The sequence below is a fragment of the Nocardia alni genome, from assembly GCF_019038435.1.
Classification (GTDB): Bacteria; Actinomycetota; Actinomycetes; order Mycobacteriales; family Mycobacteriaceae; genus Nocardia; species Nocardia alni.
In genome coordinates this window covers 57,329-105,028 of sequence record NZ_JAGPOX010000010.1, presented here as the reverse complement: position 1 = coordinate 105,028, position 47,700 = coordinate 57,329, and the positions used below count along the sequence as shown (strand labels likewise).

The following is a 47,700-nucleotide window of genomic DNA, read 5'->3' as shown; positions in this document are numbered from 1 at the left end:
CGGTTCTCTCCTACCGACCCGGCACCGCGCCCGCGAGCCGCTATCAGCGCACGATCACTACCGAGCCGCGCTCTGCGAGCCGACTCCACACCACCACGCGAACGAAACCCCGGCCTATCGCTGCATTCTCCGGCTCCAAAACTCTGGTTCCCGGCGATTACCCCCGGAAAATGCAGCCGGAGGCCGGTTCTCCCGGACCGACCCGACATCTCACCCGTGACCCGCCAGGCGCTGGTGCACGGCCACGGCCACGACCACATCGAACTCTGCGAGCCGCCTGCACACCAGCACGCGAAGGGCAGCCCGGCATATCACTAGCTCCTGTATGACCTGGGTGGGCCGTGTCATCGCCGTAAGTCGCCGACCTCGCTTACACAGCGCTTGGTTGCCTCGTCGGTCGATGTCTCGAAGGCTGTCGTGTCGCTTCGCGCGGCGGCACCGGCGGGATCGAACCGGTCTATCGCTGCACTGTTCGGGGCTGATCGTCCGGTGTCCGACCGGTGGCGGTCGACGCAACCGGTCGCTGGTGACGTGGACGATCGTCTCAGCTGTTGTCTCGACGTTCCTGGCGGTCGTGTACGACGGTCGGGTTGGGCAGACGGTGGTTGATCGGGATCGTGAGGCGTTGGGTTCGGGAACTGGGGATTTCTTTGGCGGGGAACCATTTCTACGATGTGGCTGTAGCGGGTCGGGGACGGCCGGGCTCGCCGGAGTGGGAAGGTGTTCGAGAATGGTGCGTCGGTTGGTGGATATTTCGGTGCCGTTGCAGGCGGGGATCGCCTCGGATCCGCCGGGGCTGCTGCCGGAGATCGACTACTTCTCGCATGCCGACACCGCCGAGCAGGTGCTGGCGTTCTTTCCCGGGGCCACGGTGGACGATCTGCCGGACCGGGAGGGGTGGGCGGTCGAGAGTGTGCGGATCAGTACGCACAACGGGACGCATTTGGATGCGCCGTATCATTATTCGGCGACCATGGACGGTGGGGCGCGGGCCATCACGATCGACGAGGTGCCCCTGGACTGGTGCCTGCAACCGGCGGTGAAGCTGGACTTCCGGCATTTCCAGGACGGGTACGTGGTCACCGCCGCGGACGTGGCCGCCGAACTCGACCGGATCGGGCACGAACTGCGGCCGCTGGAGATCGTCGTGGTCAACACCGCGGCCGGCGCCCGGTATGGCCAGGACGATTACGTGTCCACTGGATGCGGTATGGGCCGCGAGGCCACCCTCTATCTGCTCGAGCGGGGCGTGCGCCTGACCGGAACCGACGCCTGGAGCTGGGATCCGCCGTTCTCCTACACCGCCGCCCGCTACGCCCGTGAGCACGACGCATCGATCATCTGGGAGGGACACCGGGCCGGACGCACCATCGGCTACTGCCACATCGAGAAACTGCACAACCTGGAGTCGTTGCCCGCCAGTGGATTTCAGATCTCCTGCTTTCCGGTGAAGGTGCACGCCGCGTCGGCGGGCTGGACACGGGCGGTCGCCATCTTCGACGAATAGGCCGGGATCGCCGAGCGCCGCCCTCAGAGCTTCACCCCGTCGACGGCCAGACGGATCAGCCGACGCGCGGTATCCGGGTCTCCTTCACTGACCAGCGAGACGGCGTTGGTGATCGTGAGCAGATCCATGGCTGCGACATCGGGACGCACCGCACCGGCGGCGCATGCCCGCCGCACGAGTTCTTGCGCCGCTTCCAGTAACTGGCCGTGACAGCCCTGGGCCTCGGCCAGGTCGGGACGTTCGGCGATGAGTGAGGCTGCCAGGCCGCGGGTTTCGGCGGAGTAGACCGCGAGTTCCTCGAGCCACGCGGTCAGACCGGAGGCGGGCTCGGCGGCCAGATCATGTGCGCGACGGCACAATCGGTCGACGCCGTCCTGGAAGATTTCCTCCAGCAACGCATGTCGTGACGGGAAATGCCGGTGCAGGGTGGCCGATCCGATTCCCGCCCGCCGCGCGATCTCCTCGAGCGATGCCTCGAATCCGTCCCTGGCCACGACCTGCGCCGCGACGGCCAGCAGCCGCTCGTGATTGCGCTGCCAATCCGAACGCTGCGACCGAGGCTGCACTCTCGAATTCTCCATTGCTGCAAGCCCTTCCGGTGCTCGAGTGCCCTTCCCTTCCGCCACGCTGTCACGTTCGCCCGCCACGCCCGGCTCCCCCGAAACCGCGCACGACTCCTGCGGCGCCCGCCCGGCCGAGGGACGCGCACCGGAGGGCCGACCGGCTCGTGCGGGCATCCGGCGCCTTCCTGGTCGACAAAACGGGGTGGTTCCCCATATCCTAGCGAACATGAAACGGGGTACCTCCCCATTTCACCGGAAGGAGTCGACAATGTCCGACAAGGATGCGTTCGTGCTGGTCACAGGCGCGACAGGAAAGCAGGGCGGCGCCGTGGCCCGCGCGTTGCTCGCCGTCGGGGTGCCCGTGCACGCGCTGGTGCGCGATCCGGACTCCGAGCGCGCGAGGGCCGTGGGCGAGCTCGGCGCGACACTGGTCCGCGGCGATCTGGACGACCCGGCCACGCTCACGGCCGCGTTGACCGGAGCGCGTGCGGCGTTCTCGATTCAGATGCCCGACCTGACGAACCTGCTCGGCGATTCCGAGGTCCGCCAGGGCCGCGCCCTGGTCGCCGCGGCCCGCGAGGCCGGAGTGGAGCAGTTCGTGCATACGTCCGTATCCGGTACGGGCGCAACCGATCCGGCGAAACTCGACGAACAGCGCTGGGGCGCGCACATGCCCCACTATTGGCGCAGCAAGGCGGCGGTCGAGGATGCGGTGCGCGAGGCGGGATTCGGGTCCTGGACGATTCTGCGCCCGGCGACCTTCATGGAGAATTTCCTGCGACCGTCGTTCTACTTCGCCGAGCAGACCTCGGACCGCCTGCTGGTCGCGGTCGACCTCGACGTCCCGCTGCCGTTCATCGCGATCGACGATATCGGCACGGCGGCCGCCGCGGCCTTCGCCGATCCGCGGCGCTTCGCGGGCGTCGTGCTGGAACTGGCCGGTGATCGGCTCAGCTTCCGTACGGCCGCCGCGACGCTGTCCGAGGCATGGGGCGCGCCCATCGAAGTACCGGACAGCCCGGAAGCCGCTGTCGCACAGGGACTCCCGGACCACCTCGCCCTGTCCCAGCGCTATATGACGACCTATCCCTCGCCGGCCGATCCCGAGGCGGCCCGGGCCTTGGGGCTTCCCGTGCGGACATTCGCGCGGTGGGCTCGGGCGACCGTCGTCGCATAAGGGTTCGCCCCAGGACTGCGGCGGTTCACATCAATCCGGCCCGGCATGCCCCGAGTCACCTACTTGGACCACGGTTTCTTCCAGCGGCTCAGGCAGCGAGACTAACCCTGCGGCGTGTACCCGAACGGCAACATCACACTCTTGGACTGGCAGTACGCCTCGATGCCCTCGGGTCCGTTCTCCCGCCCGATGCCGGAGTTCTTGTACCCGCCGAACGGCGAGCCCGGATCGAACGCGTACATGTTGACCGCGTAGGTGCCGGTGCGGATCTGTGCGGCGATGCGCAGCGCGCGCTCGTTGTCGGTGGTCCAGACGCTGCCTGCCAGGCCGTAGTCCGAGTCGTTGGCGATGCGGATCGCGTCCTGCTCGTCCTCGTACGGGATCACCACGAGCACCGGGCCGAAGATCTCCTCGCGCGCGATCCGCATCTCGTTGGTCACATCGGCGAAAACCGTTGGCTGCACGAACCATCCGCCGTCCAGGCCCTCGGGGCGCGCCCCGCCGGTGACCAGCCGCGCGCCCTCCTCGACGCCCGTGCGGATGTAGCCCTCGACGCGTTCGCGCTGGCGCTCGGAGATCAGCGGGCCGATGGTGGCCGACGCATTGTCGGGGCGGCCGACCGGGCTCGCCGCCGCGGCCGCGGCCACCTTCTCCACCACTTCGGCGTAGCGCGAGCGCGGGGCCAGGATGCGGGTCTGGCCGACACACGCCTGACCGGAGTTCATCAGGCCGGAGAACAGCAGCATCGGCACGCTCGCGTCCAGGTCGGCGTCCTCGAGGATGATCGCGGCAGATTTCCCGCCCAGCTCGAGCGTGCACGGCTTGAGCCGCTCGGCGGCGATCTTGCCGACCTCCCGGCCCACCGCGGAGCTGCCGGTGAAGGTGAACTTGTCGATCTCCGGGTTGGCGGTCAGCGCGCGGCCGGCGTCCGCGCCGCCGGGCAGCACCGACAGCACTCCCTCGGGCAGGCCGGCCTCTGCGAACACTTCCGCGAGCGCGTTGGTCGTCAGCGGTGTCTCCGCGGCGGGTTTCAACACGATCGTGCACCCGGCCAGCAGCGCGGGCCCGAGTTTATTGGCCGCCAGGAACAACGGCACGTTCCAGGCCGTGATCGCGGCGACCACGCCGACCGGTTCGCGGGTCACCAGGACCTGCCCGTAGACACCGTCGCGGATCTCGCGCCAGGCGAATTTGTCCGCGGCGCCGGCGAAGTACGCCAGGCTGGTCAGTGCCGCGCCGTACTGCATCATGTCCACGATGCTCGCGGGCTGACCGGTCTCCAGGGTCAGCAGGTGCTTGAAGCGGTCCGCGCGCTCGGTGAGCAAGCCGGTGGCCTTGCCCAGGATCGCGGCGCGTTCGGCAGGGGTCATGCGCGGCCACGGGCCCTCGTCGAAGGCCTTACGCGCGGCGGCGCAGGCCGCATCGACGTCCGCGGCCACGGCCAGCGGCACGCGGCCCACCGGTTCACCCGTCGCCGGGGAACGGACCTCGATCACCTGTGCCGAGGCCGGTTCCACCCATCTGCCCCCGATGAACAGCCGGTCGTACTCGGTCCGGTCCCCGGTTGCGCTCTGCGTCACGGCGCCACCCTTTCCACGTCGTTGCGAGCGGATGTCGTTCGACCGAGCCCACGACTGTGTCACAGGTCACGGCCGACTCCGCCGGGCTCCAACCTACCGACCGGCCCGGGCAGCCGTATAGACATCTGTCCCACATATCGGCACTGGACATTCCGATAAACCAACCAGTACTCTTTCGGCAAACAGACTCTTTCAAAGCAACTACCTGTTGGCGAGTGAACCTCAGTAAGTCACTATCAAACGCGGTCGGGAGCGTTTGTCCACTGATAAGAGAGGCCCCCGTGAAAAAGAGTTTCGCGAAATTTGCCATCATCGCCGCGGCCGGTGCTGCAATGGTCGTCCCCGCCGTGGGCATCGCGTCGGCGCAGCCCAGCGACTGGGGCGGGTTCAACAACCCGGGCTACCACAACCAGCACGGTGACGACTGGCACTGTGACCGCCACGGCTTGTGGCACAACGACCAGCACGATTCCCGCGGTCACCGCGACAACCGCTGCCACATCTGGTAATACCCGAATACGACGAACACCCCGGCGCTATCATCGCCGGGGTGTTCGGCTGTCCAGGCGTGAGTCCGCCGCGATCAGCGACCGAACGAACCCGTCCAGACGGTGTTCGCCAGGCCGTGGAAGGCGTGTCCGCCGGTGCCGAGCAGCCCGTGGAACGCGGTGAAGCCGGTGTGGAACAGGTCCGGGATCATGGTGGAGCCTTTCTTCGTGGGACTTTCTACTTCACCTAGCATCGAAGAGTTTGCTAGGCAATAGCTATGTATTTCCTGTGTCCATTCTGTGTGTTACGCGACATGCGTTCGACGCATTCCCTACGGCACTGACCAACACGCCGGAAATACGACGTTTGGATTCGATCGAAGCCGTCGGATATAGTAGCGTGCTCATTTCTAGGTGGACGCGATCATTTGGTCCAGCGATCATGTAGTAGCTCGCGGTCATTCACCTGTTCGTCGGCCTCCCGCACTAGGACATCCCGGTCTCGTAGCGGCCTTCGGCCACCCGCGACCGGGCCGCGCTTCAGCCCGGTTCGTGAACTCGCGGTCCCATTCCTGCCGTTCCACTGCCACAAGTCAGAGGCCGACGGGCCGTCCGCTGACCCGGCACACCGGTTCGGTCGGGACGCCGGGCGGACGCCGGGCGGTTCCGTCGTCCTCGCCCCGATCGGTTTCCCCGGCGCCCCGGCCGGTCAGCGGGCTCATCAGTCCGATCCGCCCGCCCTCGCCGAACAGCCGAACACGCAGGCCGCGAGCGTGCCGGCAACCATGACACCCCGCCCGATCGCCGCCACTGCCCCGAAAAGGTATTGACAATCATTGTCATTTAGTGACAATTAGCTCCAGTTCAGCGATCTGGAGACAACGAATGACAAAACTTGACATGGCCATGCGGGCCGCGGCCGCCCTCGCCATCGTGGGCCTCGCCGCCGGCGCCCTCGCGGCGTGTTCCTCGAACGGCACGTCGGGCGGCTCCTCCGGGGGCAAGATCGTCGCGGTGGGTGCGGAGAACGAGTACGCCGACGTGATTTCCCAGATCGGGGGGCAGTACGTCACGGTGAGCGCCATCATGAGCGACCCGAACACCGATCCCCACACCTTCGAGTCCTCAGCGAGCGTGTCCAAGCAGGTACAGGCCGCGTCCCTGGTCGTACAGAACGGGTTGGGCTACGACGACTTCATGAGCACGATCCTCGAGGCCGCGCCGAACGCGAGCCGCAAGGTCGTCAACGTACAGAAGCTGCGCAGCCTCCCGGACGACACGCCCAACCCGCACCTGTGGTACGACCCGGCGACCATGCCCGTCGTGGCCAACGCCCTGGCCGACGACCTGTCGGCGTTGCAACCGGATCACGCGTCGTACTTCCGGAAGAACGAGCAGACCTTCCTGGACGCACTGAAGCCGTGGACCGACGCGCTGGCCTCGTTCAAGCGGCAGTACCCGAACGTCCCGGTCGCGGTCACCGAGCCCGTGGCCGACTACCTGCTCGACGCCGCCGGCACGCAGGACAAGACGCCGATGAGCATGCAGACCGCGGTCATGAACGGCACCGACCCCACCCCGCAGGACATCGCCACCCAGACCAGCCTGTTCACCGGCAAGCAGGTCAAGGTGTTCCTGTACAACCAGCAGGTGACCGACGAGCTGACCACCAAGTTCCTGGCCGCCGCCCACGCCGCGAACATCCCCGTGATCGGGGTGTACGAGACCATGCCGACCGACGGCTACAACTACCAGAAGTGGATGTCGGCCGAGGTTCAGGCACTGCAGAAGGCCGTCGCGGACGGCACCTCCACCCAGAAACTGTAGGCAGTTGGCATCCCACACCGAAACACCCCCCGACGGCGAGCCCGTGCTCGCCGTCGAAGGCGTCTCCATTCAGCTCGGCGGACGCACGATCCTGCGGGACGTCGGCTTCCGCGTCCAACCCGGCGAATTCACCGGCCTGATCGGCCCGAACGGCTCCGGCAAGACAACCCTGCTGCGCATCCTGCTCGGACTGACCCGACCCGACTCCGGGACGGTCACCGTCGCGGGCCAGGGCCGGTCCGCGCGGGGCAGACGCGTGGGGTACGTGCCGCAGAAGGTGCTGCTGGACCCCGACATCCCGCTACGCGCCCGCGACGTGGTCGAACTTGGCCTCGGCGGCCGCCGATTCGGCATCGGACTGCCCTCGGCGAGCCGCCGGAAACTGGTCGACGAGATGCTCGAGGCCGTCGATGCCACCCGCTTCGCCGACCACCGCATCGGACTGCTGTCCGGCGGCGAACAGCAGCGGGTGCTGATCGCCCACGCGCTGATCAGCCGCCCGAACCTCCTGCTCCTCGACGAGCCCCTGGCCAACCTGGACCTCGCGTCGGCCAACGAGATCGTGCGCCTGCTCTCCCGCATCGCCCGCGAACAACGGGTCGCGGTACTCCTGTCCGCGCACGAGATGAACCCGCTACTGCCGGTCACCGACCGGATCGTGTACATCGCACACGGCCGCGCCGCCAGCGGCAGCGTCGACGAGGTCATCACCACCGACGTACTCAGCCACCTGTACGGACACCCCGTGGACGTGGTGAAGGTACGCGGCCGGGTACTCGTCGTCGCCGACACCGACCCCACCACAACCGATTTCCCCGGATCCGACCCAGCCGAAGCCCAACCGGCCGAACCCGGATCGGATGCGGCCTGCTCGACCGACGATCACCTCGGTGAAACTCGATCCAGCGACACGGAGTCCATCGGACTCGCCTCCGCCGCAACCTGTTTCACAGTGACGCAGTCCGCTGAACCCGCCCCGGACGCAACCGAACTCGTACACGCGGACCCAGCCGGAGCCCATGCGGCCGAAGTCGAGCCGGATACGGCCGATTCAACCAACGGCGACCTTGGCGGAACCCGATCCGACGCTGGCGGGTCGGGTTCCGCAACCGATCCGGTGGACGTGGACCTCGGCGACACCGAATCGGGCACACCCGCCCCGCTGAGTACGAGCAACGGCGCGGACCGGACCGGGGGCAGAGTTTCCTCTGTCACCATCGGTCCTGGTGACGCGAATCCCGGTGAAACGGGGTCGGGCACGCCCGCGGCGACGGGCCCCGGCCACGACGCGGCCGAGATCGAAGAATCCTCGGCAAACGGCTCTGTCGAGGGCGTGGCGAGTTCGAGGGGCGTGTGATGGGGCCCTCGATGCACGCGATCATTCAGCCGGGATTCTTCGCCAGTCCCGAGGTGCGTACCGCGCTGATCGTCGGGGCAGTGGTTGCCGTGGTGTCGGGGGTGGTGGGTGTGTTCACCGTGCTCCGTGGCCAGTCGTTCGCCGGGCACTCGCTCGCCGATGTCGGCACCGCGGGGGGATCGGCCGCGTATCTCGTTGCGGCGCCGGCACTGTGGGGGTTTCTGATCTTCAGCCTCGGGGGTGCGGCGGTCATGGAGCTGATCGGCATCCAGCGTGCTCGCGGCCGTGACCTGGCGACCGGCATCGTACTGGGTGGAGCGTTGGGGCTGACCTCGCTGTTCCTGTACTGGGACAGCACAGCCAGCAGCACTACCGGGGCGGCGATGACGATCCTGTTCGGGTCCATCTTCGCCATCGACTCGGGGACCATCCCCCTGGTCGTCGTGCTCAGTGTCGTCAGCCTGGGCGCGATGGTGCTGCTCTACCGCCCACTGCTGATCTGCGCGATCCATCCCGATATCGCCGCCGCCCGGGGTATTCCGGTGCGCTTGGTCGGGGTGGGCTATCTGGCCGTCACGGCGATCACGGTCGCGTTGACCTCGATCACCGTCGGGGCGATCCTGTCCACCGCGTTGCTGATCGGCCCGGCCGCCGCAGCGGTCAAGCTCACCCGGCGACCGGGCACGGCGATGATCATCTCCTGCGTGCTCGGCGTCGGCGCGGCCTGGCTGGGCGTGCTGCTGGCGTACGACAGCAACACCTGGCCACCCCGGCATCACGGATGGCCGGTCAGCTTCTTCATCGTCGCGCTGATCTTCGCCGCCTATCTGATCGCCGACCTGGCCACCGGGGCGCGCCGCACGATGCGACATCGGCGCCGCAGGCGGCTGCACGATCGGACTCCCACGCCCGCAACGCAATTCCAGGAGGCGCGCTGATGTTCACCGGCTTCATGGCCGACACCTGGATCGCGGCCAGCATCGTCGCGGTCGTCGCGGGGCTGGTCGGCTATTTCGTCGTGATGCGCGGGTCGGCGTTCTTCGCGCACGCCGTCCCGCAGGGCGCCTTCGCGGGCGCCGCGGCGGCCAGCCTGCTGGGCATCAATGTGCTGCTGGGGCTCGGTGTGGTCGCGGTACTCGCGGCCCTGGGCATCTCCTGGCTCGGGCGGCGCGGCCGGCACGACGCCGTCGTCGCCCTCATGCTGACCCTGCTGCTGGCCACCGGCGCGCTGCTGCTGAGCTGGAACACCGAATACGAACCCGAGATCTTCTCCCTGCTGTTCGGTGAGGTGCTCGGGGTCAACTCCACCCAGATCGCACCCACCGCAGTCCTGGCCCTGATCTGCTGCGCCGCGATCGTCGTGCTGTTCCGCCCGCTGCTGCTGACCTCGGTACTACCGGAGATGGCCGAGGCCGCCGGAATTCGCACCCGCCGACTCGAATTGGTATTCCTGCTGATCGTAGCGCTGGCCACCAGCATGACCCTGCCCGTGGTCGGCGCGCTGCTGATCTTCAGCCTGATGATCGGCCCACCGGCGGCCGCACGGTCGCTCACCGCGCGGCCACTGGCCGCACTGGGGTTGTCGATCGCGATCGCACTGGTCATCGTCTGGGCATCCATCGCGGCGGCCTACCAGTGGAGCTGGCCCGTCGGGTTCTACGTCGGGGTGCTGTCGGCGGCCTGCTACGCCCTAGGGCGACTGTGGGGCCGGTTGTGGCCCAAACACGATGCACACGATGCATTCCCGCACGGAGCGCCGATCCTGGATTCGACGGCGCGTCAGCTGCCCGGCTAGTACTCCCCCTCGGTCTTGGGTTGCCACTCCACGGCCCACGCGTCGAGCTGGGCGAGGCGTTCCAGGAGGCTCCCACCCTGTTTGGTGAGCCTGTAACCCTCGCCGGTGTGCTCGACGAGGTCGGCCTGACCCAGCTCGCGAAGCCTGTCAGTCAGGACGCTCGAGGAGACGCCGTCGCAGCGCTGCTGGAGCTGACGGAAGGTCGGGGCCGCATCCTCGCGATCCGCGCGCAGCTCCCACAGCACTCGCAGCGCCCAGCGCCGGCCCAGCAGATCCAGTAGCGCCATGATCGGGCGCCCCGTCTGCGAGCCACGGACCCGGCGGCCCGGGAGGGGGGTCGGTCGTGTCATCTGCTTCCCTTTCCGAAGCGCCAATGCTAGCGTATGACACGTGCCTCTAAAACCGAAGCAGCCGCGCATCGAGCCGCTCTCACCGCCATTCAGCCAGGACGCCAGAACGGCTCTCGAGCTTCTCGGACATTCACCCATCCAGCTGTTCCGCATGTGGGCACGCCGCCCGGAACTCGCCCACTCGATCGCGGGCTGGGGTCGGTACTACTTCTCCCGACGTTGCGCGCTCACACTTCGTCAGCGCGAGCTGATCATCGATCGGACGACCGCGCTGTGCGGCGCGGGCTACGAGTGGGCCGTACATGTCGCCACCTTCGCCGAGAAGGCCGAACTCGACGCCACGCAGCTCAACTCCCTCGCCACCGGAGACCCCACACAGGACTGCTGGGACACCGCCGACCGTGCCGTACTTCGAGCAGTCGACGAACTCCATGCGACGTCCGATCTCTCCGACGAGACCTGGGCCGGGCTGACTGCCGTCCTCGACGAGGATGCCGCGCTCGAACTGATCCTGATCTGCGGCTGGTATCACGCCATCTCGTTCACCGTCCGTGCGCTGCGGCTGCCTCCCGAGCCCGGCACCGAGTCGATGGCCGCACTGGTGGAAATGGATTAGTCACACGCTCGGCCGAAGCTGGCGAGTGCGGTGCCGGACGTCGGGAGGGGACGACACCGCACTCACAGTGGCTCTACCCGGCTTGCCGATCGCCAAACGGGGGGCGACTCACGACCCATGTTGTCGTTTCGGGCGGTAGTGCGAGCATCCGCACCGAACCGCAGAGCCCTACTCACATCTGTGCTTTTTTGTTTTTGGTTGTTTTGGTGAGTCGACTCGTCAACGCATTCATGTTTAGATGCGCATAGTTCCATTTCGGTATCTTCCAAACTGAGACTCTCGCTTACGGCCAGGCTCTGTCATCTGAACCATTCGGCCACGAACTCCGTTGTCTACCAACGAGTTACACGAGCCCTATCAGCTCCCCTGCCAGCCTTGCGTTCGCACCCGAGCCACCACCCCTCCCCCACGCTCCAGACGGAGCAGGTCGGGAAATACCGGAACGCACCCGGCACCGAGCCTGGAGGCGCCGCGCGGCGGCGGTGAAGCCCTCCGACGGAGCCGATGGTCCCCCGGCTAGCGCAGGGCGGCAATGCCCGCCAGGAAGATGTCGACGCCGGCGAGGAACTGCTCACGGTCATCGTGTTCGCGCATCTGCCTCGCCCGCGCGTGCACGAACGGGTACCGCACGGCGGGGGTGACCCTGCTCGGCGACGCCGCACACCTGACGGCCCCCAACGGCGAAGGCGCCAACCTGGCCCTGTATGACGGCGCCGAACTGGGCAAGGCCATCGCCGCACACCCGGGCGACATCGAGACCGCGCTCACCGATTACGAACAGGCCATGTTCACCCGCAGCGCCGCGGCCGACGCTCAGGCCCTCGATCTGTACGAGATGCTCGGCGAGGGCACACCGCACATCCTGATCAACGCCGTCAGCTGATTACCGGTCGCAGGCAACGACATTCGTGCGCTGATCCGGCACTACGACCGAACGCCGGCGCCCTTCGCGTTCGTACCCGATTTCTTTCGACCGTCCGCCCCGCTCGTCGGCACGCCGTACCGAACCAGCGGCACGATGGTCCCGGCGACGAATGCGCGCACCCGCTCCTCATCCCGGAAATCGAGCCCGCCCGCGGGGGTGAGCAGTACCGAATGTGCCAGGCGGGCAAGTAGTTCCGCGACCGGCAGCGGGTCGTAGCGGTCGATCTTGCCGATCTGCTGGGTGTGCTCGAGGATATCCCCGATGTAGCCGACCCCCAAGGCGACCGCCTGCTCACCGCGCACGGTGTAGAAGTCCAGGATCTCTTCCGGCGCGACATCCAGCAGGCGTGTCACCAGCGGGTGCGTCTGCGTCTGGCGCAGCACATGGAACACCGTCGCCTCGATCTGCGCGTCGATTCCCTCTGTCGCCGTGGCGATTGCGGTGACCTCTGCCAGCACCCGCCTGATCTCGCGGCCCAGGACCGCGTCGATCAGGTTCTCCTTGGTGGTGAATCGGCGGTAGATCGTCACCCGGTTGACACCGGCCCGGCGCGCGATATCGTCCAGACTGGCGCGCCGCACGCCCACCTGTAACACCCGGTTCAGGGCCGCGTCGAGAATACGCTCCTGCGTCTCGTCTGATTCTGCCGCCATGCATCAAACCTACATAATCGGTTTCTTCGTGGCATGGATTGCGAACCGGTGATCACGACCGAGCGTCAATCGCGGACGCTACCGACAGTGCGACGTCGCGATGGGCATCGTGTTCGGTGAGACGGGCGACGAGGCGGGCGCGGACGTCATCGTAGGTGTCCGGGCCGAGCGGTAGGCGCAGCGGGGTCTCGTCGTTGTCGACCAGGTCGATCATGGCATCGGCGATCTTCTCCGGATCGTTGGGCAGTGGGAATCGACCGTCCAGCAACGCCCTGCGGACCTCGCCCGCCGGACCCGCCTGGTATTCGGGCATCGCCGGGGCGATGGGCAGGGCGGAGCCGAAACCCGTTGGCGTGGCGCCCGGTTCGACGATGGTCAGGGTGATTCCGAACGGCTCGACCTCCTGCGCCACGGTTTCACAGAATCCCTCGATACCCCACTTGGACGCGTGGTAGAAGCCGAAGTTCGGGTAGGTCGCCTGACCTCCTGCCGAGGACACCTGCAGGATCCGGCCGTGCTCCTGCGCCCGCAGGTGCGGCAGGGCGGCACGGATCACGTGTATCGAGCCGAGCAGGTTCGTCTCGATCACCTCCCGGATCTGCTCGTCGGTGGCCTCCTCGCCCGCGGCGAACAGTCCGTGGCCTGCGTTGTTGACGATAACGTCGATGCTGGCCAACGCCGCGAACGCCTCGTTCACAACGTGCCGGACCCGTTCGCCGTCGGTGACGTCCAGGCGCGCGATCCAGAGGCGATCCCCGTATTCGGCCCGCAGATCGTCCAACGCTTCGGGACGGCGCAGCGTCGCCGCGACCCGATCGCCGCGGGCGAGCAGCCGCTCGGTGAGCAGCCGCCCGAACCCGGAGGATGTGCCGGTGATGAACCATGTTGTCGCCATTGTGTTTTCCCAATCGATGTCGAAGTGATACACCGACGGTAGGAGTTAGAGACGACTCGAAGTCAAGCTCTACACTGGATTTCATGACCGCTGTACCCGAAACGCTGTTCAGTATCGGTGAAGTCAGCGCGCTGACCGGCCTGTCGACCCATACGCTGCGGTTCTACGAGCAGGAGGGACTGTTCGCGACCCCGGTGCAGCGCAACAGCGCGGGTCGGCGGGTGTTCACCGAGCAGGACGTCGGCTGGCTGCGCGTCTGTGCGAAGCTGCGCTCGTCGGGGATGCCGCTGCCGGACATCCGCCGATACGCGCAGTTGGTCGCACTGGGCGCGGGCACCGAAGCCGAGCGCTTCGAGATCCTGAGTCGGCACGAAGGTGTAGTGCGACAGCAGATCTCCGATCTTCAGGAATCCTTGGACGTGATCCGGGCGAAGGTCGCGCTCTACGCCGATCGCATGGCGGCGGGCACCGCCGACAGCCTGTGGCGCGCAGGGCCGGAATGCCCGGCCGCGGCGCACGAGTCAGCCGAGAAGCCCTAGATCCCGCAGGCTTTCGGCGGTTTCCACGATCGTGGTGTCGGCCGGCCGGGGTCGCCAGCCGAGTTCGTCGCGGGCGCGATCGTTGTGAATGACCAACTCGGGCAGTTCATCTCCCGGCGCCTGCTCGGTCGGCACCCGTTCGGCGAGGGGGCCGAGCCGGTCGCGCAGGGTCTGCGCGATCCCCAGATAGGTGGTCGTGGGTCCGTCGGCCAGGGCCAGGTAGCGCTTGCCTGCCGCCTGCGGCGCCGCCATGGCCTTGATGTGCAGGTCGGCCACGTCGCGCACGTCGGCGATGCCGAAGCGCTGGCGGGGCGCGACGGACATCGCGCCGCTCAGCATCGCTGTGATCAGCGGTAGTGAGGAGCGCACCTGCGCGGTGAGCGCCGGACCGAGGATGAACGTGGGGTTGATCGAGACCAGTTCGGTGTGGCCGCCCTCGCGCTCGATGAAATCCCAGGCGGCCCGTTCCTGAATGACCTTCGCTCGTGGGTACGCCGGCAGTCCCGGGGTGTCGGGGTCGGTCCAGTCGGCCTCGGTGTAGTCGCGAATCGGCTTGGGCGAGTAGCCGATCGCCGCGAACGACGAGGTGAGCACGACCCGCCGGGCGCCGGCATCACGCGCGGACCGCAATACGCGCGTCGTGCCGTCGCGGGCGGGCAGGAGCACCTCGTCCGGGTCCTGCGGCTGAATCATCGGCGTCGCAACGTGATACACCTGCGAGCACCCCTTCATCGCGTCGGCCCACCCGTCGTCGGACAGTAGATCCGCGACGACGACCTCGAGGCCGGCGTCGTCCGCCCCACCCCGGCGCACGGCCTCGCGCACACCGGTCTCGCCGGCAAGCGACCGCACCGTGGTCCGCACCGCGGTCCCGTCCCGGAGCAGCGAGGTGAGCAACCAGGTGCCCAGGTAGCCCGATCCGCCGGTGACCAGAACGTCGCTCATCGCGCCACCTCCAGACGCCGGACCGCGGCGTCCGCCCGCTGCCACGACGCGGCCTCGTCCTGCGCGTCACCGCGCTCGCGCGCATCCCACACGGCGGCCTTCGCACGCAGATAGTCCAGATGCGTGTGCAGTGTGTCGATCTTCGCCTCGACCCGCTCGGCGTGCCGCAGCAGCAGATCACGCTGCTCCCCCGCGGCCGCGCGCCCGCGGGACCGGTTGGCCTGGTAGGTGCGCATATCCTCGATGCTCATCCCCATCGTGCGCAGGCAGGCCAGGACCAGCAGCGTATCGACGTCCTCGGTCCGATACCGTCGATGACCGCTGCCCGCGTCCCGGTCGACCGGCCCGATCAAACCGACCTGTTCGTAGTACCGCAGCGTCGGCTCACTCAGCCCGCTCCTGCGCGATACGTCTTGAATCGTGAAACCTGTCATGCATTCAGCGAACCACCCTTCAAGCGCTTGAAGTCAAGGGCGGTGTCGCTCAACTCACAGCTTCTCCAGGACGTCCCGAGTGGTTCCGGACTCGGCGATGCGGGGGAACACGGTCGTGATGCTGTGCTCGTGCCGGGCCAGCTGCGAGTCGGTCATGGCGTCGACCGGCAGGGTGACGTTGAAGCCCTGCTCGTGCGCGTCCCGGGCGGTGGACTCGACACCGCCGGCGGTCGCGACTCCGGTGATCACAACCTGTGTGACGTCGAGTTCACGGAGCCGCTCGGCCAGTCCCGTCGCGGTGAACGCACTGCGCGCGTACTTCGTCACCAGGATGTCCTCGGGTTGCCGGTCCAGCTCCGGCACCAGGACACTCCAGTCGTCGGGAAGGCTGCGGGGCGCGCTGCTACCGGCGTCGGTGCGACCGCTCGGGGAGCCCGCGACGTTCACCAGGACGACCGGCAGACCGCGCTCGCGAAACGCCCGCAACAATTCGACGGTTCGTTCGGTGACGACCGAAAACGGATGCGCCAGAGGCATTTCCGCGACGCCCTGCTGGAGGTCGATGACGATCAGGGCGGTCCGCGGGTCGATGGTCGTGATGGGCATGCGGGTTCCTTACTGGTATGCGGATGTGTTATCGGGCGACCGCGAGTCAGGCCGCCTTGGCCAGGCGCCGCAGCAGGGCCGCGGCCTCACCGAGCACGGTGATCTCCTGCGGAGTCAACGTCGCGGTCATGGTCTGGGTCAGCCAGTCCGCACGGGCGCGGCGGCCGGTGCGGTACTCCTCGCGAGCGGCGTCGGTGAGGGCGAGCAGGGTCTTGCGGCCGTCGTTCGGATCCGGTGAGCCGCTGATCAGACCGGCGTCCTGGAGTCCGCGCACGATCGTGCCCATCGACTGCGGGCGCATACCCTCGGCATTGGCCAGGGCGGTCGCTGTTGCCGCACCGTCGCGCTCCAGCCGGGACAGCACCGAGGATTGAGATCTGGTGAGGTCGGTGCCCGGCATCTGCTCACGCAAGCGCCGCACGAGCTCCCCGAGGGCGATCCGGAGCTCACCGGCCACCTGAGCCGCATCCGTCGAGGATTTCCGCCGCTGTTCGGTCACGCTGGGAGCGTATCATTTATACAGCTTACTTAACAGTTAGCTGTATTGTCCGGGGCGATATCCAGGACACCCAACTCAGCTGCCACGTGCCGAATGCCCGACAGATCGGCCACGATGACACCAACTCTCCGGCTCGATTTATCCGGGTGCCAGAGCGTGGTTATCCAGTGCGCGGGGGTATCGACTGCGGCACGAGGCGGCTGGTCAGCACGAGCGTCTGGTAGGCCGCTGCCTTCCATACGCAGTTGTCGATGCGGCATTCCCGATGCCGCTGCATCTGCGCGTGTGCCAACTCGATCTCGGGGTACCCGCACAACTTCGGGGCGGCGATGATCTGGTTCATCACACCGCCCCCGTCCGCGCCGGTGCCGTGTGCGCGGTGCGTGCCCAGGTTGCCCCCGGGCATACGGTCTCCAGGTCGAAGTCCTCACAGACTCGCGCCGGTTGGCTATCGACCTGGGCCAGGTCGTAGATCACGATCGCGGCTACGTCGAGCCCGGACGCGAGGCCGAGTGCGTATCCGATCGGATCGGGATGATCCTGCGGTGGCCTGACGGTGTAGACGTACAGCAACCCCAACGATCGGGCGTGCCGCTCGATCGCGACTGCGTGCCGGGGTGCGTCGAGGCCCGAGACGTCTGCTCGTACCAGCCCAACCGCTTTCGGTCGGCCGTTATCTTCGGGGATGTCGGGTTCTGTGGATCGCAACTGTCGATTACTATGCGGGTGAAGGGATCTCAAGGAAATCGAAGCGTTTACGCGGTGGCGCTGGCCGGGCCGGGCATGGCGTCGTCGCCCAGTTGCTCGGCCACGAAGTTGATAGCCAAAGCGAGCGCCGTGTCGTGTCCGTCGGCGGCCAGGGGCAGCGACGGCAACGCCAGCTCAGTCAGCACCTCGCCGACATGCCGATCGGCCAATCTCCGGAACTGCTGATTTCCGTCACGAGTTTTGTTGGTGCCCAACGGGATATCCACATCGAGCTGGGTCCGGAAGATCAGGTCGTAGCGGTCGCTGTGCGTGCGAGCCAGAGTCTCCAGATACGACGCGCCGTCCGGGTCGGGCATCTCACCGCGATATTCGAGGGCGGCCCGGTAGTAGCCCAGCGCATCGGGTACGGCCCGATCGACCAGTACGACATCACCGTGTAGCCATGCCCCGAGTTCGTTGCTGATACCCCGGGTCATGATCCATAGCGTGGAGGTCCAGGTGTGGTTCCATAGGATCGGCATTCCCATGCGTTGGGCCTGTTCTCCGAGATCCGCGACCGTGGAAACTGCCAGGCCCGTACGGCGCAGTTCGTGAGCGAGCCGGGCCAGGAAGGTGCTCTTGCCGGTGGAATGGGTGCCGACCACAGCGATAGTGACCGGCTGGTCGAAGTCGTTCACCACAAGCCTCCTTCGGGTTCGGGTGCGGGGACAAATTCGGGGAGCCCGGCGGCGGCGATCAGGCCGGGCCAGTCCAGTTCGCCGTCCTCGAGCAGTGCGCACAGCAGTTGCCAGGCCGCCCAGGTGTCGTATCCGGCGCGGTGGTGGCCGTGCCCGGCAACCGCTGCGGTGTCGAGTTGGCCGCGTTCGATCAGCTTGTCCAGCGCGTACGAATCCAGGCACCGCCACACCTTTTTCGCCAACCGCAACGTGTCCAGGATCAGCGGCGGATTCCAGTCCGGCAGATGCGCGGTGAGCACCTTGCGCTCCACGATGGCGTTGTGGGCCACCAGTGTTCGCCCGCACAATGCCTCGTCGATCTCCTCGGCCACCTCGACCCAGGGCCGACAGTCGGCAAGGTCGGCATTGGTGATCCCGTGCACCTTGCGCGTCACGATCGGCGTCACGGGTTGTTGCGGGTGAATCAGCCACGACCGCACCGCATCCGGGGTTGTCGGACCGTCCACCAGCAGCACCGCGATTTCGATGATCTCGGGCGGGTTCTGTCCGTTGCCCTCCACGTCGACCACCGCCAACTGCCGGTCGTGCAGAGCCTTCGGGAACGCAAGCGGATTGGTCATGATGGCGTGTTCTCCCTGGTAGTGGGCCAGCCGAGATCGGCTCGGCCGTGGTGTCCGTGGTGGTGGGGCCTGTCGATGTCGTGGACCTGGTAGCCGTGGCCGTGCTGGAGAAAGTAGCGGGGTTGCTCGTTCAGCCCGGCCACGACCACGGCGCGGTCGTTGACCTCTACGAGGGTGCCGCCCAACTCGGCCGCCTGCCCGCCGACATGCCGGGACTCGGGCCGCTGCCACGCCCGCGCGCACCGCCGCACCTGGGCGGCCGGGCAAATGTCGCACAGTTCCCGGATACCGAAGTGGCCGTTGTAGTCCGCGAGGCCGTGCGCGTAGGCAACCGCGCAACTGGTCTTACGGAACAACGGCGAACCGGGACGCCCGACATCGGCCGCGTCCAGGATGCGCCGCTCCAGCACCTCGGGGAACACCTTGCGGCGGGCAGCCTCCGCATACGGTTCGGGCAACCCATGTGCCAGGTAGTAGTCGCGGATCTGGTCTTTGAAGAACAGGCCGGTGAACACGGTCGCGTGGGCGTGCTGGCTCAGCTCGAGCGCTCGGCGGAGATGATCGTCGGAGTCGTTGAGGCCCGGCACGATCGGCCGCCAGTACAGCACCACCCGATATCGATCCGCGTGCTCGAACGCCGTCACCAGCGACCGAGCCGCGATCCCGGAATCCACCGGCTCGATACGCGGATCGTCAATACCCGAATATGTCACCAGCACAGTAACTTTCAGATTCGTGATCGAGTTCAGGACCGTGCAGTCCTCGGGTTCGATCCGCCATCGGGTGATCACGAGAACGTGGTTGGTCAACCCGCGTGCGTCCAGCAGTTTCAGCATGTTGAGCGTGTGCTGTTTGACCCTGGGCAGCATCGGATCGGTCGCCCGGTTCAGCAGCTGGATCGGTGTGATGTGCGGCCGGAAGTACCGGTGGCCGCACAGCAGGTCCGCGGCCTGCTCGTCGTCCATCAACGCGCGAGGAACCTTCATCTCGAAGTTGTCGAACAGGTGCCGCACGCAGTACCCGCAGTCCAGCGGGCAGCCCACGATCCAGTTCACGCTCAGCCCGGACTTGCGGTACTCGATCACGTCCAGCAGTTCGGGCCGCATCCCGGCTCGCTGTGCGGTGTCCAGCAGCGGAACACCATGACGGGTCCTCGTCGTTGCCATCGGCCTGCCTCCCACTCGATTCGGGCCGTCAGATTCGCCGTGCCCGCACCAAGCACACCGCCGCCCCCGCCGGGCAAATAAGGTGGCAAATAGCCAAAAACCGCGCTTGCCAACCCCATGCGGTGGGACAGAATGAACCCATGATCAGGGGGCACCGATGAACAACCCGGCCACCGGACACGAACCGCACCCAGAAACGGTCGCCGACCAGTTGGCGCGCGAAATCAAGCGTCGCAGGCACGACGCGGGCCTCACCCAGCGCCAGCTTGCCGCGAAGATTCGCTACACCCGCCAGTACGTCGGCATGGCCGAGAGCCAGGACGCCATCCTGCCCTCACAGGAGCTTGTGGCCACTCTGGACGCCGCACTGGGTGCAGACGGAGCCCTGGTCGCAATGCGTGCACGAGCCCGTGACGAGCAACAAGCGGCACGAAAGCACAGCGGCGCGACCGCACCGCAGCACGCAACCAACCACGCGACCGTGATGCTGCCGATCATCGTCAACGGCCGAGTCGTCTCGCTGCCCCTCGACCCGCGTGTCGTTGGCGTCACGGTCGGCGCTCTTGCCGACACCACTGATAAACCCGAGGATGATGGGGATAATTCTGTGATAGACCGTCGCACACTCCTCACGCAAGGAATTGCAGTCGCGGCAGCCAGCGCATTAGACCCTGACCTTATCCGTAATGCCGACCCTATCGAGTCCATCATTCGATCCCGGCGGGTGACCGAGCGTACCGTCAATAGCTTTACAGCCGTAACCCGGTTGCTTGCCGGTCAAAGGCAAAGCATTGCACCCGATGCGTTATTGACTCTCATCTCAGCGCACCGAGACTCGGTAGCCACCTTGTTTCGAAGCGCCGTCGACGGGCACGTAAAGAATCAGATTGGCTTTCTACTCGGCGAAACCTCGATCGTGGCGAGCCGCCTGTGGAGTGCAGTAGGAGACCGTCCGATGGCGCTGGCAAGCTGCGCATTCGCAAGGCGCCTCGCGGACGACATCAAAGATCCGGCACTCGGTGGAATAGCAAGGATATTCGAAAGCAATCTCCGCTCGGATGCCGCCACGCTGATCGGTTCGGATGGCGATATCGTAGACGGCCTCCGGCTGCTCGGGGAAGCTGCCGCCGTCGCCGACGTTCTACCTCCCTCCGCGCAGGCCCGGATCGCGGCGGAGCAGGCGCAAGCCTTCGCCGTCTTGGAGCTGGCCCAAGAATGCCGGGAGGCATTGGCCCGCGCCCGCCGCGCCGTCGATGAGATTGCAGAACCCGACCAGACCGGCCTTTTCAGTGACTGGAATCAGACACGACTCCTCGTTTATGAAGGCACCTGCTGGTTGTTCCTCAAAGAGCCCTCAAAAGCGATATCGGCATTGAATCAAGCTATCCGCGCGACCGATGCCGACAATGAGAATGTAGCCCTAGCGGCGCGAGTCGACCTTGCTAGCGCTCACGTGCTGGGCGGCGAACTCGAAGAGGGCTGCCGAATACTTGGAGACGCTTACGAAAACCTGGTCACAATGGGAAACTCGCGAGGGACAGAACGCGCACAACTCGCATTCGATCGACTGAAACCGTGGCACACGGAAAAACCAGTCAGAGAACTGAGAGGAAGAATCGAGGCGCTCCAGCCCTCCTAACTGCTACCCGTCAATGAAGCGACCGCCGAGACCACCGCTTCCGATTCCAGACGCTCCAAGACCACATCGGGAGAATGTTGTTCCAGCTCGTTACCGGGTATGCGGTGCGCGACCGCGATGATATGAAATCCCGCGTGACGAGCACACGCGATATCGTTCGGCGCATCGCCGATGACAACCGTCCGGCCCGCATCCAGCGCGGTCCCGTACCGGGTGGTGAACCGCTCGGTAACTACGGCAGGAAGCTCGAACCGGTCCCGCGCATCGTCCCCGTATGCACCGATATCCAGGTCTAGATGCTGGTCCAGGCCCGAAACACGCAGCTTGACCTCAGCCGCGACGCGCAGATTTCCGGTCAGAACCGTCTGTACGAACCCGTGCTTGTGCAGGGAGGCAATGGAATCGAGCGCACCGGGATACGCGGGCTGATCCCGGGCAAGTTCCTGTTCCCCCTCGGACATGACCTCGGCCAGCACCTCGTGAAACCGTCCGACGCCGCCCTCGGCAACCTCCGGTCGAACGCCCGAAGCGATAGCCGTATCCACCACGATCAACTCATCGGTGTAGCCATGCACGCGGGCCTTCGGGAAGACGATGGATTCGTCCCCGAGACCGTACGTGCGGGCGATAGCCCTTCGGAGCCAACGTAAGTCGGCCGGAATCAAAGTGCCGTCAACGTCCCAAACGACCAGACCCGCGTACGCCGCACTCATACCCGGCATTCTGTCATGCGGTCCGATCGACGGCACCCTGTCGATGCCCGGCAACAGCCGCGCTGTCCGGGCTTGAATTGCCCGTCACGTCGGGGCTGCCTACGTTTCCCCAGGTCAGCTGGTATCAACTAATTAGTATCCGAACGGGGTGGGCGTGACCTGGTACACGTGGCCCGAGCAGGCCAGGGTCAACATGTCCGAGCAGGTTCTCGCCGCGATCGCGAGCACGCTGCGGCTGGACCCCTTCGAGCGGATCCACCTCTACACGCTGGCCGGGCACCCCGAACCGCCGATGAACCGCGACTACGAGGCCGTCCCGGCCGCCGTGCTGGTGATGCTGCGTCACCTGGAGCCGATCCCGGCCACCGTGATCAACGCTCGGTTCGACCTGCTCGCCTACAACCGCACCTACGACCGGATGGTCGGTGGACTGGACCAACTGCCGTTCGAGGATCGCAACTGGTTGCTGCTGATGCTCACTTCGCCGAGGTGGCGGGCGACCATCTTGGGCTGGGAAGGCGCCGCCTCGCGCCTGGTCGGCCGATTTCGGGCGGGAATGGGAGCACACACCGCCGAGCCGAGCTGGAAGAGCCTGGTTTCGAGGCTGCGGCAACAGTCGCCGGACTTCGAGCGGCTGTGGGACCAGCACGACGTGCGGGCGCCGGAGAACTTCACGAAGCATTACCTGCACCCCGAGGTCGGCGTGCTGAAACTGGACTACACGCAACTGTGGCTCGGCGAGCGTTCGGAGATCAAGTTGATCACCCACGTCCCGGTGGACGACGGCGACTGGGCGAAGGTACGTCTGCTCCAGGGCTATGACCAGCGGTCCTTCCAGCGTCCGGAGTCAGCCCGGTCGGTTGGCCGCACCGCGTACATCATCGCCGTGGCAGGCTGTCGGTACATCGACAGTGGCTTCCGCCCAGCGCATTGACGTGCGGTAGGAGGGCTCACGCGGAGGGAAAGGCGGGCACATCATGGTCAGCATCGGACTGATCGGCGCGGGCGCCATGGGCAGTGCGCTCGGCGCGAATTGGCGGGCCGGGGGCGCGGAAGTGCTGACGTGCGTGGTGGATCGCAGCGACCGAACCCGAGAGCTGGTGTCGCAGGCGGGAATCGACACGGTCGCGACTCTCGAGGCGGTGACCGCGGCCGATATCGTCGTCAGTGTCGTACCGCCCACCGACGCCACCGCCGTCGCGAACACCATTGCCGCAGCGGCGAATCGGGCCGGAACCACACCGCTGGTGATCGACCTCAACGCCATCGCGCCCACCACGGTCGACGGTATCGCGACCGCGCTGAAGACCGCGGGCCTGGACCTGGTGGACGGCTCGATCTCCGGCCCTCCCCCGCGCCCCGGCCGCTCGGCGACCCGGATCTATCTGAGCGGGCCGCGCGCGAACCAGTTGGCCGCACTGGCGAGCCCGTGGGCCGAGGTGTTCGAACTCCCGGGCCCGGCCGGGCGGGCGTCGGCGCTGAAGATGTGCACGGCCTCGATGTACAAGGGCACCAACGCCTTGATCATGCAGGCGATGCTCACCGCCCGCACCCACGGCGTCGTCGAGGAGTTTCTCGCCGACGTCGCACACATCTGGCCGGAGCGAGTGCCGAACTGGCACACCGATATAGCCCTGGCAGCGACGAAATCGGATCGCTTCGTCGGCGAGATGCGCGAGATCGCGCGCACCCAGGGCGACGCGGGACTTCCGCCGGAGATGTTCGAGGGCATCGCCGCCGCCTACGCGCGCGCGGCCGGCACCGAATTCGGGCATACCGATCCGGAGCGGATTTCCCGTGATCTCACCGTCGAACAGGTGCTCGAGGGACTCGAATGAACCGACGGCCCGTTGCGCGGCCGGAGTCGCCGTATGGCCGTCACGTCCTCGGCGACAGAGTGCCGGGAGGTGTGGAAACATGTTCCACCGCAACCGATCCCGGTCAGCGTCAGGACAAGTCGTAGCGGTAGCGACTCGTCGGGATGACATCGAGATTGCGGTCCGCGCCGAAAGTGGCGATGCTGTGCAGCATTCGAGTGGCGCGGGAGTGTAGTTCCGCGTCGTCGCCACCACTGCCCCAGAAGGCGTGGGGGTCGGTCATAGCGGCCATCGGGAACAGTTCCTCGACCAGGCCGTCGACCGAACGGCCGGGGGTGATCTGTTCGAGGACCGCGTTCTGAACGTAGCCGAACGTGGCCTGGGTTTCGATCGCGACAGCGGTGTGGTGGTCGTGCCAGCGCTCCAGCCATTCCTGCCTGCTCATGTCGTCCGGGATCCGCAGCAGCGCGATATTCGCCAGGGCGTCATAACGTCGGCCGCTCGGTGTATCCGGGGCGGTCAGCGGTATTCGCTCGTCGACCATCCAGCCGGTGTGCTCCTCGCTGATCGCGGTCAACAACGGTGTGATCGCGGCGTAGTCGTCGCACCACACGCTGACTATCGCCTTCACCGGCTCCGGGTAGCTGTTGATACGCGTGGTGGCCGGGGCGACGTCGGTGTCGGCGACGTTGACCTGGAGTGTCGTCGCCCCGGCCGCGGCGAGTTCGCGGTGCAGCGTCGGCCGGTGCAGCGTCGTGTCCAGGCTCGAACCCCAGAGGGCGTACATCAATTTCATAGCGCGCCTTTCAATTCCGCTGCCCATCATGACGGACGGACTCGGTCGGTAGTCCAGATTCCGGGGGCGAGATATTCCCGCAGAGCCCGGATCGGCCGGAACCACAGCGGTGTCCGGCCATCATCCCGTCCGCCTGACGAGTTTCGTGGGCGCCGGATCGCGTTGGCCGGCGAAGCCACACTCCAATGACGGTGACACGGAAGGTCGTTCGGGGCAGTCAGGCCGACAGGTGGGACCGGGAGCCGAGCCCGGCGACGCGCGCCTGCAACTCACTCAGAGCCGCTGTGGCGTGGAACGCGAACGGTTCGTCGTCGTCCGGCTTCATCCAGCGCTCGACGGCGATCCTGAAGGCGAGCATCCCGACTTCCGCCCCCAGCCGGGCGGTCAGCTCGTCGATACCCCGTTCGCGCAGGGCCGCGCCGATCGAGCCGGCGATCCGGGCATGCTTGAGCAGTCCGCGCTCCTGAACTTCGGTGTTCCCCGCGACCACCAGCACGCGCTGGGCGGCCTTGGCCCGCTGTTGCGGCGTCATCGCCTCATCGGCGTCCGAGAACGCGGCCGTGAGGCATTCGATGAGCGTCGCCTCCGCGGGAGCGGCACGGATTGCCTCGGAGAACAGTCCGGCCAAGACGTCTTCACCGCCGAACAGGACCTCCCTCTTATCGGCGAAGTGCCGGAAGAACGTGGCGCGGTTCAGCCCGGCGCGATCCGCGATCTGGACGACCGTCGTCGCCTCGTACCCGTTCTCCACGAACAGGTCGAGCGCGGCGGTCTCCAGCCGCTCACGCGCGTCCGGCGCCCATCTGCTCACGGTCACATCCTAGGCGACGCGACCGGATCGCATCACTACGGACATCGATGCGACTGGATCGCATCAACAGGTTATGATTGATGCGACTGGATCGCATCAGCGTTCCGGACGCAGACTCGCATCAAGGAGACCTTCCATGCGCATATTCGTCACCGGCGCTTCCGGCTGGATCGGCTCGGCCCTCGTCCCCGAACTCATCGGCGCCGGCCACCAAGTCATCGGTCTGGCCCGCTCGGACGCCTCCGCCGCGGCGGTCGCCGACATGGGCGCCGAGGTGTTGCGCGGCGACCTCGACGACATCGACGTACTGCGAGCCGGGGCCCTCGACAGCGACGGCGTCATCCACCTGGCCTTCGTCGTACCCAGCACCAGCGAGGCCGCGACACGAACCGACGCCGCGGCCATCGAGACATTCACCAGCAGCCTCGCCGACTCCGGTAAGCCCCTCGTGGTCTCCGGCGGAACGCTCGTGCGGCCCGGGCGACCCGCGACCGAACGCGACGAACTCATCCCCGCCGGACCCATCGCGGCCCGCATCACCAACATGCGAAGCGCACTGGCCGCCGCGGACAAAGGCATTCGCTCCTGCCTGGTCATGCTCCCCCGCTCGGTGCACGGCGAGGGAGAACGTCACGGATTCATCCCCCAACTGATCGCCATGGCCCGGGCCAAGGGCGTCTCCGGCTACATCGGCGACGGGACCAGCCGCTGGCCCGCCGTCCACGTCGAGGATGCCGCGGTTCTCTACCGGCTGGCCGTCGAACAGGCGCCCGCAGGCTCGGTGCTCAACGCCGTCGGCGAGGAGGGCATCCCCGTCCGCGACATCGCCGAAACCATCGGCCGCCACCTGAACCTACCGACCAAGTCTCTGCCCGCCACGGAATTCGCCGGCATGTTCACGCACCTGCTCAGCACCGACATGCCCGCCTCCAGCCTCATCACCCAGGACCTCCTGAACTGGAAACCCACCCACCCCGGCCTCATCGAGGACATCGAGCAGGGCCATTACTTCATCTGAACCGTCCAGCGAGCTGACAGCCTTCGGACGAAGGCTGTCACGCGCGGCCCGCACTGGACTCTCAGATAGACATATTCCAGTGCGCATATTTCCATTGTCATAGTCCTCACGGAGGCGCGCGGTCGCGGCACCGTGGCGGTACAACCGATCCGGTTAGTGGGCGAATCCCACTGTGTGGAACCACCACAGCGCTGCGGATGTCCAAGCGAATACGAACAGCCCGAAGACGAGTCCACCCAGTACCGGGACCAGCCAGGCGGGCGTGTGGCGCAATCTCAATGCCAGCATTTTGGCAGCGAATGCGCCGTAGAAGGCGGTGCCGGCGATCGAGTGGATCAGGATGCGTGGTGGGATACCGGCGTCGAGGTGGAAGCCGAAGCTGTAGAGGCAGTAGTAGCCGACTGGCAGGCTCGCAGTGAAGGTGAGCGCACCGACAATGCGGTGGTACCGGTGGACCCATTGACCCGCACCCCACCGGTAAATCCATACGGCCGTGAGCAATTGGGCGATGAGTAGGACGAGCACCAGGCTGCTCAGATATGCCTTGAAGGTTTGCGGCGAGGAGAATCCCCATGTGGGCAGCGGTCGGGGGACGGGGCCGAAGTGGGCGCCGAGCAGGCCGAGGGTCACTGCGATCACGGTGCCGATCAGCAGCACTGCCACCGCGATCCACTGGCGAACAGCTGTATTCGGCACGGCGGCTGCCGTGCCCGATGTGGACGGCTTCATACCAACAGATACCGCAGCGGGTTACGGCTTCTTCGGAAGTTGTCGGCACAGGTCCGATGCCATCGCCACGATCCCGGCGGACACTATCCGCAGCTGGGCCACGCGATGCCGACGGCCACGTGCCACCGGGCACCGGGCACCGGGCACCGGGCACCGGGCACCGGGCACCGGAATACTCCACCCCACGCAGATACAACGCGCTAATAGGAACGTTCAGCACCCCAGCCGAGTTGCTGCGCACCATCCGGCTCGACCAGGCACGTAAGGATCCGAACTCGTCGACACGGAAGCCATCGCCCGCACTGCGGGGAACGCCAGGCCGAGCGAGCTTCTCGAAGCCCTTCGACGTGAAGACGATCGAGCCAGGACGGCACACGTCCCTCACGGACAGAGCGCGCGCGGGGAAGCGCCGGATTGCGTATGGGCGCCGACCTCGTCGCCGAGTTCGACCGCGATGAAACGCGGACGGTAGAGGCTCACTCGGCGGTAGACCTCACCACCGGGTGCGGTGTCCAGGCTGTTGACATTGTAGGAGACGACAAGTCTTGTGGGGGTGGATAATTCGGGATGCGTATGCGCGTTGTAGGCGTACACCTCGGAGTCGTGATACGAGCCCGCCGCACCCGCCTCCGGTGTGATGTACACCGTGATCGCGGAGCCGAACGGTCCCATCGGCGTTGGGCCGTACCGCGCGGTGAGACGATTACCGAGTTGCCCATCCTGCATGGTGATCAGCAGGTACATTCCCGCGCGGAGGCGCTGGATCGAGAACTCGGCGGAGACGCCGGCGGAGACTCGGGCGGAGTCCGCCTCCGCGGCGGACCATCCCCGGCCGGTCCAGAACGAGAACTGTTGCCGCAGATCGTCTCCCGTGACGCGCGCGACGCGCAGATATCTGCCGCTCGCGGCGGACTCGACGCCGTAGATGTATGTCCAAGGCCCCTCCTGCCGCACCCACTGTCCCCACTGGATTCCGCGCGAACGCGGCAGTGGCGTAATCGATTCCGGCCGGTGCAGATCACGTGGGTCGAATCGCGCCAGCGACGATCCGACGAAGGTGACGTCGAGCGATCCCGGTCCGGACGAACGCCATTCGGTGACTGGGATCTGCAGTGCGCCATCGAGATACGTTGCCGCGCCGAGCCAGTACCAGTGCGATCGGTCGGACGGGGCGAGCAGTGAGTCCGGATGGCCGGCGGCGCCTCCTGTGATAGTGGACAACTGGCCGTCGGCGGCGCGAACCACCAGTGAGTTGTGCACGAATCCGGCATCCGGCGGCCGTGTCGGCGGGGTGATAGGTGACAGGAACGTGTCGGAGAAGGCGAACACCTCGCGGCCACCGGGCAGCGCGGTGGACCAGGTCGAATCCCCGCCGGTCCATCCACGACCCGAGTCCGCGTATGCCTCGAGGGATTCGTTCAGGCAAACCAGGGGCCGCGCGTCCAGCACAACGGGTGCGGAATCCGCGGGCGCGGGCCACCGCACGAACAGCCCGAGCACCGCGGCCGCGATCACGACGGGCACGAGCAGTCGCAGCACACGCCCCGGCGTCTGAGCGATTCTGCTCACCGCACCGACTTTCGCGCACGGGCAGCGCCCACGCACCGCCGGCCCACGAGGCATGGTCGCCCGCCCATGGCAGGCGAATTCACGACGTCCGATACCACCACAGCTCAGCACATTCCCGAATCGAGGCCGAAGTTTGTCGAAACCATCAGCAGGGTACGGCCTGACAAGATCACCGTGTGGGAGCGCAGACGCACTCGCGAGCCGGGCGTGTTGCCGGCCGCGCCCGCGAGCATCGTCGACATATTCACGGAACCCTCGCCGCAGGGGGATCCGACTGTGGTCGCGCACATCGCTGTGACACCCGGTACCTGCACGATGCCGGAACTGTGCAGATCCCAGGCCTGCGATGTGGATGGTGGCCAGGTAGCGGTAATGTCATACTTGATATTGAGAATCCCGTTCTTCAAGGTGGGTAGCATGAGTTTTGAGAAGGTTGCCTTGGTCACGGGGGCGAGTCGTGGCGTGGGTGCGGCGACTGCCTCGGTTCTTGCTGCGCAGGGGTACGCCGTCGCCTGTGCGGCTCGGGCGACGCGGGAGAGCCCGCAGCGCACCCCGGGCACGTTGGACGATGTCGTGGATCGGATTCGGGCAGCGGGAGGAACTGCCGTTGCCGTGCCGGTCGATCTGGCGGATCGGGAACAGGTCGCGGCGATGGTGGATCGGACCGTCGAGTTGCTCGGTCGGCTCGATGTTCTGGTCAACAATGCCGCGGTGACGTTCGTCGGCGATCTCGACATCCCTTTGCGCCGACACGATCTGGTGATGGCCGTCGATCTGGACGCGCCACTGATCGCCGCTCGGCAGGCTGTGCCGCATCTGCGGGCGGCCGGAGAGGGGCGGATCGTGAACGTGTCCTCTCTTGCCGCGCTGAAGCCGGTGCCGGGCCTCATGTCCTACGGGATGGCGAAGGTCGCGCTCGAGCGGCTCACCGTCGATCTCGCGCGACAGCTGGCCGGGGACCGGATCGCGGTCAACTGCTTCCGGATCGACGCGCCGGTCGCATCCGAGGGGTCCGTGGCCAATATGCCGAGCGTCGACCACAGCGAATGGGAGCCTTCCGAGGCGGCCGCGGAAGGCATCGCCTGGATGCTCGCGCAACCGACCGACTATTCGGGTCGGCTGGAGAGCATGACGCATCTGGCGCACGAGCACGGAATCATGGGCGGTGTCGGCACTCGCCCACTGACCCCGACGACGATGTTCAACGGCGTATTCGACGACTACGAAAGCGTTTTCATCGATGGCTGAACGGTGGGGAAGGTAATAATGCAGACCGGACTGTGCGGGCAGGTGGTCCTGGTGACCGGTGCGACTGCCAACATCGGCAGAGCGATCGCGTTGGCCTTCGCGGAGGAGGAGGCTCGCCTGGTCCTGGTCGGCCGCGACGTACAGGCCGGCGCACGCGTCGCTGAACTGGCCCGCACGCGGGGCGCGCGGGATGTGTTCTGGCGGCCGACCGATGTCACGGTCGAGGACTCCGTGCGCGAGATGGTCGCGGAAGTAAGCCATCGGTTCGGCGGAATCGACGTTCTGGTCAACAATGTCGGCGGTAACGGCCCGGTCGTACCGTTCGCCGAGACGACGACGGAGCAGTGGCAGGCGGATCTCGACATCAATCTGCGCAGCACACTGCTGTGCACGCACAAGGTATTGCCGCAGATGCTCGAACGAGAGAGCGGTCGCATCATCAACATCGGCTCGATGGCGGCGATCATCGGCGATCCCCACATGGCGGTCTATTCGGCGGCCAAGGGGGCGGTGCACGCTTTCACCCGGGTGCTGGCTCTGGAGGTCGGCCGATCCGGCATCACGGTGAATGCCATAGCGCCTTACGGGACGATCCCCGATGATGTGCACAGCGAAACCAGTTCGGGCAGCCGTTTTCACCCGGAGCACGGCATCTTCGCGCAACGGCTCCGGAGCCGTCCTGCCGACCCGGATCGGTTCAGCCGGACCACGGCTCTCCCGCGCGGTACTGCGCGGCCCGCTGAAATCGGTGCTGCCGCAGTTTATCTGGCGTCGGATCAAGCCGCGTTCGTCACCGGGCAGGTTCTACAGATCGACGGTGGAGTCGCACTGACCTAGATCGGTTTCGAAAGCGGTTGAGGGCGGGTGGATGCCGCCCTCAACCGGTTCGGAGCCACTGGGTGATCGGCGGGATCACACACGGATTCCGCAGTGCAGCAACAGTTCCAGGCGAGCCCACTGGGCATCGGTCAAGTCCGCCCTCCGCGTCCGCTACGCTGGCCGCACCAGCCGAAGGCACCACGCCCAGCCGAAGGAACCACACCGCGGCACCCCAACTTTCACCACCTTCAAAACATGCCTAGCACAGTCACTTACGACATGCCAGCAACCGGGGGGACACCGCTGCGCCGGTCGGCACGTGCGCCCCTTCGAGACTCGCGTCCTCGACAGCAGCCATTCACCTCCGGACCGAACCTCTCCTGAGTTGCCGAATGGCATGCGCGCCAAGAACAGTCGCCGGACACGTCCGATGATACAGCCTAGAGCCGAGATGCTGGTCGGTAGCTTTTTCTCATCCAGTAAACACCGCATGTACAGACGCTGACCGTTTCACAGTCCCTCGCATGTATCTACGAACTACGCTACTGTGGCGAGGCACGTTTGCTAATGCGTAACTGAGTGGAAGGAGCTGTTGGATGGCATTCGAGGTAAAGGGAGCGATCGGCGACCACTACAACGAAGCCGGTGGCGCGACAAGCCCGCTGGGCGAGCCGACCTCGGACGAGAAGGACGCCCCCAACGGTGGCAAGTACCAGGAATTCACCGGGGGTGTCATCTATTTCAGCCTCCCGACAGGCACCCGGACCGTGTACGGCGCCATCCGTGAGGCATGGGAGGCCGAGGGCGGCGCGGGCGGCCGGCTGGGTTACCCGACGTCCGATGAGCAGGACATCGACGGCGGAAAGATCAGCCAGTTCGAAAATGGCTCGATCAGCTACTCGTTCGCCGAGAGCAAGGCCACGGTCAACGCGAACTAGCGTGCCGCGCAGGTAGTTCGGTGGGCGTCGACCCGATGGTCGGCGCCCACCGCACCCGGACGGTTCCCAGAGGAACGGCTTGCATCGAGATCACCCGAGCCGGCCTGTGTTTCGTCGACGGGCCCGATTTCCTATACCCTGCCGACGCGCAGGAAGTCGGCGGACCGAGCCAGGCCGGCGCTCTCGACGGCACGTGCGGCCGGAACGAGCGCGCCGACAGTTGCCTCGATCCCCGGCACGTGCCGATAGGCTGTCGCGGCGAGGGCGTCGGTGCGCAATTCGATATGCGCCCGCAATGCGCGACCCGCGTCGGTGATGCCGCCCGACTCGCTCATCAGTCCGCGCTCCGCCAGTCGGGATCGCGCTGCCGCCCAGTCGCTTTCGCTCCAGCTGCGAAGGCTGCGCCACATCTCCGGCTCGGTGCCGGTATCGGCGGCGAACAGCACGACGGCCTCACAACCGTCGAGTCCCTCGGTCAGCAGCGTGGCGAAGTGCCCGTCCCCGCGATGCTCACGCAGCGTCGTGACGGCCTGCCAGAGCGCCTCGACCGGTTCATCGGGAGTAGGCAGGTCCCGATTCGCCGCGAACAGCGCGCGACCGCACACGGGTGCGGCATCGATCGCCGCCGTCAGCGCGGGCAGCACCTGCGCCGCGATGCCGGCGATATCGGGAACCAGTCCACACAGCACCTGCGCGCTGGACGTGCGGCGCGCGTCCAGAATCGCCTCGGGGGCGGCGAACTTCCATGCGTCGGGAATCGCACGCCGGACCATGTCCGGATGGAAGTTGTAGAAAACGGCCTCCACGACACTCGGCCCCACCTGGCCGAGCGGTACCGCCCGTCCGCCGAAGTACCCCATCCAGAAACCGCGCAGCCCAACGGCTTTGAAAGCAGAGGCGCACTCGGGCGCGAAGTACGTGACCCCGTGCACCGGCTCGAGAACACGCCACATGTCACGCGCGAAACCATCGTTCATGAGATCGACAATACGGTTGCGTACTGCCGGTCACACCTTCCCGGCGGCTGCGCGCTCGAGTGACGCACGGCCGAGGCATGAGCATCGTTTCACTATCGGTGACGTCCGAATCCACCGCTCCCCCAGAACCCTGACGATCTGGGTGCCATCGGACAGTCTTACCAACCTACCGCGAACGGTAGGCCATGAAACCCACCCGGAGCAATGCTGGAAACGTCCGACCATGTCGCCCGGTCAGCCGGCTCGGGATTCACGTAGCCGTGGGTGCGGGCGATGTGAGGTAGTGGGCGATGACGGGCCGCAGCCATTGAATGGTGGTGGCGTCGTCCATTTCGCACAGCGGCGGGAGGCCGACGACGAATCGTGCGACGGCTATGCCGAGCATTTGCGTGCCGATGAGGGCGGCTCGCTCGCCGGCGTGGTCGGAGACGACGGGGGCGAGGGCGGGGGCGACTCGTTCCTGAAAGACCTCGAGCAGGGTGTCGGCGGCCGGTCGGCTGGTCGAGGCGGCGCGGAGCAGGGGCATCAGGGGGCCTTCGGGGCCCCAGAGTTCGGCGAAGACGGGGTACAGCACGTCGGCTACCCGGTCCGGTGGGACGCCGGACAGGTCCGGCAGCTCGATCTCCGGTTGCGCTACCGCGGCGAACAGTGCGTTCTTCGAGTCGAAGTGGTGGATGACGAGCGCGGGATCGACACCAGCCTCGGCGGCGATCCGCCGGATCGTCGTGCGCTCGAATCCGTTGGCGCCGAACAATGATCGCGCGGCGCTCAGGATCGCCGCGCGACGAGTGTCGGGATCTCGTGCCTTCGTCATGACGCGAGCGTACTCAACAAGTGTTGAACACAGGCGGCCGGTCGTCTATCGTCGTTTTCAACAGTTGTTGAATATGCTTTCGGAGGACGCCATGCCGACCACCGCCATTCAGATCGGCCTCGATGCCGAGGTCATCGACTACGACTCACCCGATTTCGCGCAGTTCGCGGGGCTCACCGAGGAGGGCCTGCGCCGCGCGAACGACGACAACCTCGCGGGCCTGCGGGCCGCCGGGTACGAGGTGGACAACTGCCTGATCGGCTTCGGTCCGGCGGGCATCGAGACAGCGCGCCGGTGCCTGACCGCCAAACGGTACGACGCGGTGCTGATCGGCGCCGGTGTGCGTCTCGTCGCCGGCAACACGCTGCTGTTCGAGGCGATCGTCAATGCGGCGCATGTCAGCCAGCCGGGTGCGCGGTTCGTCTTCAACCAGGGCGCGGCCTCGACACCGAAGGACATCCGCCGGTGGTACCCCGACCCGGCCCGGGTGGCCGACCCGACGATCGAGGTCGCGTGATGTCGACGTATGAGACGGAGGTGCTGTTGGTCGGCGCCGGCCCGGCGGGTCTGACGCTGGCCGGTGATCTGGCCCGGGCCGGGCGCAGGGTGACGGTGCTGGAACGGTGGCCCTCGATCAATCCGTCCAGCCGCGCGTTCGCCACGATGGCCCGCACACTGGAGGTACTGGACGCGCGCGGTCTGGCCGAGGATCTGCTCGCCCACAGCGCGACCACCCAGGCGGTCAACCTGTTCGCCGGCGCGAAACTCGATCTCACACACTTACATTCGCGTTACCGGTTCGGCATGGTCACGCCGCAGACGAACGTCGATCAGGCGCTGGAACGCTACGCCACCGCGCAGGGCGCCGACGTCCGGCGCGGTATCGAGGTCGTCGGCGTCACCCAGGACGGCGATGGTGTCGAGGTGACCTCGCGCACGAAGGACGACGACGACTCGTCCCACCGAACCATCTGGCGCGCAACATATCTCGTCGCAGCTGACGGAGCGCACAGCACGGTACGCAGCCTTTTGAATGTCGGGTTTCCGGGCAAGACGGTGTTGTCCTCGGTGGTGCTCGCCGACGTCCTGCTCACCGACGGCCCTCGGGACGGCGGATTGACGCTGGGCAGCACCCGCGAGGAGTTCGGTTTCCTGGCGCCCTACGGACGCGACGAGCGCGGTGGCGCCTGGTACCGGTCGATGACCTGGGACCGGCGACATCAGCTCCCCGACACCGAACCGGTGTCGGAATCCGAGATCGTCTCGGTGCTCGAGCGGGCGATGGGTCATGAACTCGGCGTGCTCGAGGTGGGCTGGCATTCCCGGTTCCACAGCGAGGAACGCCAGGTGCGGCAGTACCGGCGCGGGCGGGTGTTCTTCGTCGGCGATGCGGCACACGTGCATTCACCGATGGGCGGGCAGGGCATGAACACCGGCATCCAGGACGCGGCGAATCTGGCCTGGAAGATCGATGCCGTGCTCGGCGGTGCGAACGCGGAGATCCTCGAGAGTTACCACGCCGAGCGGCACCCGATCGGGCGCCGGGTGCTGCGGCAGTCCGGGCTGATGATGCGTTCGGTTGTGCTGCACCCGCGTCCGGCCCGGTGGTTGCGTGATCGGATCGCCCCGCGGGCACTGGCCCGGCCGTGGATCCGGGATGCGATCGCCGGCAGCTTCACCGGCACCGCGCTGCGGTATGCGCGCGCTCGCGGCGAGCACCCGCTGGTCGGAACGCGTGCGACCGAGGTTCCGCTGGTCGAGGGACGGCTGACCGAATTGCAACGGCGGCCGGGTTTCCTGCTCGTCCGGGAGCGTGACCGCGCGCCGCTGATCATCGGAGCGCTTGCGCAGGCTCGGCGAACCGACGACGGTCCGGCGCTGCTGGTTCGCCCTGATGGTTATATCGCTTGGGCGGGACCCTCCGACGACGACGGATGGCGCGCCGCGCTCGCCCGCTGGACCGGGACGAAAGCGCATCAGCCCACAGCGACGTGATCACGGGCTCGATCGGGACCGGCGTCGCGGCCGATCTCGACGCCCGGTTCGGGTGGGCTCGGATTGCCATGAGCGGAACAGTGCCGGGGGAAGGCTTCCGGGAGCAGTAACGTGGCCCTCATGCGTGTTGTCGCCCTCGAAGAGCACTTCAGCCACCCCGCGCTGCGGGATCCCGAACTGGTCGCGCGGCTGCGCGAGCATCCGCGGATGGGACATATCGAGGGTGCGCTGGCCGATGTCGGCGAGCAGCGGCTGGCGGATATGGATGCCGCGGGAATCGACGTGCAAGTGCTTTCGCATACCGTGCCGGGCGCCGAGGGACCGGATCCGGAGCGGGCGGTGCGGGCGGCCACGGAGGTCAACGACGCTCTGGCAGCCACGGTCGCGGCGCATCCGAGCCGGTTCGCCGGATTCGCCACGCTGCCGATGCAGGATCCCGAGCAGGCCGCCGCCGAGCTGGAGCGCGCCGTGCGCGGTCTGGGTCTGCGCGGCACGATGATCAACGGGCTCACCGCCGGGACCTTCCTCGACGACCCCCGCTTCATGCCGGTCCTGGAATGCGCGCAGGACCTCGACGTGCCGATCTACCTGCATCCCGCCCTGCCGCCGGAACCCGTTGCGCAGGCGTACTATTCGGGCTTGCAGCCCGAAGTGGGCCGCGTGCTGGCGATGGCCGGGTGGGGCTGGCACGCCGAGGCCGCCCTGCACACGCTGCGCCTGATCGTATCCGGCATCTTCGACCGGCTCCCCCGCCTGCAGCTGATCATCGGCCACATGGGCGAGATGATCCCCTTCGCCCTGGACCGCATCGACCACGTCCTCACACCACTGACACCCCAACTGCGCCAACCGATCCCGGAGTACTTCCAAACCAACATCCACATCACCACCAGCGGTTACACCGCCGTCGCCCCACTACAGTGCGCCCTGTCGGTCCTCGGCGTCGACCGCATCCTGTTCTCCGTCGACTATCCCTACCTGCACAACCAGGCCGCCCGCACCCTGCTGGACACCGCTCCCCTCAGCTCGGCCGACCGCGAGAAGATCGCACACGGGAACGCGGACCGGCTCCTGCGCCTGTAGGACAATCCGCCGCGGCTCGCGGTCCGGGTCCAGCAGTTCCGGCGGCAGGTATCCGCTGCGGTAGCAGATCGAGGCGGTGCGCGGCACCGGGGTGATCGCCGAGAAGCGTGGCGAAACAATAGATTCCGGTCATTTCGTCGGCAACGATTACCCGAGAGGCCGGGGAACTGACAAGCTTCGCGATGTACAGGTCGAGCGCGAACGGCACCCTGCAAGACGTCACGGATAGCCACGAGGCATCCGGACGCTCATCCCGCCGCGATACAACGTATCAGGCACGCAGCACTGCGACGGTACGACCGGACGGCGTGCCCGCAGTCCCGAATTCGGTGCGCTCGGCGATCGGGGCGGCGAATGGGCGGCGGTCGAAAATCACCAGCGTGCCGGTGTCCAGGCCGAGCCGATCCAGATATCCGTCGAGCTGGGCCAGGCCGTCCGGCAGCGGATCGCTCTGCCCGCCCGCCCACACCTTCAGCTCCAGCGCCTCCCGCTGCTCCACCACGCGCCCCTCGGCACCCCGATACGGCTGCCGGATCAGCAGATCTATCCGGCCTCGCCCGACTCCCACCTCACGGTCGACATGCCCGGCGCCGTTGACGATTCGATGCAAGTACGCCATCAGCACCAGTTGCGCGGCCGCCTCGTGATAATTGTCGCGAGCGGCCAGCACATCACCGTGCCGGATCCAGAACTCCACGAATTCCCGCAGCAGCCGTGCGAAGTCGATGCGTCCGTCCGGGAAGCGGAAACTGGACGGCTCTGCCGCGATCATCGCCTCGGTTCGGCCGCCGAGGACCCGGACGATCACCTCCTGATAGATCGGATTGGCGATCCGCAGGTGCTTGCCGGGCGCGATCAGACCCAGATCGCGCGCATACGTGATGTCATCGTCGAAGGTGACGTCGCCGGCCAGATCGGCACCGGCGATGATGGGCTCGATGATCCGCTGTACGCGCGGCTGGTTCAGTTTGTCGACCAACGAATCCAGATGTGTGGCCCGGGCCAGGATCAGTCGCTCCTTCGCCTCCTCGACGTGATCGAGTGTGATCATCTCCCGCACCCGCATCTTGCCGATGATTTCCCAGGCGAGGGCGTTGGTCAGCCATGGTTGACCCTGTGTGTAGTGGAAAGCCAGATCGATGGCCTTGTCGTGGAATTCCTGTCCGGTCTCGGCCGAGTGCTGCCGATACAGCTGCGTCACTTCGGATTCGGTGAAATCCTCAATCCGGACGGATTTAATCTTGATGTTGAACGGGCCGGCCGTCCCCAACCGGCTCGGATTCTCGCCCGACGCCTTGTAGTCCCGCACGTCCCGCAGTCCGCACAACACCACCGAATGCACGAACTCATTGCGATTCTGGGTATAGCCGGCCCGCAGCTGGCGCAGCACCGTGATCAGTCCATCCCCGCGCAGCGCATCGATCTCGTCGAAGAACAGCACCAGCGGGCGCGGGCAACTCGCCACCCACGCGCTCAGTCCGGCTTGCAGGCGCGTCCCCGGCGGCGAATCCGGCCACGGATCCGGGGGAAGAAGCTCCGGCGCCATCCGCTGATTCACGGCTGTCAGGCGCATGGCCCCCAGCAACGCATCCTCGACTCCTACGACATCATCACCGAGTGCCTCCCCGACTTCACACGAAAACGACAGTGCCACATAGCGCCCCTCGGCCATGAGCTCACGGGACAGGCCCAGCAGCGCCGTGGTCTTACCGCTTTGCCGGGGTGCATGCAGCACGAAGTAGAACCCGTAGTCGATATACGTGCGGGCATCGGGTACCCGCTCGTCGACGGGCAGCATGTAGTGCAGGTCCGGATAACACGGACCTGCCGTGTTGAAGTACCTCACCAGGCCACCCTAGCCACCCCGGCCGACAACATTCCCACAGCTCGGGCGGCAGGGCAGGCCGGATTTACGCACCGCCGTACCGACCTCGGTCTCGTTGGAGTAGGCCGCCACGGTGTCGATGCTGCGGTATCCGGGCTCGAGTGCCGGCATCATCGTGGCCGCCGCACCCACGCCATTTCGGCGCAACGTTCCGCGAGCGCGAGGACTTCGACCGCCATACCTCCTTCATCCGATCCCCTCGGCCATGCCACGACCTGGCCGAGGGCCGTCATACCCGACGGGGCCAATCGAATAATTCGACAGCAGTTACCGGAGGCGAGCACGGGCATCGTCAAGGCGTCGGTTGGTCGCCTCGAGCTGATGAGTGGTGCTGATGGTCAACCGGGTGAGCTGGGCGGCATCGAGGCGGCCGCAGATATGGTCCCAGTGCAAGGCGATATCGTCGCCGATCGCGATGTGGTCGTTCGCCGCCGGGGTCATCTGGATCAGGCGTGCGGGCTGTTCGGACAAGGACAGGTGGTAGCCGTCCCACTGCAAACCACTGCCCTGGATCGTCAAGGTCGTTCCGTCGCGTTCGCAGACCCGTGCCCAGGCGATCCGGCAATTGTCGAGGACGTGCAACGGCAGGTCGTCGCGGCCTCGGCCCAGCAGGCGAGTCCACGGATAGATGCCCAGGACGTGGAAGCTGTGATTGGCAGATGCTTCCTGCGACAGGTCCGTGGTCAGGTGCTGCCAATACCCTCCCGCGAGCGGGCCGATGAGCGCGAGGAGGTTCGACAGGAATGTTCCGGGATCGAGATCGTCGCCGATTCCTCCACCGAGCCAATAGGATTCGACCAGGCGCGGGTCGAGCGGATCGGCGATTGCGGTCATCGACGACAGCACCCGCAGGTACGGCCACACACCCGAGAAGCGGCGTGCCACGGTCCGGATCTCGGTGTCGGTTCCGTCGGCCAGAGCCGAGGCGTCGGCGGGACCGCAGTACCCCAGGGCGTTGGGAGCGTATGCGTAGCGCGCGAACAGCTGCGGCCCGCTCACCCCCATCACGATGCCGCCCCCGAGGTCCGCCCGACGCGCCACCGCCGCTCGACATGCCCATACCGCCACACCGCCAGGGCCAGCAGCCAGGTGCCGAGGAACAGCGCCACCACGATCAGGCCCATCGAGCCCAGATTCAGGCCCGCGATCCAGGCCAGCGGGCCGGAGCCGATGCCGCACCGCCCGGCCAGCAGGGAAATGATCTCCTGGCCGCCGATGAGCAGGGCGACGGCTACCGAAAGCCCGGTCACGACCAGGTTGTAGTAGATCTTGCGGATCGGTTCGGCGAAGGCCCAGCCGTAGGCGTAGTTCATGTACGCGCCGTCGAGCGAGTCGAACAGCACCATCCCCGCCGAGAACAGCAGGGGCAGAACGACGATCGCGTACCACGGCATGCCCGTAGCCGCCGCGCCACCCGCGAGCACCAGCAGTCCCACCTCGGTGACGGTGTCGAATCCGAGCCCGAACAGCAAGCCGATCGGATACATCCGCCGCGGCGAACGCACCGCGCGCAGCAGCGGCGCCACCATTCGCGCGAGCGCCCCACGCGACTCGAGCCGCCGCTCCAGTTCGCGCTCATCGCAGCGACCGTGACGCAGCGCGCGCAGCACCCCCGCGATCCCCATGAGCGACACCAGGTTCAGCAGCCCGAGCAGCAACAGGAAGCCGGCCGAAACACCCGTGCCGAGGACGCCGGTCCAGCGTCGAAGGCCCGAATTTCCGTCCTCGATACCGCCGGCCAGGGCCCGCACGCCGAGCCCGAGCGCGAACACCATGACGAATACCACCGTGGAATGCCCCAGCGAGAACCAGAATCCGGCAGTCATCGGTTTCCCGTTGTCGGCCACCAGCTTCCGCGTGGTGTTGTCGATGGCGGCGATATGGTCGGCATCGAAGGCATGCCGCACGCCCAGGGTGTAAGCGGTGAGACCGAGTCCGGCGCCGAAAACCGCGTAATGCCCGGGCACCACCAGGGCGAACAACATCCCCCAGCCCGCCAGATGCAGAGCAGCGACGGTGGCGATCATCCCGAGGACAGCCCGCCGCCGACCGGAATCGTATCCCGACCACACCCGCCTCACCGCCATCCGCATCCTCGCTCCCATCGGTGTTCCCTCCCTGGCCAACCCGGTCAGCAGATCCACGGAACCCGTTCGCTTGCCGCCAGATCCGCCGCTGTCTCACCTCCTGCATCCCCGTCACCTCTCGACGCGTCTGCCGGCAGACCCTTCTCACCTCGACCACCCGGTCAGCACGTCCGAATCCTGCCTACCAGCTGATCCGGCACCGAATCCCGTGCCCCGCCGGAACTTCCGCTCAAACGACTCGATCAACAGAGAGTCGGCCGAACGCAATCAGATCCACCACCAGGTCCCGCCATTCGCATCCTCGCTCCTCTTCTCCACGAGCCAATCAGCAGATCCACGGACCGAGCTCTCGCATCCACCTCCTTCCCCCGTCACCTGCTCGACGAACCGTCAGCAGATTCGCGGAAGTTGTTCGCCCGCAGGCAGGTCCACTACACGGGTACCGCCGAGTGCGGTCCTGGCGACCACCATGCCGGGGTGCTCGTCTACACAGACGCCGATCGCTTGTGCTCGTGCGCCGAGGGGGTGTGCCCGCATCGCCTCGAGTGCGCGATCGGCGTCGTCCGGGGCGACGAAGGCGACCGCTTTGCCCTCGTTGGCGACGTAGAGCGGATCCAGGCCCAGCAGGCCGCAGGCGTCTCGGACGGCACTCGGGATCGGCAGCGCTCGTTCATCCAGGCGTACACCGACATTCGCGAGTTTCGCGATCTCGTTCAGCGCGGCCGCGACACCGCCGCGGGTCGGGTCGCGCAGCACGTGGATGTCGGCGCCGGCGTCCAGGACCGCGGCGACCAGGCCGTGCAGCGGGGCGGAATCGCTGAGTACGGTCGTGCCGAACTCGAGGCCTTCCCGGCAGCTCATCACCGCGATGCCGTGCACACCGATGTCACCGCTGATCAGCACGACGTCGCCGGACCGGGCGCGCCGCGGCTCGATGTCGACACCCGCGGGCACCACGCCGATTCCAGCGGTATTGATGAAAATGCCGTCTCCGTGGCCGGCGTCGACGACCTTCGTATCGCCGGTCACCAGCTTCACTCCCGCCGCGACGGCCGCGGTGCCGAGATGTTCTGCGATCCGGGCGATCTCGGCCAGCGCGGTGCCCTCCTCGAGGATGAATGCGGTGGACAGCACCAGCGGCCGCGCGCCCATCATGGCGAGGTCGTTGACCGTGCCGTTGACGGCCAGCTCGCCGATGGTGCCGCCGGGGAATACCAGCGGCTTCACCACGAACGAGTCGGTCGAGAAGGCCAGTCGGGCGCCGTCCACTTCGATGACCGCCGCATCGCCCAGCCCGGCGTCGGCGGCAGCGCCGAACGCGGGCAGGAAAAGGTGCTCGATCAGCTCGCCCGACATCGCGCCGCCGCCACCGTGCGCCATCACGATGGTCGGCGAATCACGCAGCGGCAGTGGGCATACCCAGCTCCCCGCGTCTATCGTCACCGGCTGTGTTCCGGCCTGCTCAAGCATGAGCCACCTCCGCGGGTTGATCCAGCCGCCGGTACAGGTAGTAGGCGGCGCAGGCTCCTTCGGAGGACACCATGGTGGCGCCCAACGGATTACGGGGCGTGCACTTGGTGCCGAACGCCGCGCAGTCGGTCGGCTTGATCAGCCCCTGCAGCACCTCGCCGGAGCGGCAGATCGAAGACTCCTCGGTGTGCACGTCCTGCACGCTGAACCGGTATTCGGCGTCGTAGTCGCGGTACCGCGGCGACAACCGCCACCCACTGCGCGGAATCACGCCGATGCCGCGCCAGGCCCGATCGGTCACCTCGAACACGTCCTCGAGCATCGCCTGCGCGGCCGGATTGCCCGCGGCCGACACCGCACGCGGATAGGCGTTCTCCAGCTCGTGGCGACCCTCCTCCAGCTGAATCACCGTGCGCCGGATGCCCTCGAGGATATCCAGGGGCTCGAATCCGGTGACCACCATCGGAACCCGGTATTTCTCCGCCAGCGGTGGATACTCATTTGTACCCATCACCGAGCAGACATGCCCGGCGGCGAGGAACGCCTGCACCCGGCAGTCCGGTGATTCCATGATGGCGGCGATGGCCGGCGGAACCAGGACGTGCGAGACCAGCAGCGAGAAGTTCTCGATACCCAGTCGCTGCGCCTGGAACACCGTCATCGCGTTGGCGGGGGCGGTGGTCTCGAATCCGATGCCGAAGAACACCACCTGCTTGTCCGGATTCTGTCCGGCGATGGTGAGCGCGTCCAGTGGTGAATACACCACGCGCACATCGCCGCCCTCGCTCTTGACCCGGAACAGATCCTTGGAACTGCCGGGCACACGCAGCATGTCGCCGAAGGAGCAGAAGATCACCCCGGGTTGCGCGGCGATCTCCAGCGCCTTGTCGATGATCTCGAGCGGCGTGACGCATACCGGACAGCCCGGGCCGTGGATCATCTCGATCTGATCGGGCAGCAGCTGATCGATGCCGTGACGGATGATCGAATGTGTTTGGCCGCCACAGACTTCCATGATGGCCCACCGTCGCGTCGTGGTGGCGCGGATGCGTTCGAGCAGGCGCTGGGCCAGCTCGGGATTGCTGAATTCGTCCAGGTATTTCATCGGTTCACCTCATTGTCGCGAGGACGGAGCAGTGGGATCGGGCAGCCCGGCCTGGCGGGCCGCGCGAGCGAACCCGTCGCCGAACTCCTCCTTCAGCACGCCGAGATGTTCGAACTCGGCCAGCGTGCGCAGCGCCGACTCCTCGTCGAGACGCTGAATGGCGAAGCCGACATGGACGACGACGTAGTCGCCCACGTCGGCATCCGGAATATATTGCAGGCAGACGTCTTTGTGTACGCCGCCGAAATCGACCACCGACATCAGAGTGTCGTCGCGGTCGTAGAGTTCGAGCACTCTTCCCGGGACTGCCAGGCACATGATCTTTTCCTTCCTTCCGCTCAGCGCGCCCCGGCAGCCAGCAGCTGCCCGAGTGCGAGGCCGCCGTCGTTGGGCGGCACTCTGCGATGGGTGATGACGTGGAATCCCTTCTCCTGTAGCTTTTTACGCGCCAACGAGAGCAGCAGGGCATTCTGGAAGACCCCGCCGGACAGGGCCACCGGTACGTCCGGCTCGCCGAAGCGGTGCGCGAGTTCGACGATCAGGTCCGCGACGCCGGCGTGGAACCGGGCGCCGATCAGGCCCGCGCCCGCACCGGTGGCGATATCGGCCACCACCGCGGCGCACACGGGCGCGGGATCGATGCGCGACACTCCCTCGGAGTCCGCGCCGATGATCGCGAAGCAGTAGGCGGGACCGGGCTCGATATCGCGCGACAGGCCCTCCAGCTCAATGGCGGCCTGGGCCTCGTAGTCGGCCACCTGTCGCACCCCGGCCAGGGAGGCCACCGCGTCGAAGAGTCTGCCCATGCTCGAGGTAGGCACGCATCCCAGCCCGGTTTCCAGCTGGTGCAGCAGCACCCGGCGCTCATCGGATGGGCATGCCGCCACCGATGGAATGGACTGCGACCACTCGATGCCGGCCGCGTACAGATGTGTAAGGGCCATCCGGTAGGGCCGATGCACGCTCGCGTCTCCGCCGGGCAGCGGCACATAGGCCAGGTGCGCGAGGCGGCGGAAGCCTTTGTAGCCGGCGGCGAGCACCTCCCCGCCCCAGATCGCGCCGTCGGATCCGAACCCCGTTCCGTCGAAGGCGATTCCGGTGACGGTTGCCGTGTCGGGCAGGCCGTGCTCGCCCATCACCGCGGCGATGTGGGCATGGTGATGCTGAATCGTGTGGACGGGCCGTCCGGCGGCGGCGCGGCGGGCCCACGCGCTGGAACGGTAGCCCGGGTGCTCGTCGGCGGCCAGGCGCTCCGGTCGTACTCCGGTCAGCTCCTCGAGATGCCGCTCGGCGGCCTCGAAGGCGCGCAGGGTGGCCAGGTCGTCCATGTCGCCGATGTGCTGGCTCAGCCAGGCGTAGCGCCCGTCGGCGACCGCGCAGGTGTTCTTCACGTCCGCGCCGACAGCGACGGTGGGTGCGACGGGCATCGGCAGGGACAGCGGTAGTGGTGCGTAGCCGCGAGAGCGGCGGATCGGCAGTTCCTCGCCGTCGACGAGCCGGATCACCGAATCGTCGCAGGGCACCAGGATCCGGCGATCGTGGCCGAGGACGGCCTCGGCCAGCCCCGGAAGGCGTTGTGCGGCATCGTCGTCGGTGTAGCAGATCGGTTCGCCGCCGAGATTGGCCGAGGTCATCACGAGAACGTCGGGGCCGGGCGGATCGCCGGGCAGCCCGAACAGCAGCAGGTGCAGTGGGGTGTAGGCGAGTAATACGCCGAGGTCACGGTTTCCGGGGGCCACGGACGGCGCGAGCGTTCGAGTTCCACGCGGTAGCAGCATGATCGGGCGCTGCGGGCCGCCGAGTGCCGCAGCGGCGGCGTCATCGATCCGCGCGATCGTGCGTGCGGTGTCCAGATCGGGGACCATGACGGCGAAGGGCTTGTCGCCGCGGCGTTTTCTGGTGCGCAGGGTCGCGACCGCGTCCTCGTTGTCCGCGGCGCAGGCCAGGTGGTATCCACCGATGCCCTTGACCGCGATGACTCCGCCGTCGCGCAGCATCTTTCGTGCGGCCGCGAGCGGATCAGCCGTTCCCGGAACGGAATAGGTCAGTGTGGGCCCGCAGTCCGGGCAGGCGATCGGCTGGGCGTGGAAGCGGCGGTCGGCGGGATCGTGGTACTCGCGGGCGCATCGCTCGCACATCGCGAAATCGGCCATCGAGGTCCGGTCGCGGTCGTACGGGAGGCTCGCGATGATCGTGAATCGGGGGCCGCAGTTGGTGCAGTTGATGAACGGGTGGCGGTACCGGCGGTCGGTGGGATCGATCAGCTCGCGGGCGCAGTCGGCACAGATCGCTACATCCGGAGATGCCAGCGTGCGACCGCCGCCACGGGTGGTGCCGGCGATGCGGAAACCGGTGCCGCCGCGCACAGGAAGTTCGGTGCGTTCGATCGATTCGATCACCGCCAGCGGCGGCGGCCGGTGCCGCAGCCGGGCGGTGAACTCGTCCACTGCGGCGGGCGCGCCCTCGATATCGATGATCACCCCGGCGCTGTCGTTGGCAACGCTGCCGGTGAGCGCCAATTCGGCAGCCGTACTGTAGACGAACGGCCGGAATCCGACGCCCTGCACGACACCGCGCACGAGCAGTCGGCAGCGACCGCGATCGGCCGTCATGGTTCGTCGCCTCGGCCCGGTAGTCGCGGAACCTCCGGGCCATCGCGAGCATCAGCCACGTCGGTCCGCTCAACGGCCGACCCCGTTGCCTCGCGACCGGCCATCACGGATCCTCACCCCGACCCAGTAGTCGCAGGCCCGCCAGTGCCTCCCGCGCGCCTGCCTCGTCGGTCCGCTCGACCGCCAGCCCCATGTGGATGATCACCCACTCCCCCGGCTGTACCGGATCATCTTGCAGCAGGCCGATATTCACCTTTCGCTTCTCGCCCGAGACGTCGACGAGGGCTAGTTGACGGTTGTAGCCATCGACGATCTCGACGACGCGGCCCGGGATTCCGAGGCACATGTCTCACACCTCCGCTCGTTGCGCCCGTAGGTCCGCCAGCACCCGGTCCACGGCCTCGATCGCTGGATCCAACGCTGCCGCAACGGGATCGGTCAGTCCGATCGCTTCCGCGATCGACAGCACCTGACACCCGACGACCACGGTGGGCGGCATCTCGCCGCCCAGGGCCCGCACCCCGGCGAACACCGCGGCCGGATCCATGCCGTGCGCGTCCAGCTCGGCCGGGTGGTCCCGGTCGGGTTCGGCTCGCACCACTTCGAGGGTTCCGGGACTGCCCCGATTCGGGACGGCGTCGACGAGTACCAGTGCCTCCCATGGTTCCAGCAAGTCGTAGGCCAGATGCATACCGCGGATGCCGTAATCCACGATGCGCACGGACCCGTCGCGCGCCGGGGGCATCCGCCGCACCACTTCGGGGCCGAAGCCGTCGTCGCCGAGAAAGATGTTGCCGATCCCGGCCACCAGCACCCGGGCCGTCACATGCGTCGCATCCGCAGGTAGCGGCGCATGTCAGGGATCGACCGCACGCCGACCGCCGCGCCGCATACGACCGCCACCACGACGATCACCACCGCGATGATTCCCACGATATCCATGGGTCCTCCTTTCCTGATGCCCGCGCCGGCGGGCCGTGCGGTGTTCAGTTGCCCTGTCCTTCCAGCGGTTCCAGCTCATCCGGGTCGAAATACAGGTAGCGCCCGTACCATTCGTGCAGATCGGCCCCGGGATCGTCGAGAATGACCACGCCCACGTGGGTTCGGCCGTCGACGTCGGCGTGCACGGAGGTGACGCGCGCGTCCCTGCCGTCGAAGAACATGTCGTGAATGTCCGCGCGCTTGTTCGGATGCAATCGAACCCGGCTCCCGTGACTCACCAGCACCCCCGCGATGGGCACGGCATCCGACCCGGGCCGTACAGCCTCGTCGGCCGCTGGGTCCCACCAGTCCACACCGAGCGGGACTTCGGGAATCGGATGCGCCTGCCCAGGGTCCGGATCACCCGGCACACGATGCCGTCCTGCCAGCTCCTCAGCCGACATCCCCGGCAACCAGCCGCCCTCCCCAGCGTCCGGCACATGTGTGATGTCACGCCGTTGGTCGGGGTCCTCGTCCGGTATCGCACCGGAGTTCGCTTGCACCGCATCATCGGGCGCCCGGTCGCTCCCGTCCACGCTCGACGAACTCTCCGGAGTCGGCCGCGTCCGCCCGACATCCGCGGCCCGAACGATGCCGCGCGGGCGCGCCAAGCCCCCAGCCGTCAGCACCTCGTAATCCAGCCGTACCGCGTTGTCGGCCAACGGAT

General features: G+C 66.9%; 53 protein-coding genes and 1 pseudogene. 20 read left to right on the top strand and 34 right to left on the bottom strand.

Annotated features, from left to right (window positions below):
• Window positions 1-733 precede the first annotated feature (733 nt).
• Window positions 734-1,507, top strand: a complete 774-nt coding sequence (locus tag JZ791_RS06635; protein WP_216893290.1) for a cyclase family protein — start codon at window positions 734-736, stop codon at window positions 1,505-1,507.
• Window positions 1,508-1,530: 23 nt separating this feature from the next.
• On the opposite strand, the gene JZ791_RS06630 is transcribed toward JZ791_RS06635, so the two are convergent.
• Window positions 1,531-2,073, bottom strand: coding sequence for a TetR/AcrR family transcriptional regulator (locus JZ791_RS06630; RefSeq protein WP_216893276.1), 543 nt, complete (start codon window positions 2,071-2,073; stop codon window positions 1,531-1,533).
• Between the two features lie 265 nt (window positions 2,074-2,338).
• Here JZ791_RS06630 and JZ791_RS06625 point away from each other — a divergent pair, with 265 nt between their 5' ends.
• Window positions 2,339-3,247 (top strand): NmrA/HSCARG family protein, encoded by a 909-nt coding sequence (locus tag JZ791_RS06625; RefSeq protein WP_216893275.1) that lies wholly within the window; start codon window positions 2,339-2,341, stop codon window positions 3,245-3,247.
• A 101-nt stretch (window positions 3,248-3,348) separates the two neighbouring features.
• Here JZ791_RS06625 and JZ791_RS06620 read toward each other — a convergent pair whose 3' ends face one another.
• Window positions 3,349-4,827 (bottom strand): aldehyde dehydrogenase, encoded by a 1,479-nt coding sequence (locus tag JZ791_RS06620; RefSeq protein WP_216893274.1) that lies wholly within the window; start codon window positions 4,825-4,827, stop codon window positions 3,349-3,351.
• A 281-nt stretch (window positions 4,828-5,108) separates the two neighbouring features.
• Between JZ791_RS06620 and JZ791_RS06615 the strand changes: the two genes are divergently transcribed.
• On the top strand, window positions 5,109-5,336 hold the full coding sequence (locus tag JZ791_RS06615; protein WP_216893291.1) for a hypothetical protein: 228 nt from the start codon (window positions 5,109-5,111) through the stop codon (window positions 5,334-5,336).
• Window positions 5,337-5,908: 572 nt separating this feature from the next.
• Here the strand turns inward: JZ791_RS06615 and JZ791_RS45975 are convergent.
• Window positions 5,909-6,037 carry a hypothetical protein gene (locus tag JZ791_RS45975; RefSeq protein WP_256461821.1) on the bottom strand — a complete coding sequence of 43 codons (129 nt, stop codon included), beginning with the start codon at window positions 6,035-6,037 and terminating at the stop codon, window positions 5,909-5,911.
• Between the two features lie 163 nt (window positions 6,038-6,200).
• Here JZ791_RS45975 and JZ791_RS06610 point away from each other — a divergent pair, with 163 nt between their 5' ends.
• Genes JZ791_RS06610 through JZ791_RS06595 form a run of 4 tightly spaced genes read left to right on the top strand, consistent with a single transcriptional unit; the run spans window position 6,201 to window position 10,294 of the window.
• Window positions 6,201-7,142, top strand: coding sequence for a metal ABC transporter solute-binding protein, Zn/Mn family (locus JZ791_RS06610; RefSeq protein ID WP_254205296.1), 942 nt, complete (start codon window positions 6,201-6,203; stop codon window positions 7,140-7,142).
• Window positions 7,143-7,146: 4 nt separating this feature from the next.
• Window positions 7,147-8,499, top strand: a complete 1,353-nt coding sequence (locus JZ791_RS06605; RefSeq protein WP_254205295.1) for an ATP-binding cassette domain-containing protein — start codon at window positions 7,147-7,149, stop codon at window positions 8,497-8,499.
• An 11-nt stretch (window positions 8,500-8,510) separates the two neighbouring features.
• Window positions 8,511-9,437 carry a metal ABC transporter permease gene (locus JZ791_RS06600; protein ID WP_216893273.1) on the top strand — a complete coding sequence of 309 codons (927 nt, stop codon included), beginning with the start codon at window positions 8,511-8,513 and terminating at the stop codon, window positions 9,435-9,437.
• On the top strand, window positions 9,437-10,294 hold the full coding sequence (locus JZ791_RS06595) for a metal ABC transporter permease (protein WP_216893272.1): 858 nt from the start codon (window positions 9,437-9,439) through the stop codon (window positions 10,292-10,294). The genes JZ791_RS06600 and JZ791_RS06595 overlap by 1 nt, the downstream gene beginning before the upstream one ends.
• Here JZ791_RS06595 and JZ791_RS06590 read toward each other — a convergent pair.
• On the bottom strand, window positions 10,291-10,644 hold the full coding sequence (locus JZ791_RS06590) for a winged helix-turn-helix transcriptional regulator (RefSeq protein ID WP_216893271.1): 354 nt from the start codon (window positions 10,642-10,644) through the stop codon (window positions 10,291-10,293). The two genes, JZ791_RS06595 and JZ791_RS06590, sit on opposite strands and share 4 nt — an antisense overlap.
• Window positions 10,645-10,684: 40 nt before the next feature.
• Here JZ791_RS06590 and JZ791_RS06585 point away from each other — a divergent pair, with 40 nt between their 5' ends.
• The gene (locus JZ791_RS06585; RefSeq protein WP_216893270.1) at window positions 10,685-11,260 is read left to right on the top strand and encodes a carboxymuconolactone decarboxylase family protein; all 576 of its coding nucleotides are present in this window, start codon (window positions 10,685-10,687) and stop codon (window positions 11,258-11,260) included.
• A 637-nt stretch (window positions 11,261-11,897) separates the two neighbouring features.
• Complete coding sequence (locus JZ791_RS06580; protein ID WP_438804486.1) at window positions 11,898-12,143, top strand: FAD-dependent monooxygenase; 246 nt, start codon at window positions 11,898-11,900, stop codon at window positions 12,141-12,143.
• A gap of 41 nt (window positions 12,144-12,184) precedes the next feature.
• On the opposite strand, the gene JZ791_RS06575 is transcribed toward JZ791_RS06580, so the two are convergent.
• Both JZ791_RS06575 and JZ791_RS06570 read right to left on the bottom strand, forming a co-directional pair.
• On the bottom strand, window positions 12,185-12,838 hold the full coding sequence (locus JZ791_RS06575) for a TetR/AcrR family transcriptional regulator (RefSeq protein WP_216893268.1): 654 nt from the start codon (window positions 12,836-12,838) through the stop codon (window positions 12,185-12,187).
• Window positions 12,839-12,890: 52 nt separating this feature from the next.
• Window positions 12,891-13,733 (bottom strand): SDR family oxidoreductase, encoded by an 843-nt coding sequence (locus JZ791_RS06570; RefSeq protein ID WP_216893267.1) that lies wholly within the window; start codon window positions 13,731-13,733, stop codon window positions 12,891-12,893.
• Between the two features lie 83 nt (window positions 13,734-13,816).
• Here JZ791_RS06570 and JZ791_RS06565 point away from each other — a divergent pair, with 83 nt between their 5' ends.
• Entirely contained in the window at window positions 13,817-14,272 is a 456-nt protein-coding gene (locus JZ791_RS06565; protein ID WP_216893266.1) for a MerR family transcriptional regulator, read from the top strand.
• Here the strand turns inward: JZ791_RS06565 and JZ791_RS06560 are convergent.
• The 9 genes from JZ791_RS06560 to JZ791_RS06520 form a co-directional block, all read right to left on the bottom strand.
• Entirely contained in the window at window positions 14,255-15,217 is a 963-nt protein-coding gene (locus tag JZ791_RS06560) for an NAD-dependent epimerase/dehydratase family protein (protein ID WP_216893265.1), read from the bottom strand. The genes JZ791_RS06565 and JZ791_RS06560 overlap by 18 nt on opposite strands.
• The gene (locus JZ791_RS06555) at window positions 15,214-15,651 is read right to left on the bottom strand and encodes a MerR family transcriptional regulator (protein WP_216893264.1); all 438 of its coding nucleotides are present in this window, start codon (window positions 15,649-15,651) and stop codon (window positions 15,214-15,216) included. The genes JZ791_RS06560 and JZ791_RS06555 overlap by 4 nt, the downstream gene beginning before the upstream one ends.
• Window positions 15,652-15,705: 54 nt before the next feature.
• A complete protein-coding gene (locus JZ791_RS06550) occupies window positions 15,706-16,257 on the bottom strand; it encodes a cysteine hydrolase family protein (protein ID WP_216893263.1) in 552 nt (183 codons plus the stop codon).
• Window positions 16,258-16,303: 46 nt separating this feature from the next.
• Entirely contained in the window at window positions 16,304-16,756 is a 453-nt protein-coding gene (locus tag JZ791_RS06545; RefSeq protein WP_308162804.1) for a MarR family winged helix-turn-helix transcriptional regulator, read from the bottom strand.
• A gap of 160 nt (window positions 16,757-16,916) precedes the next feature.
• A complete protein-coding gene (locus JZ791_RS06540) occupies window positions 16,917-17,099 on the bottom strand; it encodes a hypothetical protein (RefSeq protein WP_216893262.1) in 183 nt (60 codons plus the stop codon).
• Window positions 17,099-17,464, bottom strand: coding sequence for a hypothetical protein (locus JZ791_RS06535; protein ID WP_216893261.1), 366 nt, complete (start codon window positions 17,462-17,464; stop codon window positions 17,099-17,101). Before JZ791_RS06535 ends, JZ791_RS06540 begins: the two co-directional genes overlap by 1 nt.
• A gap of 47 nt (window positions 17,465-17,511) precedes the next feature.
• Window positions 17,512-18,141 (bottom strand): AAA family ATPase, encoded by a 630-nt coding sequence (locus tag JZ791_RS06530; protein ID WP_216893260.1) that lies wholly within the window; start codon window positions 18,139-18,141, stop codon window positions 17,512-17,514.
• Window positions 18,138-18,761 (bottom strand): 3'-5' exonuclease, encoded by a 624-nt coding sequence (locus JZ791_RS06525; RefSeq protein WP_216893259.1) that lies wholly within the window; start codon window positions 18,759-18,761, stop codon window positions 18,138-18,140. Before JZ791_RS06525 ends, JZ791_RS06530 begins: the two co-directional genes overlap by 4 nt.
• Entirely contained in the window at window positions 18,758-19,927 is a 1,170-nt protein-coding gene (locus tag JZ791_RS06520; RefSeq protein ID WP_254205294.1) for a radical SAM protein, read from the bottom strand. Before JZ791_RS06520 ends, JZ791_RS06525 begins: the two co-directional genes overlap by 4 nt.
• A 157-nt stretch (window positions 19,928-20,084) precedes the next feature.
• Between JZ791_RS06520 and JZ791_RS06515 the strand changes: the two genes are divergently transcribed.
• Window positions 20,085-21,566, top strand: coding sequence for a helix-turn-helix domain-containing protein (locus tag JZ791_RS06515; RefSeq protein ID WP_216893258.1), 1,482 nt, complete (start codon window positions 20,085-20,087; stop codon window positions 21,564-21,566).
• On the opposite strand, the gene JZ791_RS06510 is transcribed toward JZ791_RS06515, so the two are convergent.
• Window positions 21,563-22,333 carry an HAD family hydrolase gene (locus tag JZ791_RS06510; protein ID WP_254205293.1) on the bottom strand — a complete coding sequence of 257 codons (771 nt, stop codon included), beginning with the start codon at window positions 22,331-22,333 and terminating at the stop codon, window positions 21,563-21,565. The two genes, JZ791_RS06515 and JZ791_RS06510, sit on opposite strands and share 4 nt — an antisense overlap.
• Before the next feature lie 100 nt (window positions 22,334-22,433).
• Here JZ791_RS06510 and JZ791_RS06505 point away from each other — a divergent pair, with 100 nt between their 5' ends.
• Together JZ791_RS06505 and JZ791_RS06500 are read left to right on the top strand one after the other, a co-directional pair.
• Window positions 22,434-23,213 (top strand): MmyB family transcriptional regulator, encoded by a 780-nt coding sequence (locus JZ791_RS06505; RefSeq protein ID WP_216893257.1) that lies wholly within the window; start codon window positions 22,434-22,436, stop codon window positions 23,211-23,213.
• 43 nt (window positions 23,214-23,256) lie between these two features.
• Window positions 23,257-24,117: an NAD(P)-dependent oxidoreductase gene (locus JZ791_RS06500; RefSeq protein ID WP_216893256.1), complete on the top strand. Its 861-nt coding sequence runs from the start codon at window positions 23,257-23,259 to the stop codon at window positions 24,115-24,117.
• A 109-nt stretch (window positions 24,118-24,226) separates the two neighbouring features.
• Here JZ791_RS06500 and JZ791_RS06495 read toward each other — a convergent pair whose 3' ends face one another.
• Window positions 24,227-24,892 (bottom strand): EthD domain-containing protein, encoded by a 666-nt coding sequence (locus tag JZ791_RS06495; RefSeq protein ID WP_216893255.1) that lies wholly within the window; start codon window positions 24,890-24,892, stop codon window positions 24,227-24,229.
• A 217-nt stretch (window positions 24,893-25,109) separates the two neighbouring features.
• Window positions 25,110-25,703 carry a TetR/AcrR family transcriptional regulator gene (locus JZ791_RS06490; RefSeq protein ID WP_216893254.1) on the bottom strand — a complete coding sequence of 198 codons (594 nt, stop codon included), beginning with the start codon at window positions 25,701-25,703 and terminating at the stop codon, window positions 25,110-25,112.
• Between the two features lie 136 nt (window positions 25,704-25,839).
• Between JZ791_RS06490 and JZ791_RS06485 the strand changes: the two genes are divergently transcribed.
• Window positions 25,840-26,721 (top strand): SDR family oxidoreductase, encoded by an 882-nt coding sequence (locus JZ791_RS06485; protein WP_216893253.1) that lies wholly within the window; start codon window positions 25,840-25,842, stop codon window positions 26,719-26,721.
• A gap of 153 nt (window positions 26,722-26,874) precedes the next feature.
• On the opposite strand, the gene JZ791_RS06480 is transcribed toward JZ791_RS06485, so the two are convergent.
• From JZ791_RS06480 to JZ791_RS06470, 3 genes are all read right to left on the bottom strand, one after another.
• Window positions 26,875-27,450, bottom strand: coding sequence for a DUF6529 family protein (locus JZ791_RS06480; protein ID WP_216893252.1), 576 nt, complete (start codon window positions 27,448-27,450; stop codon window positions 26,875-26,877).
• Window positions 27,451-27,831: 381 nt separating this feature from the next.
• The gene (locus JZ791_RS06475; protein WP_216893251.1) at window positions 27,832-29,019 is read right to left on the bottom strand and encodes a DUF5005 domain-containing protein; all 1,188 of its coding nucleotides are present in this window, start codon (window positions 29,017-29,019) and stop codon (window positions 27,832-27,834) included.
• Between the two features lie 104 nt (window positions 29,020-29,123).
• The gene (locus JZ791_RS06470; protein ID WP_216893250.1) at window positions 29,124-29,465 is read right to left on the bottom strand and encodes a hypothetical protein; all 342 of its coding nucleotides are present in this window, start codon (window positions 29,463-29,465) and stop codon (window positions 29,124-29,126) included.
• Here JZ791_RS06470 and JZ791_RS06465 point away from each other — a divergent pair.
• The 3 genes from JZ791_RS06465 to JZ791_RS06455 all read left to right on the top strand — a co-directional run bounded on the left by JZ791_RS06465 (window position 29,437) and on the right by JZ791_RS06455 (window position 32,024).
• Window positions 29,437-30,267, top strand: coding sequence for an SDR family NAD(P)-dependent oxidoreductase (locus JZ791_RS06465; protein WP_216893249.1), 831 nt, complete (start codon window positions 29,437-29,439; stop codon window positions 30,265-30,267). The genes JZ791_RS06470 and JZ791_RS06465 overlap by 29 nt on opposite strands.
• A gap of 18 nt (window positions 30,268-30,285) precedes the next feature.
• Window positions 30,286-31,104, top strand: coding sequence for an SDR family NAD(P)-dependent oxidoreductase (locus JZ791_RS06460; RefSeq protein ID WP_216893248.1), 819 nt, complete (start codon window positions 30,286-30,288; stop codon window positions 31,102-31,104).
• A 578-nt stretch (window positions 31,105-31,682) separates the two neighbouring features.
• Complete coding sequence (locus JZ791_RS06455) at window positions 31,683-32,024, top strand: LGFP repeat-containing protein (protein ID WP_216893247.1); 342 nt, start codon at window positions 31,683-31,685, stop codon at window positions 32,022-32,024.
• Between the two features lie 131 nt (window positions 32,025-32,155).
• On the opposite strand, the gene JZ791_RS06450 is transcribed toward JZ791_RS06455, so the two are convergent.
• Both JZ791_RS06450 and JZ791_RS06445 read right to left on the bottom strand, forming a co-directional pair.
• A complete protein-coding gene (locus JZ791_RS06450) occupies window positions 32,156-33,001 on the bottom strand; it encodes an SCO6745 family protein (RefSeq protein ID WP_254205292.1) in 846 nt (281 codons plus the stop codon).
• A 250-nt stretch (window positions 33,002-33,251) separates the two neighbouring features.
• The gene (locus JZ791_RS06445) at window positions 33,252-33,815 is read right to left on the bottom strand and encodes a TetR/AcrR family transcriptional regulator (RefSeq protein WP_216893246.1); all 564 of its coding nucleotides are present in this window, start codon (window positions 33,813-33,815) and stop codon (window positions 33,252-33,254) included.
• A gap of 73 nt (window positions 33,816-33,888) precedes the next feature.
• Here JZ791_RS06445 and JZ791_RS06440 point away from each other — a divergent pair, with 73 nt between their 5' ends.
• The 3 genes from JZ791_RS06440 to JZ791_RS06430 all read left to right on the top strand — a co-directional run bounded on the left by JZ791_RS06440 (window position 33,889) and on the right by JZ791_RS06430 (window position 36,893).
• The gene (locus JZ791_RS06440) at window positions 33,889-34,332 is read left to right on the top strand and encodes a hypothetical protein (RefSeq protein ID WP_254205291.1); all 444 of its coding nucleotides are present in this window, start codon (window positions 33,889-33,891) and stop codon (window positions 34,330-34,332) included.
• On the top strand, window positions 34,332-35,810 hold the full coding sequence (locus tag JZ791_RS06435) for an FAD-dependent monooxygenase (RefSeq protein ID WP_216893245.1): 1,479 nt from the start codon (window positions 34,332-34,334) through the stop codon (window positions 35,808-35,810). The genes JZ791_RS06440 and JZ791_RS06435 overlap by 1 nt, the downstream gene beginning before the upstream one ends.
• A 120-nt stretch (window positions 35,811-35,930) precedes the next feature.
• Window positions 35,931-36,893: an amidohydrolase family protein gene (locus tag JZ791_RS06430; RefSeq protein WP_216893244.1), complete on the top strand. Its 963-nt coding sequence runs from the start codon at window positions 35,931-35,933 to the stop codon at window positions 36,891-36,893.
• A 271-nt stretch (window positions 36,894-37,164) separates the two neighbouring features.
• Here the strand turns inward: JZ791_RS06430 and JZ791_RS06425 are convergent, their stop codons facing one another.
• The 11 genes and pseudogenes from JZ791_RS06425 to JZ791_RS06380 all read right to left on the bottom strand — a co-directional run.
• Complete coding sequence (locus JZ791_RS06425) at window positions 37,165-38,739, bottom strand: ATP-binding protein (RefSeq protein ID WP_216893243.1); 1,575 nt, start codon at window positions 38,737-38,739, stop codon at window positions 37,165-37,167.
• 306 nt (window positions 38,740-39,045) lie between these two features.
• A complete protein-coding gene (locus JZ791_RS06420) occupies window positions 39,046-39,783 on the bottom strand; it encodes a DUF6390 family protein (protein WP_216893282.1) in 738 nt (245 codons plus the stop codon).
• The gene (gene nicT, locus JZ791_RS06415; RefSeq protein ID WP_216893242.1) at window positions 39,783-40,865 is read right to left on the bottom strand and encodes a Nickel transporter NicT; all 1,083 of its coding nucleotides are present in this window, start codon (window positions 40,863-40,865) and stop codon (window positions 39,783-39,785) included. The genes JZ791_RS06420 and nicT overlap by 1 nt, the downstream gene beginning before the upstream one ends.
• 390 nt (window positions 40,866-41,255) lie before the next feature.
• A complete protein-coding gene (gene hypE, locus JZ791_RS06410) occupies window positions 41,256-42,335 on the bottom strand; it encodes a hydrogenase expression/formation protein HypE (protein WP_216893241.1) in 1,080 nt (359 codons plus the stop codon).
• Window positions 42,328-43,440, bottom strand: a complete 1,113-nt coding sequence (gene hypD, locus JZ791_RS06405) for a hydrogenase formation protein HypD (RefSeq protein WP_216893240.1) — start codon at window positions 43,438-43,440, stop codon at window positions 42,328-42,330. The genes hypE and hypD overlap by 8 nt, the downstream gene beginning before the upstream one ends.
• A gap of 9 nt (window positions 43,441-43,449) precedes the next feature.
• Window positions 43,450-43,758: a HypC/HybG/HupF family hydrogenase formation chaperone gene (locus JZ791_RS06400; protein ID WP_216893239.1), complete on the bottom strand. Its 309-nt coding sequence runs from the start codon at window positions 43,756-43,758 to the stop codon at window positions 43,450-43,452.
• Window positions 43,759-43,778: 20 nt separating this feature from the next.
• Window positions 43,779-46,052, bottom strand: coding sequence for a carbamoyltransferase HypF (gene hypF / locus JZ791_RS06395; RefSeq protein ID WP_216893238.1), 2,274 nt, complete (start codon window positions 46,050-46,052; stop codon window positions 43,779-43,781).
• Between the two features lie 103 nt (window positions 46,053-46,155).
• A complete protein-coding gene (locus JZ791_RS06390; protein WP_216893237.1) occupies window positions 46,156-46,398 on the bottom strand; it encodes a HypC/HybG/HupF family hydrogenase formation chaperone in 243 nt (80 codons plus the stop codon).
• A gap of 3 nt (window positions 46,399-46,401) precedes the next feature.
• A complete protein-coding gene (locus JZ791_RS06385) occupies window positions 46,402-46,878 on the bottom strand; it encodes a hydrogenase maturation protease (RefSeq protein WP_216893236.1) in 477 nt (158 codons plus the stop codon).
• On the bottom strand, window positions 46,875-46,994 hold the full coding sequence (locus JZ791_RS47150; RefSeq protein ID WP_438804483.1) for a DUF6893 family small protein: 120 nt from the start codon (window positions 46,992-46,994) through the stop codon (window positions 46,875-46,877). The genes JZ791_RS06385 and JZ791_RS47150 overlap by 4 nt, the downstream gene beginning before the upstream one ends.
• 44 nt (window positions 46,995-47,038) lie before the next feature.
• A pseudogene (locus JZ791_RS06380) lies at window positions 47,039-47,437 on the bottom strand (hypothetical protein); the annotation flags it as partial.
• Between the last annotated feature and the right edge of the window lie 263 nt (window positions 47,438-47,700).

Excerpts from the sequence above, each read along its gene's own strand:
- JZ791_RS06495 (WP_216893255.1), bottom strand. The coding sequence starts at position 24,892 with ATGAAATTGATGTACGCCCTCTGGGGTTCGAGCCTGGACACGACGCTG.
- JZ791_RS06575 (WP_216893268.1), bottom strand. The coding sequence starts at position 12,838 with ATGGCGGCAGAATCAGACGAGACGCAGGAGCGTATTCTCGACGCGGCC.
- JZ791_RS06540 (WP_216893262.1), bottom strand. The coding sequence starts at position 17,099 with ATGAACCAGATCATCGCCGCCCCGAAGTTGTGCGGGTACCCCGAGATC.
- JZ791_RS06460 (WP_216893248.1), top strand. The coding sequence starts at position 30,286 with ATGCAGACCGGACTGTGCGGGCAGGTGGTCCTGGTGACCGGTGCGACT.
- JZ791_RS06390 (WP_216893237.1), bottom strand. The coding sequence starts at position 46,398 with ATGTGCCTCGGAATCCCGGGCCGCGTCGTCGAGATCGTCGATGGCTAC.
- hypE (WP_216893241.1), bottom strand. The coding sequence starts at position 42,335 with ATGCTTGAGCAGGCCGGAACACAGCCGGTGACGATAGACGCGGGGAGC.
- JZ791_RS06440 (WP_254205291.1), top strand. The coding sequence starts at position 33,889 with ATGCTTTCGGAGGACGCCATGCCGACCACCGCCATTCAGATCGGCCTC.
- JZ791_RS06555 (WP_216893264.1), bottom strand. The coding sequence starts at position 15,651 with ATGACAGGTTTCACGATTCAAGACGTATCGCGCAGGAGCGGGCTGAGT.
- nicT (WP_216893242.1), bottom strand. The coding sequence starts at position 40,865 with ATGGCGGTGAGGCGGGTGTGGTCGGGATACGATTCCGGTCGGCGGCGG.
- JZ791_RS45975 (WP_256461821.1), bottom strand. The coding sequence starts at position 6,037 with ATGAGCCCGCTGACCGGCCGGGGCGCCGGGGAAACCGATCGGGGCGAG.
- JZ791_RS06520 (WP_254205294.1), bottom strand. The coding sequence starts at position 19,927 with ATGGCAACGACGAGGACCCGTCATGGTGTTCCGCTGCTGGACACCGCA.
- JZ791_RS06525 (WP_216893259.1), bottom strand. The coding sequence starts at position 18,761 with ATGACCAATCCGCTTGCGTTCCCGAAGGCTCTGCACGACCGGCAGTTG.
- JZ791_RS06420 (WP_216893282.1), bottom strand. The coding sequence starts at position 39,783 with ATGGGGGTGAGCGGGCCGCAGCTGTTCGCGCGCTACGCATACGCTCCC.
- JZ791_RS06595 (WP_216893272.1), top strand. The coding sequence starts at position 9,437 with ATGTTCACCGGCTTCATGGCCGACACCTGGATCGCGGCCAGCATCGTC.
- JZ791_RS06430 (WP_216893244.1), top strand. The coding sequence starts at position 35,931 with ATGCGTGTTGTCGCCCTCGAAGAGCACTTCAGCCACCCCGCGCTGCGG.
- JZ791_RS06625 (WP_216893275.1), top strand. The coding sequence starts at position 2,339 with ATGTCCGACAAGGATGCGTTCGTGCTGGTCACAGGCGCGACAGGAAAG.
- JZ791_RS06480 (WP_216893252.1), bottom strand. The coding sequence starts at position 27,450 with ATGAAGCCGTCCACATCGGGCACGGCAGCCGCCGTGCCGAATACAGCT.
- JZ791_RS06600 (WP_216893273.1), top strand. The coding sequence starts at position 8,511 with ATGCACGCGATCATTCAGCCGGGATTCTTCGCCAGTCCCGAGGTGCGT.
- JZ791_RS06455 (WP_216893247.1), top strand. The coding sequence starts at position 31,683 with ATGGCATTCGAGGTAAAGGGAGCGATCGGCGACCACTACAACGAAGCC.
- JZ791_RS06515 (WP_216893258.1), top strand. The coding sequence starts at position 20,085 with ATGAACAACCCGGCCACCGGACACGAACCGCACCCAGAAACGGTCGCC.
- JZ791_RS06465 (WP_216893249.1), top strand. The coding sequence starts at position 29,437 with ATGAGTTTTGAGAAGGTTGCCTTGGTCACGGGGGCGAGTCGTGGCGTG.
- JZ791_RS06590 (WP_216893271.1), bottom strand. The coding sequence starts at position 10,644 with ATGACACGACCGACCCCCCTCCCGGGCCGCCGGGTCCGTGGCTCGCAG.
- JZ791_RS06435 (WP_216893245.1), top strand. The coding sequence starts at position 34,332 with ATGTCGACGTATGAGACGGAGGTGCTGTTGGTCGGCGCCGGCCCGGCG.
- JZ791_RS06550 (WP_216893263.1), bottom strand. The coding sequence starts at position 16,257 with ATGCCCATCACGACCATCGACCCGCGGACCGCCCTGATCGTCATCGAC.
- JZ791_RS06570 (WP_216893267.1), bottom strand. The coding sequence starts at position 13,733 with ATGGCGACAACATGGTTCATCACCGGCACATCCTCCGGGTTCGGGCGG.
- JZ791_RS06565 (WP_216893266.1), top strand. The coding sequence starts at position 13,817 with ATGACCGCTGTACCCGAAACGCTGTTCAGTATCGGTGAAGTCAGCGCG.
- JZ791_RS06610 (WP_254205296.1), top strand. The coding sequence starts at position 6,201 with ATGACAAAACTTGACATGGCCATGCGGGCCGCGGCCGCCCTCGCCATC.
- JZ791_RS06445 (WP_216893246.1), bottom strand. The coding sequence starts at position 33,815 with ATGACGAAGGCACGAGATCCCGACACTCGTCGCGCGGCGATCCTGAGC.
- JZ791_RS06450 (WP_254205292.1), bottom strand. The coding sequence starts at position 33,001 with ATGAACGATGGTTTCGCGCGTGACATGTGGCGTGTTCTCGAGCCGGTG.
- JZ791_RS06500 (WP_216893256.1), top strand. The coding sequence starts at position 23,257 with ATGGTCAGCATCGGACTGATCGGCGCGGGCGCCATGGGCAGTGCGCTC.
- JZ791_RS47150 (WP_438804483.1), bottom strand. The coding sequence starts at position 46,994 with ATGGATATCGTGGGAATCATCGCGGTGGTGATCGTCGTGGTGGCGGTC.
- JZ791_RS06400 (WP_216893239.1), bottom strand. The coding sequence starts at position 43,758 with ATGTGCCTGGCAGTCCCGGGAAGAGTGCTCGAACTCTACGACCGCGAC.
- JZ791_RS06485 (WP_216893253.1), top strand. The coding sequence starts at position 25,840 with ATGCGCATATTCGTCACCGGCGCTTCCGGCTGGATCGGCTCGGCCCTC.
- JZ791_RS06560 (WP_216893265.1), bottom strand. The coding sequence starts at position 15,217 with ATGAGCGACGTTCTGGTCACCGGCGGATCGGGCTACCTGGGCACCTGG.
- hypF (WP_216893238.1), bottom strand. The coding sequence starts at position 46,052 with ATGACGGCCGATCGCGGTCGCTGCCGACTGCTCGTGCGCGGTGTCGTG.
- hypD (WP_216893240.1), bottom strand. The coding sequence starts at position 43,440 with ATGAAATACCTGGACGAATTCAGCAATCCCGAGCTGGCCCAGCGCCTG.